The organism is Cellulomonas sp. RIT-PI-Y (genome assembly GCF_025642745.1).
Lineage (GTDB): Bacteria > Actinomycetota > Actinomycetes > Actinomycetales > Cellulomonadaceae > Cellulomonas.
Window position 1 is genome coordinate 1 of the sequence record NZ_JANZKP010000007.1, and the last position, 53636, is coordinate 53636.

General features: G+C 71.5%; 65 protein-coding genes and 1 pseudogene (1 of these 66 running past the window's edge). 26 read left to right on the forward strand and 40 right to left on the reverse strand.

What is annotated here, in order from left to right; genetic code table 11:
- From OGL89_RS03845 to OGL89_RS03855, 3 genes and pseudogenes are all read left to right on the forward strand, one after another.
- Positions 1-228, forward strand: a pseudogene (locus tag OGL89_RS03845) (hydrolase); the annotation flags it as partial.
- A 369-nt stretch (positions 229-597) separates the two neighbouring features.
- Positions 598-2166, forward strand: coding sequence for an apolipoprotein N-acyltransferase (gene lnt / locus OGL89_RS03850; RefSeq protein ID WP_263118552.1), 1569 nt, complete (start codon positions 598-600; stop codon positions 2164-2166).
- Between the two features lie 29 nt (positions 2167-2195).
- Complete coding sequence (locus OGL89_RS03855; protein WP_263118665.1) at positions 2196-2936, forward strand: polyprenol monophosphomannose synthase; 741 nt, start codon at positions 2196-2198, stop codon at positions 2934-2936.
- 62 nt (positions 2937-2998) lie between these two features.
- On the opposite strand, the gene OGL89_RS03860 is transcribed toward OGL89_RS03855, so the two are convergent.
- From OGL89_RS03860 to OGL89_RS03890, 7 genes are all read right to left on the reverse strand, one after another.
- Positions 2999-3343: an RNA polymerase-binding protein RbpA gene (locus OGL89_RS03860; protein WP_168629044.1), complete on the reverse strand. Its 345-nt coding sequence runs from the start codon at positions 3341-3343 to the stop codon at positions 2999-3001.
- Between the two features lie 134 nt (positions 3344-3477).
- Positions 3478-4575, reverse strand: coding sequence for a glutamate--cysteine ligase (locus OGL89_RS03865; protein ID WP_263118553.1), 1098 nt, complete (start codon positions 4573-4575; stop codon positions 3478-3480).
- Between the two features lie 73 nt (positions 4576-4648).
- Positions 4649-5356 carry an alpha/beta hydrolase gene (locus OGL89_RS03870; RefSeq protein WP_263118554.1) on the reverse strand — a complete coding sequence of 236 codons (708 nt, stop codon included), beginning with the start codon at positions 5354-5356 and terminating at the stop codon, positions 4649-4651.
- A gap of 47 nt (positions 5357-5403) precedes the next feature.
- A complete protein-coding gene (locus tag OGL89_RS03875; protein ID WP_263118555.1) occupies positions 5404-6192 on the reverse strand; it encodes a hypothetical protein in 789 nt (262 codons plus the stop codon).
- A 130-nt stretch (positions 6193-6322) separates the two neighbouring features.
- Positions 6323-6880, reverse strand: coding sequence for a SigE family RNA polymerase sigma factor (locus OGL89_RS03880; protein ID WP_263118556.1), 558 nt, complete (start codon positions 6878-6880; stop codon positions 6323-6325).
- Between the two features lie 42 nt (positions 6881-6922).
- Positions 6923-7834: a cation diffusion facilitator family transporter gene (locus OGL89_RS03885; protein ID WP_263118557.1), complete on the reverse strand. Its 912-nt coding sequence runs from the start codon at positions 7832-7834 to the stop codon at positions 6923-6925.
- Positions 7831-8190 (reverse strand): metalloregulator ArsR/SmtB family transcription factor, encoded by a 360-nt coding sequence (locus OGL89_RS03890; RefSeq protein WP_263118666.1) that lies wholly within the window; start codon positions 8188-8190, stop codon positions 7831-7833. The genes OGL89_RS03885 and OGL89_RS03890 overlap by 4 nt, the downstream gene beginning before the upstream one ends.
- Before the next feature lie 81 nt (positions 8191-8271).
- Between OGL89_RS03890 and OGL89_RS03895 the strand changes: the two genes are divergently transcribed.
- Together OGL89_RS03895 and OGL89_RS03900 are read left to right on the forward strand one after the other, a co-directional pair.
- On the forward strand, positions 8272-8886 hold the full coding sequence (locus OGL89_RS03895; RefSeq protein WP_263118558.1) for a GNAT family N-acetyltransferase: 615 nt from the start codon (positions 8272-8274) through the stop codon (positions 8884-8886).
- Between the two features lie 9 nt (positions 8887-8895).
- Positions 8896-10011, forward strand: a complete 1116-nt coding sequence (locus OGL89_RS03900) for a hypothetical protein (RefSeq protein WP_263118559.1) — start codon at positions 8896-8898, stop codon at positions 10009-10011.
- Here the strand turns inward: OGL89_RS03900 and OGL89_RS03905 are convergent.
- A complete protein-coding gene (locus tag OGL89_RS03905; protein WP_263118560.1) occupies positions 9998-10489 on the reverse strand; it encodes a DinB family protein in 492 nt (163 codons plus the stop codon). The two genes, OGL89_RS03900 and OGL89_RS03905, sit on opposite strands and share 14 nt — an antisense overlap.
- Before the next feature lie 52 nt (positions 10490-10541).
- On the opposite strand from OGL89_RS03905, the gene OGL89_RS03910 reads away from it, so the two are divergent.
- Complete coding sequence (locus OGL89_RS03910) at positions 10542-11303, forward strand: EI24 domain-containing protein (RefSeq protein ID WP_263118561.1); 762 nt, start codon at positions 10542-10544, stop codon at positions 11301-11303.
- On the opposite strand, the gene OGL89_RS03915 is transcribed toward OGL89_RS03910, so the two are convergent.
- Positions 11266-12366: an acyltransferase gene (locus OGL89_RS03915; RefSeq protein ID WP_263118562.1), complete on the reverse strand. Its 1101-nt coding sequence runs from the start codon at positions 12364-12366 to the stop codon at positions 11266-11268. The two genes, OGL89_RS03910 and OGL89_RS03915, sit on opposite strands and share 38 nt — an antisense overlap.
- A gap of 175 nt (positions 12367-12541) precedes the next feature.
- Between OGL89_RS03915 and OGL89_RS03920 the strand changes: the two genes are divergently transcribed.
- Both OGL89_RS03920 and OGL89_RS03925 read left to right on the forward strand, forming a co-directional pair.
- Positions 12542-12958 carry a MerR family transcriptional regulator gene (locus OGL89_RS03920; RefSeq protein WP_263118563.1) on the forward strand — a complete coding sequence of 139 codons (417 nt, stop codon included), beginning with the start codon at positions 12542-12544 and terminating at the stop codon, positions 12956-12958.
- 120 nt (positions 12959-13078) lie between these two features.
- Complete coding sequence (locus OGL89_RS03925; protein WP_263118564.1) at positions 13079-15121, forward strand: beta-galactosidase; 2043 nt, start codon at positions 13079-13081, stop codon at positions 15119-15121.
- 180 nt (positions 15122-15301) lie between these two features.
- Here the strand turns inward: OGL89_RS03925 and OGL89_RS03930 are convergent, their stop codons facing one another.
- Positions 15302-16594 (reverse strand): MFS transporter, encoded by a 1293-nt coding sequence (locus OGL89_RS03930; RefSeq protein WP_263118565.1) that lies wholly within the window; start codon positions 16592-16594, stop codon positions 15302-15304.
- 166 nt (positions 16595-16760) lie between these two features.
- Here OGL89_RS03930 and OGL89_RS03935 point away from each other — a divergent pair, with 166 nt between their 5' ends.
- Positions 16761-17408 (forward strand): TetR/AcrR family transcriptional regulator, encoded by a 648-nt coding sequence (locus OGL89_RS03935; protein ID WP_263118566.1) that lies wholly within the window; start codon positions 16761-16763, stop codon positions 17406-17408.
- A gap of 3 nt (positions 17409-17411) precedes the next feature.
- Here the strand turns inward: OGL89_RS03935 and OGL89_RS03940 are convergent, their stop codons facing one another.
- From OGL89_RS03940 to OGL89_RS03960, 5 genes are all read right to left on the reverse strand, one after another.
- Positions 17412-17867, reverse strand: coding sequence for an ATP-binding protein (locus OGL89_RS03940; protein ID WP_263118567.1), 456 nt, complete (start codon positions 17865-17867; stop codon positions 17412-17414).
- On the reverse strand, positions 17864-18700 hold the full coding sequence (locus OGL89_RS03945) for an alpha/beta hydrolase (protein WP_263118568.1): 837 nt from the start codon (positions 18698-18700) through the stop codon (positions 17864-17866). The genes OGL89_RS03940 and OGL89_RS03945 overlap by 4 nt, the downstream gene beginning before the upstream one ends.
- Positions 18701-18738: 38 nt before the next feature.
- On the reverse strand, positions 18739-20349 hold the full coding sequence (locus OGL89_RS03950; RefSeq protein WP_263118569.1) for a methyl-accepting chemotaxis protein: 1611 nt from the start codon (positions 20347-20349) through the stop codon (positions 18739-18741).
- 147 nt (positions 20350-20496) lie between these two features.
- A complete protein-coding gene (locus OGL89_RS03955; protein ID WP_263118570.1) occupies positions 20497-20808 on the reverse strand; it encodes a hypothetical protein in 312 nt (103 codons plus the stop codon).
- A gap of 21 nt (positions 20809-20829) precedes the next feature.
- Entirely contained in the window at positions 20830-21924 is a 1095-nt protein-coding gene (locus OGL89_RS03960) for an acyltransferase (RefSeq protein WP_263118571.1), read from the reverse strand.
- Positions 21925-22046: 122 nt separating this feature from the next.
- Between OGL89_RS03960 and OGL89_RS03965 the strand changes: the two genes are divergently transcribed.
- The 4 genes from OGL89_RS03965 to OGL89_RS03980 all read left to right on the forward strand — a co-directional run bounded on the left by OGL89_RS03965 (position 22047) and on the right by OGL89_RS03980 (position 24513).
- Positions 22047-22187, forward strand: coding sequence for a hypothetical protein (locus tag OGL89_RS03965; RefSeq protein ID WP_263118572.1), 141 nt, complete (start codon positions 22047-22049; stop codon positions 22185-22187).
- A gap of 104 nt (positions 22188-22291) precedes the next feature.
- Positions 22292-23308, forward strand: coding sequence for an iron-containing redox enzyme family protein (locus OGL89_RS03970; RefSeq protein ID WP_263118573.1), 1017 nt, complete (start codon positions 22292-22294; stop codon positions 23306-23308).
- Entirely contained in the window at positions 23305-23535 is a 231-nt protein-coding gene (locus OGL89_RS03975) for a CDGSH iron-sulfur domain-containing protein (RefSeq protein WP_263118574.1), read from the forward strand. Before OGL89_RS03970 ends, OGL89_RS03975 begins: the two co-directional genes overlap by 4 nt.
- Before the next feature lie 9 nt (positions 23536-23544).
- On the forward strand, positions 23545-24513 hold the full coding sequence (locus OGL89_RS03980) for an arsenic resistance protein (RefSeq protein ID WP_263118575.1): 969 nt from the start codon (positions 23545-23547) through the stop codon (positions 24511-24513).
- On the opposite strand, the gene OGL89_RS03985 is transcribed toward OGL89_RS03980, so the two are convergent.
- Both OGL89_RS03985 and OGL89_RS03990 read right to left on the reverse strand, forming a co-directional pair.
- Complete coding sequence (locus OGL89_RS03985; protein WP_263118576.1) at positions 24476-24880, reverse strand: GNAT family N-acetyltransferase; 405 nt, start codon at positions 24878-24880, stop codon at positions 24476-24478. The genes OGL89_RS03980 and OGL89_RS03985 overlap by 38 nt on opposite strands.
- A gap of 84 nt (positions 24881-24964) precedes the next feature.
- Positions 24965-25429, reverse strand: a complete 465-nt coding sequence (locus OGL89_RS03990; protein WP_263118577.1) for a DUF1801 domain-containing protein — start codon at positions 25427-25429, stop codon at positions 24965-24967.
- Between the two features lie 209 nt (positions 25430-25638).
- On the opposite strand from OGL89_RS03990, the gene OGL89_RS03995 reads away from it, so the two are divergent.
- Entirely contained in the window at positions 25639-26037 is a 399-nt protein-coding gene (locus OGL89_RS03995) for a hypothetical protein (RefSeq protein ID WP_263118578.1), read from the forward strand.
- 26 nt (positions 26038-26063) lie between these two features.
- Here the strand turns inward: OGL89_RS03995 and OGL89_RS04000 are convergent, their stop codons facing one another.
- From OGL89_RS04000 to OGL89_RS04010, 3 genes are all read right to left on the reverse strand, one after another.
- On the reverse strand, positions 26064-26594 hold the full coding sequence (locus OGL89_RS04000; RefSeq protein ID WP_263118579.1) for a pyridoxamine 5'-phosphate oxidase family protein: 531 nt from the start codon (positions 26592-26594) through the stop codon (positions 26064-26066).
- A gap of 16 nt (positions 26595-26610) precedes the next feature.
- Positions 26611-28038: an MATE family efflux transporter gene (locus OGL89_RS04005; RefSeq protein WP_263118580.1), complete on the reverse strand. Its 1428-nt coding sequence runs from the start codon at positions 28036-28038 to the stop codon at positions 26611-26613.
- Between the two features lie 111 nt (positions 28039-28149).
- Complete coding sequence (locus OGL89_RS04010; RefSeq protein ID WP_263118581.1) at positions 28150-28590, reverse strand: MarR family transcriptional regulator; 441 nt, start codon at positions 28588-28590, stop codon at positions 28150-28152.
- 56 nt (positions 28591-28646) lie between these two features.
- Here OGL89_RS04010 and OGL89_RS04015 point away from each other — a divergent pair, with 56 nt between their 5' ends.
- Both OGL89_RS04015 and OGL89_RS04020 read left to right on the forward strand, forming a co-directional pair.
- Complete coding sequence (locus OGL89_RS04015; RefSeq protein WP_263118582.1) at positions 28647-29636, forward strand: Gfo/Idh/MocA family oxidoreductase; 990 nt, start codon at positions 28647-28649, stop codon at positions 29634-29636.
- 76 nt (positions 29637-29712) lie between these two features.
- Positions 29713-30531 carry an arginase family protein gene (locus tag OGL89_RS04020; RefSeq protein ID WP_263118583.1) on the forward strand — a complete coding sequence of 273 codons (819 nt, stop codon included), beginning with the start codon at positions 29713-29715 and terminating at the stop codon, positions 30529-30531.
- 31 nt (positions 30532-30562) lie between these two features.
- Here OGL89_RS04020 and OGL89_RS04025 read toward each other — a convergent pair whose 3' ends face one another.
- Positions 30563-31129 (reverse strand): dihydrofolate reductase family protein, encoded by a 567-nt coding sequence (locus tag OGL89_RS04025; protein ID WP_263118584.1) that lies wholly within the window; start codon positions 31127-31129, stop codon positions 30563-30565.
- A 103-nt stretch (positions 31130-31232) separates the two neighbouring features.
- Here OGL89_RS04025 and OGL89_RS04030 point away from each other — a divergent pair, with 103 nt between their 5' ends.
- From OGL89_RS04030 to OGL89_RS04040, 3 genes are read left to right on the forward strand one after another with little or no spacing between them, the layout of a single operon-like run.
- Positions 31233-31664, forward strand: a complete 432-nt coding sequence (locus OGL89_RS04030) for a helix-turn-helix transcriptional regulator (RefSeq protein ID WP_263118585.1) — start codon at positions 31233-31235, stop codon at positions 31662-31664.
- A 10-nt stretch (positions 31665-31674) separates the two neighbouring features.
- Positions 31675-32079: a VOC family protein gene (locus OGL89_RS04035; RefSeq protein ID WP_263118586.1), complete on the forward strand. Its 405-nt coding sequence runs from the start codon at positions 31675-31677 to the stop codon at positions 32077-32079.
- On the forward strand, positions 32076-32954 hold the full coding sequence (locus tag OGL89_RS04040; protein ID WP_263118587.1) for a serine hydrolase: 879 nt from the start codon (positions 32076-32078) through the stop codon (positions 32952-32954). Before OGL89_RS04035 ends, OGL89_RS04040 begins: the two co-directional genes overlap by 4 nt.
- Before the next feature lie 21 nt (positions 32955-32975).
- Here OGL89_RS04040 and OGL89_RS04045 read toward each other — a convergent pair whose 3' ends face one another.
- Entirely contained in the window at positions 32976-33344 is a 369-nt protein-coding gene (locus OGL89_RS04045) for a VOC family protein (RefSeq protein WP_263118588.1), read from the reverse strand.
- Between the two features lie 60 nt (positions 33345-33404).
- On the opposite strand from OGL89_RS04045, the gene OGL89_RS04050 reads away from it, so the two are divergent.
- The gene (locus tag OGL89_RS04050) at positions 33405-33866 is read left to right on the forward strand and encodes a MarR family transcriptional regulator (protein ID WP_263118589.1); all 462 of its coding nucleotides are present in this window, start codon (positions 33405-33407) and stop codon (positions 33864-33866) included.
- Positions 33867-34086: 220 nt separating this feature from the next.
- Here OGL89_RS04050 and ssb read toward each other — a convergent pair whose 3' ends face one another.
- The gene (gene ssb, locus OGL89_RS04055) at positions 34087-34527 is read right to left on the reverse strand and encodes a single-stranded DNA-binding protein (RefSeq protein WP_263118590.1); all 441 of its coding nucleotides are present in this window, start codon (positions 34525-34527) and stop codon (positions 34087-34089) included.
- Positions 34528-34633: 106 nt separating this feature from the next.
- Here ssb and OGL89_RS04060 point away from each other — a divergent pair, with 106 nt between their 5' ends.
- Complete coding sequence (locus OGL89_RS04060) at positions 34634-35056, forward strand: hypothetical protein (RefSeq protein ID WP_263118591.1); 423 nt, start codon at positions 34634-34636, stop codon at positions 35054-35056.
- Between the two features lie 415 nt (positions 35057-35471).
- Here OGL89_RS04060 and OGL89_RS04065 read toward each other — a convergent pair whose 3' ends face one another.
- The 9 genes from OGL89_RS04065 to OGL89_RS04105 all read right to left on the reverse strand — a co-directional run bounded on the left by OGL89_RS04065 (position 35472) and on the right by OGL89_RS04105 (position 41803).
- Positions 35472-35717 carry a hypothetical protein gene (locus tag OGL89_RS04065; RefSeq protein ID WP_263118592.1) on the reverse strand — a complete coding sequence of 82 codons (246 nt, stop codon included), beginning with the start codon at positions 35715-35717 and terminating at the stop codon, positions 35472-35474.
- Positions 35718-35772: 55 nt separating this feature from the next.
- Positions 35773-36489 carry a replication initiator gene (locus OGL89_RS04070; protein WP_263118593.1) on the reverse strand — a complete coding sequence of 239 codons (717 nt, stop codon included), beginning with the start codon at positions 36487-36489 and terminating at the stop codon, positions 35773-35775.
- Between the two features lie 369 nt (positions 36490-36858).
- Positions 36859-37920: a hypothetical protein gene (locus OGL89_RS04075; protein ID WP_263118594.1), complete on the reverse strand. Its 1062-nt coding sequence runs from the start codon at positions 37918-37920 to the stop codon at positions 36859-36861.
- The gene (locus tag OGL89_RS04080) at positions 37917-38081 is read right to left on the reverse strand and encodes a hypothetical protein (protein WP_263118595.1); all 165 of its coding nucleotides are present in this window, start codon (positions 38079-38081) and stop codon (positions 37917-37919) included. Before OGL89_RS04080 ends, OGL89_RS04075 begins: the two co-directional genes overlap by 4 nt.
- A 7-nt stretch (positions 38082-38088) precedes the next feature.
- Complete coding sequence (locus OGL89_RS04085; RefSeq protein WP_263118596.1) at positions 38089-38331, reverse strand: hypothetical protein; 243 nt, start codon at positions 38329-38331, stop codon at positions 38089-38091.
- A gap of 85 nt (positions 38332-38416) precedes the next feature.
- Positions 38417-40369: a hypothetical protein gene (locus OGL89_RS04090; protein WP_263118597.1), complete on the reverse strand. Its 1953-nt coding sequence runs from the start codon at positions 40367-40369 to the stop codon at positions 38417-38419.
- 80 nt (positions 40370-40449) lie between these two features.
- The gene (locus OGL89_RS04095; protein ID WP_263118598.1) at positions 40450-40650 is read right to left on the reverse strand and encodes a hypothetical protein; all 201 of its coding nucleotides are present in this window, start codon (positions 40648-40650) and stop codon (positions 40450-40452) included.
- An 813-nt stretch (positions 40651-41463) separates the two neighbouring features.
- The gene (locus OGL89_RS04100) at positions 41464-41658 is read right to left on the reverse strand and encodes a hypothetical protein (protein ID WP_263118599.1); all 195 of its coding nucleotides are present in this window, start codon (positions 41656-41658) and stop codon (positions 41464-41466) included.
- Positions 41651-41803: a hypothetical protein gene (locus OGL89_RS04105; RefSeq protein WP_263118600.1), complete on the reverse strand. Its 153-nt coding sequence runs from the start codon at positions 41801-41803 to the stop codon at positions 41651-41653. Before OGL89_RS04105 ends, OGL89_RS04100 begins: the two co-directional genes overlap by 8 nt.
- A 436-nt stretch (positions 41804-42239) precedes the next feature.
- Here OGL89_RS04105 and OGL89_RS04110 point away from each other — a divergent pair, with 436 nt between their 5' ends.
- Positions 42240-42665, forward strand: coding sequence for an NUDIX domain-containing protein (locus OGL89_RS04110; RefSeq protein WP_263118601.1), 426 nt, complete (start codon positions 42240-42242; stop codon positions 42663-42665).
- 328 nt (positions 42666-42993) lie between these two features.
- On the opposite strand, the gene OGL89_RS04115 is transcribed toward OGL89_RS04110, so the two are convergent.
- Positions 42994-43677: a TetR/AcrR family transcriptional regulator gene (locus OGL89_RS04115; protein WP_263118602.1), complete on the reverse strand. Its 684-nt coding sequence runs from the start codon at positions 43675-43677 to the stop codon at positions 42994-42996.
- A 127-nt stretch (positions 43678-43804) separates the two neighbouring features.
- Here OGL89_RS04115 and OGL89_RS04120 point away from each other — a divergent pair, with 127 nt between their 5' ends.
- Positions 43805-45220, forward strand: coding sequence for an MFS transporter (locus OGL89_RS04120; RefSeq protein WP_263118603.1), 1416 nt, complete (start codon positions 43805-43807; stop codon positions 45218-45220).
- A gap of 600 nt (positions 45221-45820) precedes the next feature.
- Here OGL89_RS04120 and OGL89_RS04125 read toward each other — a convergent pair.
- From OGL89_RS04125 to OGL89_RS04150, 6 genes are all read right to left on the reverse strand, one after another.
- Entirely contained in the window at positions 45821-46717 is an 897-nt protein-coding gene (locus OGL89_RS04125; protein ID WP_263118604.1) for an oxidoreductase, read from the reverse strand.
- 457 nt (positions 46718-47174) lie between these two features.
- Complete coding sequence (locus tag OGL89_RS04130; protein WP_263118605.1) at positions 47175-48266, reverse strand: acyl-CoA desaturase; 1092 nt, start codon at positions 48264-48266, stop codon at positions 47175-47177.
- A 6-nt stretch (positions 48267-48272) separates the two neighbouring features.
- Positions 48273-48671: a hypothetical protein gene (locus OGL89_RS04135; RefSeq protein WP_263118606.1), complete on the reverse strand. Its 399-nt coding sequence runs from the start codon at positions 48669-48671 to the stop codon at positions 48273-48275.
- A 124-nt stretch (positions 48672-48795) separates the two neighbouring features.
- The gene (locus OGL89_RS04140; protein ID WP_263118608.1) at positions 48796-49200 is read right to left on the reverse strand and encodes a lipopolysaccharide assembly protein LapA domain-containing protein; all 405 of its coding nucleotides are present in this window, start codon (positions 49198-49200) and stop codon (positions 48796-48798) included.
- Positions 49201-49308: 108 nt separating this feature from the next.
- On the reverse strand, positions 49309-50676 hold the full coding sequence (locus OGL89_RS04145) for a GAF domain-containing SpoIIE family protein phosphatase (RefSeq protein WP_263118609.1): 1368 nt from the start codon (positions 50674-50676) through the stop codon (positions 49309-49311).
- Positions 50677-50754: 78 nt separating this feature from the next.
- The gene (locus OGL89_RS04150) at positions 50755-51378 is read right to left on the reverse strand and encodes a TetR/AcrR family transcriptional regulator (RefSeq protein WP_263118610.1); all 624 of its coding nucleotides are present in this window, start codon (positions 51376-51378) and stop codon (positions 50755-50757) included.
- Positions 51379-51564: 186 nt separating this feature from the next.
- Here OGL89_RS04150 and OGL89_RS04155 point away from each other — a divergent pair, with 186 nt between their 5' ends.
- From OGL89_RS04155 to OGL89_RS04165, 3 genes are all read left to right on the forward strand, one after another.
- The gene (locus OGL89_RS04155; RefSeq protein ID WP_263118611.1) at positions 51565-52437 is read left to right on the forward strand and encodes a chlorophyllase; all 873 of its coding nucleotides are present in this window, start codon (positions 51565-51567) and stop codon (positions 52435-52437) included.
- Positions 52438-52562: 125 nt separating this feature from the next.
- Positions 52563-52964: a hypothetical protein gene (locus OGL89_RS04160; RefSeq protein WP_263118612.1), complete on the forward strand. Its 402-nt coding sequence runs from the start codon at positions 52563-52565 to the stop codon at positions 52962-52964.
- Positions 52951-53145: a hypothetical protein gene (locus tag OGL89_RS04165; RefSeq protein ID WP_263118613.1), complete on the forward strand. Its 195-nt coding sequence runs from the start codon at positions 52951-52953 to the stop codon at positions 53143-53145. The genes OGL89_RS04160 and OGL89_RS04165 overlap by 14 nt, the downstream gene beginning before the upstream one ends.
- 9 nt (positions 53146-53154) lie before the next feature.
- On the opposite strand, the gene OGL89_RS04170 is transcribed toward OGL89_RS04165, so the two are convergent.
- A protein-coding gene (locus OGL89_RS04170) for an SRPBCC domain-containing protein (RefSeq protein ID WP_263118614.1) crosses the window boundary here: on the reverse strand, positions 53155-53636 show its 3' portion. The gene runs 1 nt beyond the window's last position; only the last 482 of its 483 coding nucleotides appear in the window; only part of the start codon is in view: it crosses the right edge, with 2 bases visible at positions 53635-53636; its stop codon occupies positions 53155-53157.

The following is a 53636-nucleotide window of genomic DNA, read 5'->3' on the forward strand; positions in this document are numbered from 1 at the left end:
GTGGACCCGCTCGCCGGGGAGCTGCGGGTGGGGGCGCCCGCGCACCTCGCGGTGTGGGACGTCGACGAGTCGGCCTGGGCACACCGCGGGGCGGACCGGCCGACCTGGAACCGGCCCGGCCGTCCCGCCCCGGACCCGGTGCTGCCGGAGCTCACCGGTGACGTCCCCGCACCGGTCTGCCGTCGGACGGTGCGCTCGGGCGTGGTGATCTTCGACGCCCTCGGATGACGTCCGTGTGAATTCTTTCCGGGTCGTTCACCCGGGTGTCGCCGGGCGGCCACGACGACACGCCGCACGACACGCCAGGCGTCCGCGGGGAATCGCCACACAACGGGCGCGGGTGACCTGCTCGGAGGCCCATCACCGGCCCGAACGCCGACCTTGACACCACCTGTGCACCGGGTAGCGTCTCGGCAGTGGCAGTGGTCGTGGTGCGGGAGCTCCCGCGGAGACACCCCTCCGATCACCCTCTGGCCCCGACCGGGCCCGCGTGTTCAGTAGAAAACGTGCCACCCCTCGGGGCGCTGCGCGGTACGAAGGACACGCGGGCCGGTCGGTCGGACGAAGCGCTCATCCGCGTGCCGTAGCATCGCCGACGTGCAGCCACGTGATCCCTCCCGCTGGTGGAGCGCGGTCCTGGCGGCGCTCGGCGGGGGACTGACCTGGACCGCCTTCCCGGACCTCGGCTGGTGGTTCGCCGCCGCCCCGGGCGTCGGCCTGCTGTTCTGGGCGATGCGCCGGGACAGCGCCCGGTGGAACGCACTGCTCGGGCTGCTCTGGGGGCTCGCGTTCTTCCTGCCGCTGATCACCTGGGCGGACGACGCGGTGGGCCTGGTGCCCTGGATCGCACTCTCGGTCGCCGAGGCAGGGTTCGTCGCGCTGTTCGGCGCCGCGTGGTCCTGGGCCCGTCGTGGTGAGGCGGTCTGGCGGTCCGCCTGGCTGCAGGTGCCGGTGTTCGCGGTGCTCTGGGTCGCGATCGAGGAGGCACGCTCGGCGGTGCCCTTCGGCGGGTTCCCGTGGGGTCGGCTCGCCTTCTCCCAGAGCGACGCCCCGCTGATCGCCCTGGCCAGCATCGGTGGCGCGCCTCTGGTCTCGTTGCTGGTCGCGGGGGTGGGCGCACTGCTGGCCCTGACCTGGTCCGGCGCCCGCGGGTTCGCACTCGGTGCGGTGCTGACCCGGGTGGGCGCAGCGGTCGCGGTGGTGCTGATCGGCTTCCTGGTCCCGCTGCCGACCCAGGCGGAGAACGACTCGCTGCGGGTGGCCGCGATCCAGGGCAACGTCGAGCATCCGGGCCTGGACGCCTTCGACCAGCGCCGCGAGGTGCTGGACAACCACCTGGAGGGCACCGCCGCGGTGACCGCGGCGGTCGGCTCCGGCGGTGTCGACCTGGTGCTCTGGCCGGAGAACGGCACCGACATCGACCCGGCCGCCGACCCGTCGGTCTGGGCGGACATCGACGCCGCTGCGCAGGCCGCCGGAGCCCCGATGCTGATCGGCACGGTCGAATACCCCGAGGACTCCGACGGCCGGTACAACACCGCTCTGCTCTGGGAGCCGGGGGAGGGTCCGGTCGCGCGCTACTCCAAGCAGCACCCGGCGCCGTTCGCCGAGTACATCCCGATCCGGGACCTGGTGCGGCCGTTCTCCTCCGCGGTCGACCTGGTCACCCGGGACATGATCGCGGGCACCGAACCCGGGGTGCTGCCGATGCGATCCGACCGGCTGGGCCGGACCGTGACCATCGGCGACGTGATCTGCTTCGAGGTGGCCTACGACGCCCTGGTGCGCGAGTCGGTGACCGAGGGCGCGGAGTTCCTGGTCGTCCAGACCAACAACGCCTCCTTCGGCTGGTCCGCGGAGTCCACCCAGCAGCTCGCGATGTCCCGGTTCCGGGCGGTCGAGCACGGCCGGGCCACGGTGCAGGTGTCGACGGTCGGCGTGAGCGCGGTGATCGCCCCGAACGGTGCGGTCTCCGAGGCGACCGACCTGTTCACCGCCGACCAGCTGGTGGCCACGTTGCCGCTGCGCGAGTCGCTCACGCTCGCCACCCGGATGGGGCCGTGGCCCGGCTGGGTGGTGTCGGGGCTCGGCCTCGTCATGGTGGGCGCGGGGATGGCCGGTGCACGACGGGTGCGCCGGGCCGACCGGCCGGAGGGAGCACGGTGAGCGGGTCGACGACGCGGCCGCTGGTGGTGATGCCCACCTATGACGAACGCGACAGCCTGCCGCGCACCCTGGACGCGCTGCGCCGGCACGCGCCGGAGGCGGACGTCCTGGTGGTCGACGACGGGTCGCCGGACGGCACCGGCGAGCTGGCCGAGCGGATCGCCGCCGAGGAGGAGGCCGAGCTGGGCCGCCGACGGATCCAGGTGATGCACCGGACCGGCAAGCAGGGACTCGGCACCGCGTACGTCGCCGGCTTCCGGTGGGCGCTGGAGCGGGGCTACCCGGCTGTGGTGGAGATGGACGCGGACGGCTCGCACCGGGCGGAGGATCTGCCCCGGCTGCTGGAGCGGCTCGACCGGCCGGACGCGCCCGCCCTGGTGATCGGGTCCCGGTGGGTGCGCGGCGGACGCGTCGTCAACTGGCCGCTGCACCGTCAGGTGCTCTCCCGCGGCGCGAACGTGTACGCGTGGCTCGCGATGGGCCTGCCCGTGCGGGACGCCACCGCCGGGTTCCGGGTCTACCGCCAGGACGTGCTGGGCCGGCTGGCGCTCGACGAGGTCGCCTCGCACGGGTACTGCTTCCAGATCGACATGGCCTGGCGGGTGATCCGGGCCGGCGGCAGCGTGGCGGAGGTGCCCATCACCTTTGTCGAGCGCGCCGAGGGCCGGTCGAAGATGAGCCGGAACATCGTGGTCGAGGCCCTGGTCCGGGTGACCGTGTGGGGCGCGCAGGAACGCTGGCGGCAGCTGCGTTCCCTGGTCCGGCCCTGACACGACCGAACGGGCCCCTCCCGGTGGGGAGGGACCCGTTCGTCGTCAAGGGCCGCCGGGGGTCAGGCGCTGCGGCGCAGCTTCCCCGCGCGGAGCAGGTCGAGCCGCTCGTCGAGGAGGTCCTCCAGCTCCTTGATGGTGCGCCGCTCCAGGAGCATGTCCCAGTGCGTGCGCGGCGGCTTGGTGGCCTTCGGCTCCGGCTTGGAGGCGTCGCGGAGCAGCGCCTCGGCGCCGCAGCGGCACTCCCACACCACCGGGACGTCGGCCTCGACCGAGAACGGCAGGATGATCGTGTGCCCGTTCGGGCAGTCGTAGTAGGCCTGGAGCCGGGGGGCGAAGTCGACGCCCTCATCCGACTCCATGCTGTGGGAACCGATGCGCATACCGCGCAGGGATCGGTTCGACATGGTGGGACCTCCGTGCCTTGACGTGCAGAGCTTGCTGTTACTCAGGTTCGTTCAACGTCCGAGCTGCTCCGTGTGTTCCACTGTGCCGTGAAGGTCCGGTGAACGCCCGCCGAGCAGACCCATGATGCCCGGAATCACCCGTGGGAGAGTGTCGCGTCCACCGCCCGGCGGACCAGCTCGGAGAAGTCCGCGCCCTCGGCCCGCCACTGTCGTTGCTGGTGAGCGCCGTTTCCGCGGGAGAACAACCGCTGGACACCCGCCTCGACGTGGGCGAGGTCACCTGCGTCCCGCAGCGCCGGGGTGATGTGCTCGACCAATTGGGCGACCACGTCGGCCGCCGGCGCCGGGGTGCCGGTGACCGGGGAGACCAGGTCCTCGCCCAGTCCGGTGCGGGCCGCTCGCCACCCGGCGATCCGGATCAACTCGGTCCGGGTGGGGTCGGGTTCCTGGACCCCGGAGACGGCGGTGTCCGCGAGGCCGCGCACCAGGGCGCCGATCAGCACCGCGTCCTCCGGGTCCAGGCAGACGTCCGCGACCCGGACCTCCACCGTCGGGTAGTGCGCGGACAGCCGGGCGTCGAAGTAGACCATCCCGTCGTCGAGGATCGTGCCGGAGCCGACCAGCTCGGCGACCGTGCGGCGGTAGGTGGCGGCGTCGCCGAACGGGGCGGTGGGGCCCGCGGTCGGCCAGCGCCCCCAGATCTGGGAGCGGAAGGACTCGTACCCCGAGTCGTCGCCGTGCCAGAACGGGCTGTTGGCGGAGAGCGCGAGCAGCACCGGGTTCCACCGGCGCAGGTGGTCGACGATCCGCACGCCCTCCTCGTCGTCGGCGACCTGGACGTGCACGTGGCAGCCGGAGGTCAGCTGATCCCGCGCGGTCCGGGCGAACAGCGACATGATCCGCCGAGCCCGGGCGTCCACCACGACCGTCGGGTCGGCCACATGCGGGGAGGTCGCCAGCGCCACGACGTGGTTCCCGGTGTGCTGCGCGGAGGCGTCGGCCCGGGCGCGACCGGCCCGCACCTCGGCCAGCAGCTCGTCCAGGTCCTCGCACGGGTGGGTCGAGGTCTCGACCTGCTCCTGGGCGAACTCCTTCTCCAGGGCGCCGCCCGGGGTGTCGCCGTGGTCGGGGTGCTCCGCGGAGGCGTGTTGCAACACGGCCGCGGCGACCGCGCGCGGGGCGCCGTCCGGGCCGACGATCAGGAACTCTTCTTCCACTCCGATGGTTCGCACCCGAGCAGTCTGGGGGCGTCCGGGGCGGTTGTCCTGCGCAGATGCGCGAGGTGACCAGGGACTCGACGGTGGTTCAGGCCGACTCGTGCGCGATCCGGCCCAGCAGCTGCGCCACCTCCGCCGGGCGGGACCACATCGGCCAGTGCCCGGTCGGCAGGTCCTCGTAGCGGACGTCCCGGAGCTCGGCCAGGCCGCCGATCCACGCCCAGCCCTCACTGATCGCCGCCCTGATCTGCTCACTGGTCAGCGAGGTGCACAGCACGGTGGTCGCCACGTCCAGCCGGCCGCCGCACGTCAGCTCCGGCCCCTCGCGGACCGGGCCGCCGGGCTCGGGCACCGCGCGCTCCCGGAACCGATCCAGCTGCTCGGGGGAGAGCCCGTCCAGGCTGTTGCCGTCCTCCTCCAGATCGGCCCAGGTCGGCAGCGGCATCTCCGGGGCGTCGAAGCCCGGGTTCAGCGGGCCGCTGGCCGGACCGGAGTCGACGTACACCGCGTGCGCGACCAGCTCCGGGCGCCGGTCGGTCGCCGCGTAACCCGGCACCCCCGCACCGGAGTGGACCGCCAGCACCACCGGCTCCCCGGCCGCCTCGATCGCGGCCACCACCGCGTCCACGTGGTCCGCCAGCGTCACCGACCCGCGGTCCGGGTGCTCGGGTTCCAGCCCGGGCAGGGTGACCGCCGTGACCCGGTGGCCCTCGGCGCGCAGCAGGTCGGCGACCTCGTCCCACGCCCATGCGCCGAGCCAGAATCCGGGGACCAGGACGATCGGTGCAGGTGTCATGGGCGTCACAGTAGGACGAGGGTCGGACATCGGCGATGGATGCGCGATCAGTCGGCGTACGCCGGGCCGAAAGCTGGCGGCGCGATCGGCGGAGCGACGACTGCCTCGCCGAAGAACCGGTGTGCTGTGTCGTCAAGGCTCGAGGTGAACTGGAGCACCAGGAGTCGGTCCGGGTCGACCACATAGGACCCGGGCAGTTCGACATCGATCTGGGTCAGCACCAGACCCGGGCGCCCGACACCATCGCTGCCGGGCTCCGTGACGATGTAGGGCGATGCCAGCAACAGATCCAATGCCGCCTGGCGAAGATCCGCAGGGGCCGCGCCACCCAACCTGAGAATGTCGACGGAGCGCATCATCACGTCGGTACCGCTCGCGTCGTCTCCGCTCGGAGTTCCTTGCAGGATCAGATCCTCGAGCCCCTGAGCATCATGCGGAAGGTCGGTGATCGCCACGTTCCCGAGCGGGTCGGTCAGCTCGGCCACCTCCTCACGGACCGAGCGCAGTCCGTACAGCGACTCGACCGTCCCACCGACCCAGGACATGCCGGGTTGGTCGAGTGCGGTCCACTCCTCGTAGTAGGGCGGCGGGTGGCCCTCGGTCTCGGTCCTGATGTACCAGTAGGGCTCGTCGGCCGTGACCGAGGCGGGTCCGGATGACACGCGGGCTGGCGGTGTCGACTCGACGGCGGACGGCTCCGGTGTGTGGGTCGGCGTGGGAACAGGTGTCGGGGTGGGGCTCGGACTGGAGGTCGGCGACGGAGTGGCGATCGGGTTCGGGGCGTCCTGCCAGGCCCAGCCGAGGCCTCCGGCGACCACGCCCAGGACGGCGATCACACCGATGGACTGGGCGGTCCGGATGATCCGGCGTCGGCGGTGGGCGCGGGGGATGACCCGCTCGGTGTGCACCGGGACGTCGGGGACGGCCCGATCGGCGAAGGAACGGAGGAAGTCGTCGTCGTTCATGTCAGCGGCTCCTCTCGGTCGTGGTGTCGGACGGTTCCAGGACGGCGCGCAGCTGGCCGAGGGCCCGGGAGGCGGTGGACTTCACCGTGCCGACCGAGATGCCCAGGTCGTCGGCGACCTCGCGTTCGGACAGGCCGACGAAGTGCCGCAGGACGACGACCCTGCGCTGGCGGGCCGAGAGCAGGGCGAGCGCCCGGGTGAGCTGGTCGCGATCGTGACTGCGGGCCGCGTCGCGGTCGTCACCGTGGTCGGGGAGCGTGGTCGGGTCGCTCAGCACCTCGCGCCGCCGTCGGCGCCAGGTGTCGATCCGCAGGTTCGCCAGGGTGCGGCGGGCGTAGGCCAGCGGGTCGCCCTGGCGGGCCTGCGACCACGCGAGGTAGGTGCGGACCAGTGCCTGCTGCACCAGCTCGTCGGCCTGATGGACGTCACCGCACAACAGCCACGCGGTCCGGGCGAGCGCGGGACTCGCCTCGGTCATGAAACGGGTGAACTCGGTGTCCCGATCGGTCGGGGGCCCGGTGTCGACCAGGAGCTCGGTCCCGGGTGGTGCGTCGTCCATGCCCTCTACACGTCTCAGCGCGCGCAAAGGTTGTGCCGCGGTTCAGACATGGTCGACGTGCTCGTGTCCGCGGTGCCCGACCGGCTCGATCTGAAAGGTGGAGTGCTCGACCGAGAGATCGAAGTGCTGGGCGACGCACTCCTGCAACTGATCCAGGATCCGCGCGGTGTGACCATCGGTGAAGCAGCTGTCGTCGACCACCACGTGCGCGGTGATCACGGGCAGCCCGGTGGCGATCAGGCTGGCGTGCAGGTCGTGCACGCCCCGCACGTGCTCCATCCGCTCCAGGTGTCCGCGCACGGCGTCCAGGTCCAGCCCGGGCGGGGTGGACTCCAGCAGGACGGCGCCGGTCTCACGCAGCAGGGTGACCGCGCGCGGGACGATCAGCACGCCGATCAGCAGACCGGCGACCGCGTCGGCCTGCTGCCAACCGGTCGTGGCGATCACGACCGCGGCCACGATCACGCCCAGCGACCCCAGCGCGTCGTTCGTCACCTCCAGGAAGGCTGCGCGCAGGTTGAAGGAGGCGGAACGGCGACCGGACAGGACGAGGAGCGAGGCGACGTTGGCGACCAGGCCGATCACACCGAAGACGATCAGCTCGGTGGACGGGATCTCCGGCGGGGCGGCGAATCGGCGGATCGCCTCCACCAGGACGTAGACACCGACCACCAGCAGCACCGCGGACTGGGCGAGCGCGGCCAGGACCTCCGCGCGACGCAGACCCCAGGTACGGCGGGCGGTCGCCGGACGACGGACCAGGTGCGCGGCGAACAGCGCCATCGCCAGCCCGGCGGTGTCGGTCAGCATGTGCGCCGTGTCGACCAGCAGGGCCAGTGAGCCGGTGAGCCAGGCGCCGATCGCCTGGGCGACCAGCACGGTGGCGGTCAGTCCGAAGGCGATCGAGAGCCGGCGGCGGTCGTCGGGGACCGCGTGGGTGTGGTCGTGGCTCATCGGGCGTCCAGGTGGGTGCAGGTGGCGGCGTCGGCGCCGGGGCCGTGCACCAGCTCGTCCGCGCCTGCCAGCAGAGCGGCGAGCCGGGCCGGGTCGGCGACCGAGTACCGGGAGGAGCGCCCGACGCTGCGCAGCCGGACCAGGCCGCAGTCGCGCAGGCAGGCGAGGTGGACCGACACCGTGCTCTGGGCCAGGCCGAGGTGGTCGGTGAGCTCGCGGACCGAGTGCTCGCCGGTGAACAGGTGACGCAGGATGCTCAGTCGCGCGGGTTCGCCGAGCGCTCGGAACACCGCGGCCACCGGGGCGGCGAGGCTGGTGTCGCTGGGCTCCGGGGCGTCGTCGACCGTCGATGTCATCGTCACTCGGCGATGATAGGTCCGGGGAGGGCGGGAGGGAAGCCCTCTAACCTGGTCGGACGCCGACTTCCTGGAGCCTCGATGGTCACCGTCTCCGCCGCCACCCGACCCGCCGACCTCGTGGCCGCGGCCGCCCTGCTCGCGGAGGGCTTCGCCGCCGACCCGCTGATCGCCGCCGTGCTGCCCGGTGCCGTGGCCGAGCGCCGTCGACGGCTGGACCGGTTCTACCGCGCCTGGCTGGGCGCCTCGGAGGACGGGCGGGCGGTCGACCTGGCTCGGCGGGACGACGGCGAGGTGGTGGGCGTCGCGATCTGGCACGCACCGAACGCGCCGGAGCACCGGCCCTCGCTCGCCCTCTCCCTCCGGGTGCTGCGCGCACTGGGCTGGACCGGCAGTCGGGCGTGGCAGCGGATGGAACGGACCTTCGCGGCGGTGCACCCGACCGCACCGCACTGGTACCTGTCGGACGTGGCCGTCTCCGGGCAGGCCCGGGGTGAGGGCGTCGGGTCCGCGCTGCTCGGCCACCGGTTGGCGAGGGTGGATGCAGAGGGAGCGGCGGCGTACCTGGAGGCGACGACCCCCGGCTCCCGGCGGATGTACGGGCGACTGGGCTTCGTGCCCCGCGGGCCGATCCGCGGGCTGCCGGGTGAGCAGGAGCCGCCGGAGGCGATGTGGCGGGCGGCGGCCGAGCGCTAGCCTGCGCGGATGAGCACGAACCAGCCCGCGGTCGACCTGCTCGATGTCGGCGCGGCGATGGCAGGTCGGCACCTGGACCGCCATGCGGCGATCAGCCCGCTGGGGTGGTGGCTGCTGGCGGCTCTGATCGGCACCCCGAACGGGCTCGGCGGGTCGGACGATGAGCTCGGGATGCCCGGGGCGGATGCAGCAGCACTCGCTCGCCAGGTACTGGCACACCCACATCCGGGACTCGCCCGGGCGGTGGCGGTGTGGACCGGGACCGCGAGTGAGCCGGACGCGGTCGCCCGGCTCGCCGACGTCGCGGGTACTGGACCGATCCCGACCCAGGCACAGGCCGATGCCTGGGTGCGCGAGCACACCGACGGTCTGATCGAGGAGTTCCCGGTCGCCGTGGATCCCGGGCTGGCGATCCTGCTGGCGTCGGCGCTGTCCGTGCGGTCCGACTGGGACGACCCGTTCGAGCCGGCTGACGCGTTCACCGGGGAGTTCGCGGCAGCGACCGTGCTCGGCACACCGCCGACCGGGCACCGGATCGAGGTGGTGGACACCGTGGCTGCCGGGCTGGTCGGTGTGCACGCAGCGACGGCACCCGGACTCACGGTCTGGTCGGTGATCGCCGCTCCGAGGATCGGACCCGAGTCGACCCATCGGGCGGCGGCCGAGGTGGTCCGGCTGGCCGGTGGACTGTCGGGTTCGGCCCGTCGGATCCCGCGTTCGGAACTGACCCGAGGCGAGGGTCACGCCTGGACGGTGTCGAAGCCGCGCGGGCGACCGCCCCGGGACCGGGCCCGCCTCCCGCAGTGGTCGGCCGCGACCACGATCGACCTGAGCGCAGAACCGGTGCTCTCGCTGCTCGGCCCCGCCTTGGATGAATTCCTGGTCCCGGCTGCCCGCCCGGCCGAGGTGTCCGCGACGCAGACCACGGTGGCGGCGTTCCACGCCGCGGGGTTCGACGCGGCCTCGATCAGTGCAGTCTGGTTGCGCGCGGCGACCGTCCAGGGCGGCACCGGGGAACTGGCGCTGCGCTTCGACCGGCCCTACGCGGTGCTGGCGATCGCCGAGCATCTGCCGGTGCTGCTGCCCGCCTTCTGCGCCTGGGTCGCCGACGTCACTCCCCGGTGACCCCGTCCAGGAGCTCCCGCAGCACGTCGAGCTGTCCCGCGTGCCGCGCGGTCTCCTCGATCAGGTGCAGCAGCACCCAGCGCAGCTGCGCCGGTGGGCCGCCCGTGCACTGCTCGTCCAGGTCGCGGCCGGTCAGGATCGTCCGGCTCTCTGCGCAGGCCGCCTGGTAGTCGGCGATCGCCTCGGCCAGCGAGTCGTCGGCGGTGACCCGCCACTCGCCGTCCGGGTCCTCGTCGCTGCCGTGCCGGCGGTCGTAGGAGAGCCCGGCGAAGGCCTCGGTGATCCAGCTGCGTTCGACGTCCGCCAGGTGCCGGAGCATCCCGGTCACGGTGGTCGCGGAAGGCAGGAGTCGTCGTGCCGCGTCCTGGTCGGAGAGGCCCTCCGCCTTGAGCACGACGGTCGCGCGCTGGTAGTCGAGGAAGACGTCCAGCAGCTCGCGTTCGCCACCCCAGATGTGGGTATCGGGTCGATTCGTCATACCGGGGAGGGTAGAACCGGGGTGTGACATGGGTCACCTAGGATGGTGCGCGATGAACGAGATCCTGGACGGTGCCCGCCTGCTCGGACGAGGTTGGGGCTGGTGGCGGCGTCGGCCGGGCCTGATGCTGCTGGGGCTGGTACCCGCGGCGGTGGTGTCGCTCGCACTGCTGGCGGGCCTCCTCGTGCTGATCTGGCACCTCGACAGCCTGGGTGACGCCCTGACCCCGTTCGCCGACGACTGGAGCCCCGGCTGGGAGCGCGCGGCCGAGCTGACCGCGGGGGCGGTGGTGCTGGCAGCGGCCCTGGTGCTGATCGTGGTGACCTTCACCGGGCTGACGCTGGCGCTGGGGGAGCCCTGCTACGACCGGATCTGGCGGATGACCGAGCAGGACACCACCGGGGCAGTGCCGGAGGGGTCCACCGGGTTCTGGCGGGGTGCGGTCGACGGTGCGGCCCTGGTCGTGCGCGGGCTGGTGGTGGCGGTGCTCGCCGGGCTGCTCGGTCTGATCCCGGTGATCGGCACACCGCTCGGGTGGCTCGCGGGGGTGCTGCTGACCGGGTGGCTGCTGGCGGGCGAGCTCACCGCCCGGGCGCTGACCGCGCGCGGGATCGGCCGGGCGGAGCGGGTTCGCCTGCTGCGGGCCCATCGGAGCCGGGCGCTCGGATTCGGGGTGGCGACGCAGCTCTGCTTCCTGGTGCCCGGCGGCGCGGTGGCGACGATGCCCGCGGCGGTGGTCGGGTCGACCCTGCTGGCGCAGTCGATGGTGCCGCCGGTCAGGCAGCCGGGGACGGGGCGGCCGCCCGTGCCGTGAGCCGTCGTCGCAGCCGGGCCGCCGGTCGCTCCACCAGCCACCAGCTCGCGGTGGCAGCGGCGATCGTCAGCGCCGCACCGATCACGCCACCGAGCAGGGTGCGCGGGTCGCCGATCCAGCTCTGGATCGGCAGGTTCCACAGGTAGGCCGCGTAGGAGATGGTGCCGAGCCGGGCGAACAGCCGGATCGCCGGGTGGGTGCCGAGCGCCGGACCGGCGGTCCAGGCCAGCAGCACCAGGACGCCCGAGCCGGCGGCGACGACGGGCAGGGTGATCAGGTAGGTCCACGGGTGATCGCCCTGAGCGGGCAGGACGGCGCCCGCGAGCAGGAGGGCGACCAGGGCGCCGCCGAGCAGCAGTCGAGCGCGCGGTGCGGTGGGCAGCAGGGCGGTGACGCGATCCTGGGCCGCCCGGAGCCCGCAGCCGATCAGCAGGGCGCTGGCCCAAGAGGTCGGCAGCGCGTAGACCCGCGCGCTCTCCGCTCCCTGGTAGACGAGGGTGGCGGCGCAGGCCAGCAGCGCGAGGGCGATCCCGGTCACGATCACCCGGCCGACGGCGCGTCGTCGCCAGGCCAGGGCCAGCACCAGCGGCCAGACCAGGTAGAACTGCTCCTCGGTGGCCAGGGTCCACAGGTGGTACATCGACCCGGAACCGTGCGGCACGAACGGCAGGTTCATCGTGTAGGTCAGGCCGGTGAGCAGGGTGTCGCCGACGAGCGCCCGGCCTTCGCCGTGCTCGACGACGCCCTCGACCACGGCGTACCCGGCGAGCACCAGCAGCAGCGGGGGGAGCAGGCGCAGCAGACGGGCCAGGAAGAATCCGCCGTAGTGGACGCCGCCGGCGCGTTCCAGGTCGCGCAGCAGCAGCCCGGTGATCAGGAAGCCGGACAGGGTGAAGAACAGCGTGACGCCCAGCATGCCGCCGGCGCCGAAGACGCCGGGGTGGGCGTGGTTGAGCATCACCAGCAGCAGGGCCAGACCGCGCAGGGCGTCGAGCCCGGGCAGGCGGGCCGCACGGGCCGGGCCGGCCTCGCGGCCCGTCGGGGGTGTGTCGGCAACTCTCACGTCACGTAAGGTACGAGCAACTCGACCGTTACGGGAGGGTTTGTCCGGAATGTTCACCCGGTGGACCACGGCGGGCGCCGGGCCGATCGGTGCTGCCCGACCCGCATTTCGCCTGGCTATGCTGGCCGGCGGACCGCCGCCAGCGGCCGGTGCGGACGCGAGAGGTGGCACACGTATGGACGAACATCGGATGCAGATCGGCGAGCTCGCCGACCGGATCAAGCTGTCCCTGCGCACCATCCGCTACTACGAGGAGGTCGGCCTGGTCCGGCCCTCGGCGCGCACCCCCGGCGGATTCCGGCTGTACACCGAGGCCGACGCGCTCCGGTTCGAGACGATCAAGCGGATGAAGCCGCTCGACTTCTCGCTGGAGGAGATGGGTGACCTGCTGCACGTCCTCGACCGGCTCGGCGATCCGGCGCTGCCGGCCGAGGAGCGCGAGCAGCTGGTCGAGCGCCTGGAGATGTACCGGCTGGCGGTGGTGGAGCGGTCCCGGCGGTTGCAGGAGCAGCTCGCGGTGGCCGAGGACTTCCAGGCCACCCTGATCGCGGAGATCGGTCGGCACCGGCCCAGCCCGTCGGGCGCCCGCTGACCCGACCGTCGGCGGGGCCCGTCGGCACCGCGCACCTGGACTCTACCTACCAACCAGTAGGTAGACTTGCCGGGACCACCCCGGTGACGACGCCGGGACTCGCGCGATGAAGGGTGAACGATGGACAGGATGCTGTTCGGCGCGGCGTACTACGACGAGTACATGCCCACCGACCGGATCGACACCGACGTCCAGATGATGCTGGCCGCCGGGATCAACGTGGTGCGGATCGCCGAGTCGACCTGGAGCACCCTGGAGCCGCAGCCCGGCGTCTTCGACTTCCGTCATGTCGACCGGGCACTGGACGCGTTCGAGGCCGCCGGGATCAGCGTGATCGTCGGCACCCCGACCTACGCCGTCCCGTCCTGGCTGACCGCCTCGCACCCGGACGTGCTGGCCACCACCCGCCAGGGCGAGGGCCGGTACGGCGCACGGCAGATCATGGACATCACCCACCCCACCTACCTGTTCCACGCCGAGCGGGTGATCCGGGAGCTGATGGCGCACACCGCGCACCGCTCGGCCGTGATCGGCTTCCAGATCGACAACGAGACCAAGTTCCACGACACCGCCGGCCGGGGCGTGCAGCGTGCGTTCGTCAAGCACCTGCGCCAGGAGTTCGACGGCGACCTCACCGCCCTGAACGCCGCCTTCGGGCTGGACTACTGGTCCAACCGGATCGACGCCTGGGAGGACGTGCCGGACGTCCGCGGCACCATCAACGGCTCGCTCGGCGCCGCGTTCGACCGGTTCCGCCGCGGACTGGTCGAGGAGTTCCTCGGCTGGCAGGCCGGGATCGTGCGCGAGTACGCGCGGGACGACCAGTGGGTCACCCAGAACTTCGACTTCGACTGGACCCCCGGGTGGTCGTACGGCCTGCAGCCCTCGGTCGACCACTTCAAGGCCGCCCGCACGGTCGATCTGGCGGGAGTGGACATCTACCACCCCACCCAGTCCCACCTGACCGGCAAGGAGATCGCCTTCGGCGGCGACATGACGCGCTCGATCAAGGGCGGCGCCAACTACCTCGTGCTGGAGACGCAGGCGCAGGGGCAGCTGGGCTGGCTGCCCTACCCGGGTCAGCTCCGGCTGCAGGCCTACAGCCACGTGGCCAGCGGCGCGGACGGCGTCATGTACTGGCACTGGCACTCCACCCACAACGCCTTCGAGACCTACTGGAAGGGCCTGCTCTCCCACGACCTGGAGACCAACCCCACCTACGAGGAGGCCGGGGTCTTCGGTCGGGAGCTGGCCGCGCTGGGCGAGCGGTTCGGTCACCTGCGCAAGCAGAACCGGGTCGCGATCATGGTCAGCAACGAGGCGCTCACGGCGTTGCAGTGGTTCACCCTCGAGACCGGGTTCATCAACGGCGTCTTCGGCAGCTCGATCGGCTACAACGACGTGCTGCGCTGGGTCTACGACGCGCTGTTCGAGCTGAACGTGGAGGTGGACTTCGTGCCCGCCGACGACGCCGACCTGGCCCGCTACGACCTGGTGATCGCACCGGTGCTCTACACCGCGCCGCAGTCGACCGTCGACGCGCTGCGCGACTACGTCACCGGCGGCGGGCACCTGGTGACCACTTTCCGCAGCGTGGTGGCCGACGAGCACGTCCAGGTCTGGCACGACCGCGCGCCGCACGGGCTGGTGGACACCCTGGGGGTGACCTACAACCAGTTCACCCGGCCCGACGGCGTCGACCTGACCCTGCACGGCGATCTGGCCGGGGTCGAGCCGGCGGCACTCGACGCGCGGCACTTCATGGAACTGCTGGTCCCGCAGGGCGCGGAGGTGCTGGCGTCCTACCGGCACGACGCCTACCGCGACCACGCGGCGATCACCCGGCACCGCGTCGGCGAGGGGTCCGCGCTGCATCTGGGCACGATGACCTCGCCGGAGCTGCTGCGCGCGGTGCTCGCCCTGGCCGTCCGGGACGCCGGGGTCGGCGACTGGGCGCAGGAGCTGGCCGGGACCGTGTCCGTGCGCCGCGGGCGGAACGCGGCGGGGAACGACGTGACGTACCTGCTGAACTACTCCGGGACCGCGGTCGAGCTGGCCAGCCCGGTGTCCGGGCGGTCGGTGCTCGCCGACGACGCGGCGGTGACGCTGGGTGACACGGTGACCGTCGGCGCATGGGACCTGGTGGTGGTCGAGGGGGAGTGACCCCCGCACGACGTGGCCCGGCCCCCAGGGGCCGGGCCACGTGTATGGGACCGGCCACCTCCCATGCTCTCGGACCGCTCCGTCCGACGGCGACCCGATCCCGCTCCGGGCCCGGACGCACCGCGGCCCCGGTCCAGAGCCCGAACTCCGAACCGGGGCCGTCCCCGCGGTGGTGCCCCGCTACTTGACCGCCTTGATCCGGGTGATGAAGAAGGCGCCCAGGAGCGCCGCCACGATCGACACCGGGAAGACCAGCCCGTAGCCACCGGTCGCCACGACCAGGGCCGAGGTGATCAGCGGCCCCACGGTCTGACCGGCGGTGGTGGACAGGTTGAGGATGCCGAGGTCCTTGCCGGCCTCCTCCTCGTTCGGCAGCACGTCCACGTTCAGTGCCTGGTCGACCGAGGTGTAGACCCCGTAGCCGAAGCCGGCGATCCCGGCGAACAGGAACATGCCGGTCGGGGTCGGGTAGATCCACGGCATGGCGATGCCGACCGCGAACAGGACCGAGGAGATCACCACCGGCAGCTTGCGCCGCCCGATCAGGTCGGAGATCGGCCCGGAGAGCACCGAGCCGACCAGCGACACCACCAGGAGGATCACCGACATCGTCGCGATCGTCTTGCCGGACTCGGCGACGGACTGACCGATGTGGTCCTGCACGATGTACAGCTGGTACGCCATCACCATCTGGTAAGACACCAGCATGAACAGCCGGCCGGCGAACGCCCAGTAGAAGTCGGGCGCCTTGCGCGGCGGGCGGAACGACTTGAGCAGCTCCTTGAAGCCGCCGGCGGCCGGGGGCAGATCGACGGCGGAACGCTCCCGGGGCCAGACGATCAGCGCGATGATCGCGGACACGGCCATCAGCGCGCCGCCGAGCACGAAGCCCGGGAACGAGTTGACCAGGAACGCCGATCCGATCAGGGAACCGAGCGGCGCACCGGCGGCCAGGCCGCCGCCGTAGAAGGCGGACATGGTCCCGCGCAGTTTCATCGGCACCCGGTCGGCCAGCACGGCGACCGCCGGGGCGAGCATCATGTTCAGACCGACCATGCACAGGCAGTAGACCAGCGTGATCAGGGTGGCGTTGGTGAGCACCCCGATCGCGAACAGGGTGACGCCGCCCAGGACGCCACCGGCCAGGATCCACGGTGCCCGGCGGCCGAACCGGCTGCGGGTGCGGTCGGACAGATTGCCGAACAGCAGGTTGGACACCAGGGACACCACGGCGGTGACGGCGCTGATCGTGCCGAGCAGGGCGACCGGGTCGGCCACGCCGATGTCGCGCAGGCGCTGGGGGAGCAGCACCGCCGCGACGATCTGCAGACCGATGATCCAGGCGAGTCCGAAGACGAAGAATCCGGCACCGAACCGCAGGGTGCGGCCACGGGTGAAGGGCATACGGGTGTCGGGCGCGAGCGAGTCGGCTTGGCCGGCCAGTTCTGCCGACGGTGCGGCTTGCGTGTCCATGTCAACCTTCATTGGTCGTGGGAGACGGACGCTCCACAGTGAGTCGTCTGGTGGGTGCGCCCCCTCGCACACCGCCACTACCTACCGAGTGGTTGGTAGATAGCTGGAAGGTAGAACTCCCGCCCGCGGATGTCAATGCGATGCCCGGGACGGGTAGGTTGCGGGGGTGAGCAGCACCTCGGAGTCCGCTGAGAAGCCCCGCCGCGTCCGGCTGAGCCGGGAGGAGCGGATCGGTCAGATCCTGGCGGTGAGCGCCCGGCTGGTGAGCCAGCACGGGTTCTACGGTCTCTCGCTGCAGGAGGTCGCCCGGGAGGTCGGGATCACCCAGGCCGGGCTGCTGCACTACGTGCACACCAAGGAGGGTCTGCTCCAGCTCATCATCGAGCAGGGCTACGACCAGCGGTTCGACCCGGAGGACTTCGCGGCGACCGGCGACCCGTCGGCGGTGCACCCGGACGGGATGTCCTTCCCGGCCTACTGCCGGTACCTGGTGGCGAACAACGCGCGCGATCCGCAGCTGATCCGGCTGTACATGGTGCTGAGCGCGGAGTCCATCAGCCCTGCGCACCCGGCGCACGCGTACTTCGACGACCGGCCGGACCGGGTGTGGGAGCTCTATTCCGGCACCCGGTGGCGGATCCCGCCGGAGGTCGGCGACTGGTCGGACATGCGGCCGCTGGTCGAGCTGGCGATCGCGGCGATGGACGGGCTCCAGCTGCGGATGTTCCGGAGCCCGTCCCTCGACCTGCCGACCGCCTGGCGGACCGCCGAGCGGGTGCTGTTCCCGTCCCCGGTGTGGGACGACTTCCGCTGACGGTCAGCGCTGGGCGGGGAAGATCGCCCAGACGTGCTTGGTGTGTTCCGTGGCGTACCACCCGACCTGCTGCGAGAGCCGCCGGGCGATCTGCAGGCCGAAGCCGCCGGCACCGGGCGGGCGTTCCCCCGCGAGGAACGGCGTGCTGCCGATGTCGTGGTCGGCGACGTCCAGCAGGTAGTCGTCGCCGTCGGTGAACAGCCTCACCGTCGTCGGGGGCAGCCCGTGGGTCAGCGCGTTGGTGGCCAGCTCGGAGGCGACCAGGATCATCCGCTCCGGGACGTCGTCCAGCCGGCGCTGCGGACCGGCATCGCTGGCGGTGACCGCCTCCAGCAGCTCGCGTCGCACACCGCTCAGGTGGTCCACGTCGTGCAGCACCCACTCACGCACCAGCTCGAAGCGCTCGGGCGGCCGTGCGGTGACGAGTCCGTCGTCGGTGCGGGCGTTGTTCTCGCTCATCGGGCGAGGAAGTCGATCAGGACCGTGTTCCACTCGTCCGCGTGGCTCACGTTGACGCCGTGCGGGCCGCCCTGCACCACGTGCAGCGCCGAGCCGGGGATCGCCTCGTGCGTGCGCCGGCCGGACCCCTCGAAGGGCACGGTGGCGTCGGCGCTGCCGTGCAGGATCAGCGCCGGGACCTTGACCGCCGCCAGGTCGTCCCGGAAGTCGGTGTGGCCGAACGCGGCCATGCAGGCCAACGCTGCGCCCTTGCCGGCCTGGTGGCAGAGCGCCAACGCGTCCTGGCGCTGCTGCTCGGTGACCACGAGTTCTCCCTCGGCGGAGAAGAACTCGGTGGTGAACTCGTCGTAGAACGCCTCGGAGTTCGCGGTGAGCTTCGCCGCCATCGCGGTGGCCTGCGCCTCGGAGAGCGGGCCGTCCGGGTTGCCGGGCAGGTGCGCGAGGAACGGCGGCACCGCGGAGGCGAACACCACCGAGTGCAGCCGCTCCGCACCGTGCCGCGTGAAGTAGCGGGCGACCTCGCCGCCGCCCATCGAGAAACCGACCAGGGTGACGTCGTGCAGGTCGAGCTCGACCAGGAGGGTGTGCAGGTCGTCGGTGAGGGTGTCGTAGGTGTAGCCGGTCAGCGGCTTGTCACTGCGGCCGAACCCGCGCCGGTCGTAGGTGACCACCCGGTATCCCTCGGCGACCAGCGCCGGCACCTGGTACTCGAAGGACTCACCGGACAGCGGCCAGCCGTGGATCAGGACCACCGGACGGCCGGGGCCACCCGTGTCGTCGACGTGCAGCCGGGTGTCCTTGAACAGACCGTGGTGTGCGGTGATCTCCGTCATGCGGCCCTAGTCTTCGGTGCTCGGGCCGCCCGCGCATCTCAGTAGCGGAACCGGCTGACCCGGGCCTCCAGATCCGCGGACAACTGGGCCAACTCGACCACGGACTGCCCGACCTGCCCAAGCACGTCGGACTGCGCCGCGGCGGCCGAGGCCACCCCGGTGATGTTGGTGGCGATCTCGCCCGAACCGGTGGCCGCCTCGGCGACCGACCGGGACATCTCGTTCGTGGTGGCGGTCTGCTCCTCCACGGCCGACGCGATGGTCAGCTGGTAGTCGTTGATCGAGGCGATGATGGTCGAGATCTGCTCGATCGCCGAGACCGCGCCGGTGGTGTCGCCCTGGATGGCGTCCACCCGGCGGGCGATGTCCTCGGTCGCCTTGGCGGTCTCCTGCGCCAGCTCCTTGACCTCACCGGCGACGACGGCGAAGCCCTTGCCGGCCTCACCGGCACGAGCGGCCTCGATGGTGGCGTTCAGGGCCAGCAGGTTGGTCTGCTCCGCGATGGAGGTGATCACCTTCACCACGTTCCCGATCTCCTGGCTGGACACCCCGAGCCGTGCGACCTGGTCGTTGGTCACCGCGGCGGCGTCGGTCGCCTGCCCGGCGATCTTGGCGGCCTGCGAGGAGTTCTGCGCGATCTCCCGGATGGAGGCGCCCATCTGCTCGGCGCCCGCGGCGACGGTCTGCACGTTGCGGGAGACCTGCTCCGCGGCCGCGGCCACCACACCGGCCTGGGTGGAGGTCTCGTCGGCGCCCGCGGACACCTGCGACGAGGCGGCGGACAGCTGCTCGGCGGATGCGGCGACCGCCTGCGCGGAGTCCTTCACCCCGCCGACCGTGGCCCGCAGCGCCTCCTGGGCGGTGCCCAGGGCGGTGGCCATGTCGCCGATCTCGTCCAGGGAACCGGCGCGGGCACCGACGGTCAGGTCACCGTCCGCCATCGCGACCAGGGACCGGCGGACGCCGGCGGCGGCGGTCCGGATCCGGCGGGCGACCACGATCGCCACCCCGATGGCCAGCACCGCGCCGATGGACAGGCCGATCCAGGTGATCACGATGGAGCGCTCGGCGCGCGCGGAGACGTCGGCCGACTCCTGCGCGATGGTGTCCGCGATCTCCTCCTGCACGGTGGAGATGCTCGCCACCAGGGCACGGCCCTTCTCCCCGGCGCCGCCGTCGTCCCGGATCTGCATGAACGCGTCCTGGTCGTCCGCGAGGGCAGCGGGGATCAGCTCGTCGTCCAGCACCTGCCGGTACTCGTCCCAGGCGGTGCCGAACGCGTCCCAGGCCGCCGGGCTGCCGCCGAAGGCCGACTGGTAGGCCGCCTCCAGGCCGGTCGCGGCGTCGTCCACCGCGGTGTACCCGGCCTCGAGCGCGTCGACCTGGGACTGCTTGCCCTCACCCGCGGGGTACGCGCCGACCATGCCCGCGGTCATCCGCACCTGCCAGAGCGAGGCCTGGAAGGTGGACAGCGCGGCGTTGACGGAGGCGTCGGCCTCGGCCATGTCGGTCGTCTCGGTGCGGATGGCGGACATCTGTCCGGCGGCGAAGGCACCCACGCCGACCGAGAACACGGTGGCGACGGCGGCGACGCCGATGATCTGGGTGGCGAGCGGCAGGCGCAGTGCGCGCGTGCGGGTCACGGGCATGGCAGGTCTCCTGTGGCGGCGTCCTCCCCCCTGCGGCCCGCGGCGCGGACCACGTCATCAGGACGTGGTGCTCTCATCGGGTGACGGTCGGCGCTGCTGAGGCGGATCTGGGTCCCTGCACCCGGGTGAATCGCGGTCGATCACCGGTCAGCGCCGGGCGCGGAGCACCTGCCACAGCACGGCGTGGATCGCCACGTTCCACCAGGCCGCCCCCGCCGCGCACAGCACCAGCGTCTGCGAGGACCAGTCCGCCGGGGCCGCCGGCAGCAGGAAGGTCCACGGCACGCCGAAGGGCAGGCTCGCGAGGTAGGCGATCCCGCCGCCGATGTTCGCGTCCGCGGTCCGCTGGAGGCCGAGCGCGAGCAGCAGCACCGTGACCACCAGGACCACCGCGGCATGGGTGATCAGAGCGGCGGGCTGCCAGCTCCGGCGGCGGACACGGGACTCGGGTGCGGCCATGCGGGCCATCCTGGCAGCGGCTCAGCCGGTCGGCGCGGCCTCGCGGTCGATCGGCGCGGTCTGGCCGGACTGCCACCGCCGCCGGAGCGCGGCCACCGGCCGTTCGACCAGCCACCAGCTCGCGGTCGCCGCGGCCAGCGTCAGCGCCGCGCCGAGGAGTCCGCCGCCCAGGGTCATCGGGTCGCCGAGCCACTGCTGGATCGGCAGGTTCCACAGGTACGCCGCGTAAGAGACCGTGCCGAGCGCGACCAGCACGCGCGGCGGGCGCCGCCACTCCATCGCCAGCAGGATCAGCACCCCCGACGCCACCGCGACCGCCGGGATCGCCACCAGGTACATCCACGGGGACCCGGAGATCCCCGGCGTCGCGGTGACCGTCAGGAACACCAGGACGATCCCGCCGGCCAGGATGCGCCGTGCGGACGTCGAGCCGGGCAGGACGCGGCGTGCCCGGTCCAGCCCCAGCCGCAGGCCGCAGCCCAGGAACAGCGCGATCGACCAGGAGGTCGGCAGCGCGTAGACCCGGGCGGTGTCCGGCCACTCGTACCCGATGGAGAGCAGGCAGAGGGCCAGCGATCCCACGACCCCGGCGCCGACCGCGAGCCGGGTCCGGCCGCGTCGCCAGACGACGGCCAGCACCACCGGCCAGACCAGGTAGAACTGCTCCTCGGTGGCCAGGGTCCACAGGTGGAAGAACGAGCCGCTGCCGTGCGGGATCAGCGGCAGGTTCGAGGTGTAGGTCAGGGCCGCGGCGATGGTCAGACCGAGCATCGACGGTCCGCCGCGCAGCCCGATCACCCCCTCGACCACCGCGTAGGCCGCGAGCACCAGGACCAGCGGCGGGATCAGGCGCAGCGCACGGGAGCCGTAGAACCGGCCCCACCGCACCCGACCGAACCGTTCCAGGTCCCGGGTGAGCAGGCCGGTGATCAGGAACCCGCTGAGCACGAAGAACAGCGTCACGCCGATCATCCCGCCCGAGCCGAACCGCTCGGAGTGGGCGTGGGTCAGCATGACCAGGGCGATCGCCAGACCGCGGAGAGCGTCCAGGCCCGGAAGCCGGGTGCCGGTCGACGGGACGGCGCGGACGTCGGCGGGCCGGGTCTGGAGGGTCACCCGAGCGAGGGTAGGCGGAAGCTGTCCGATATGTGTGGCATGCACGACATGTCACCCGGCCGGCGCAGATCGCTCGGACGCCGGGTCGAACGCCACCCGGCCGCGCTCCGTAGGCTGCCGGCATGGACGACGGACAGAACCCGCTGCGGCCCGGCTTCGGCGACCCGCCGCGCCGGGAACCGCGGCCCACCCGGGCGATGCTGCTCGCCGTGGTGCCGGTGGTGGTCGCGGCACTGGTCGTCCTGGGCTTCGTCCTGATCTGAGCAGCGGAAGGGGGCGGCGCCTCCGGGAGTGCGGCGCCCGCCGGCGCGGGTTAGCGTTCCGGACGTCTCAAGCCATGGGGCCCACGTCGTGCCTCAGGAGAACCGTGCGCGCACCTGCCCCCCGCGGGCCACTCAGCCAGACCGTCCTCACCGCCCTCACCTCCGGCTCGATCGACGCCGATCTCCCGGACCTCGCCGCGGCGCGGATCGCGGCGGTCCCGGACCTCGCCGGCGACGAGGACATCCAACTCAGCCTCACCCTGCTCTACGAACTCCACCACCAGGGTCTCGACGGCGTGGACGACGCCCTGGAGTGGCACCCCGACCTGCTGCGCACCCGCGCGGTGATCGAGCGGGAGTACGAGGTCCAGCTCCGTGCCGCGGTCACCGTCCCCGCCGACCTGCGCCCTGAGCCGACCCCGCAGTCGGTGGCCGCGGCGCTGTTCGACCTCACCGGCCGCGACGACGGGCCGAGCCTGTCGGCGTACGTCGGGAAGAAGGCGACCGACGACCAGCTGCACGAGCTGCTCAAGCACCGGTCGGTGTACCAGCTCAAGGAAGCGGACCCGCACACCTGGGCCATCCCGCGGCTGCTCGGGGAGCCCAAGGCCGCGCTGGTCGAGATCCAGGCGGACGAGTACGGCGGCGGACGCCCGGAGCGCATGCATGCGGCCCTGTTCGCCCGGACCATGCGCGGCCTCGGCCTGGACGACACCTACGGCCGGTACGTCGACGAGGTGCCGGCGCTCACCCTGGCCTCGGTGAACATGATGAGCATGTTCGGCCTGCACCGGCGGCTGCGCGGCTGCATCGTCGGGCACCTGGCGGCCTTCGAGATGACCTCCTCCCAGCCCAACCGCCAGTACGGGAACGGCTTCCGTCGGCACGGCTACGACGCGGACGTGACCTGGTACTTCGACGAGCACGTCGAGGCGGACGCAGTGCACGAGCAGATCGCCGGGCGCGACCTCGCCGGCGGCCTCGTCGCCCAGCAGCCGGAGCTGCTGGACGACGTGCTGTTCGGCGCTGCCGCCTGTCTGCACGCCGACGGCCGGGTGGGCGGGTACCTGATCGACCGGTGGTCGGCGGGGGAGACGTCGCTGCGGACGGTCGCGGCATGACGGACGCCCCGGTGGTGCTGGTCGCGTGCCCGGACGGACCGATCCTGGTGCGCGGCGAGGTCGAGATCCGGGATGCCGACGGGGCGGTGGTGCCCCGTCGCCGGTCGACGGTCGCGCTGTGCCGGTGCGGGGCGTCGGCGATCAAGCCGTTCTGCGACGGCTCGCACAAGGCGATCGGCTTCCGGACGGACGACGAGGGGAGCCGGCCACCGGAGCCGCTCACCTAGGCTGAGCCGGTGATCGTCGCCTGGTGGGACCGCCATCAGGTCGCGCTGTACCTGGCCGCCATCGTGCTCGGTGCCGTCCTCGGGGGAGCACTGCCCGGCATCGCCCCGGCGCTCGAGCGCACGATCACCCCGGTGCTCGCGCTCCTGCTGTTCGCCACCTTCCTCGGCGTCCCGATCGTCCAGGTCGGCCGCGCGGTCCGCGACGTGCGGTTCCTGGCCGCGGCGCTGGCGGTGAACTTCCTGGCGGTGCCGGTGCTGGTCTGGGGGCTGTCCCGGTTCGTCGCCGACGACCGCGGACTGCTGCTCGGTCTGCTGCTGGTGCTGCTCACCCCGTGCGTGGACTACGTGATCGTCTTCACCGGTCTGGCCGGGGGAGCGGCCGACCGGTTGGTCGCCGTCGCGCCGGTGCTGATGCTGGTGCAGCTCCTGCTCCTGCCGGTGTTCCTGCCGCTGATCGCCGGGCCGGAGGTGGTCAGGGTGGTCGAGGCCGGGCCGTTCGCGCAGGCGTTCCTGGTGCTGATCGTGCTGCCGCTGACGGCCGCCTCGGTGCTGCAGCTGCTGTCCCGGCGGCACGGTGCGGCGCGCCGGGTCGAGTCCGTCACCTCGGCGGCGATGGTGCCGCTGATGATGCTCACGCTGGCGGTGGTGGTCGGGTCGCAGATCGCCGCGGTCGGGTCGCGGGCCGCCGACCTGGTGCGACTGGTGCCGCTCTACCTGGTGTTCGTGCTGGTCGCCGCACCACTGGGGCTGCTCGCTGGACGAGCGGCCCGGCTCGACGTCCCGGGAACCCGTGCGGTGCTGTTCTCCGCCAGCACCCGGAACTCGTTGGTGGTGCTGCCGCTGGCCCTGGCCCTGCCGACCGCCCTCGACCTCGCGCCCCTGGCGGTGGTCACCCAGACCCTGGTGGAGCTGGTCGCCCTGGTGCTGCTGGTCCGGGTGGTCAGCGCAGGGCGATCAGTCCCGCCGGTGCCGGCGTGAACCCGCACGCCTCCTGGTAGAACGCCCGGTCCGACTCCTCGAAGTCGACATGCAGCCACTCGCACCCGGCCGCGGCGGCGCGATCGCGGGCCAGTCGCACCAGCGCGGTGCCGACCCCGCGCCGCCGGGCCCGGGTCGCCACCATGGTGTCGAGCAGGAAGGCGTGCACCTGGCCGTCCCACGGCACGTTGACGAAGCCGATCAGCCCGTCGTCGTCCCGGGCGGTCACCCAGCCCAGGCTCCAGCGCTCCACCTGCGCCCGCCAGGTGTCGGTCACGACCCGGTGCCCGAAGGCCTCGGCGTGCAGGGCGTCGACCTCGGCGTCGTCGAACTCGCCGCGCCAGGTCACGGTCACAGGGGTGGGCATGCCGTCACTGTGGCAGGAGTCGGGGCGCCGCGCAGGCCTCGGCGTCGGCGCCGGGTCATCGCGGTGCGGGTGCGTGCGGCCGGGTCAGCGCTGCTCCTGCGCGCCGGCCCGTCGCACCAGGGCGCTGATCTGCTCCCACGCGTCCGCGGTCGGTCCGGTCAGCGCGTAGGAGGTCGGCCAGAAGCCGCTGGACTCGTCGAGCGCCGCCTGCGGGCTCACCCCGACGGTCGAGTAGCGCTGCTTGTCCGTCTGCCCGCTCCGGAAGAACACCACGACCTTCCCGCCTCGTGCGTATCCCGGCTGGCCGTAGTACAGCTTCGCGGTGAGCTCCGGCGCGACATCGGCGAGGATCGCGTGCAGCCGCTCAGCCATCTCGCGATCGCCGTCGGGCATCGCCGCGATCTTCGCCAGGACGTCCGCCTCCTCGGCGGCGACCTTGTCCGCGGTCGCGGCCCGCTTGACGTCCGCCCGCAGCTCGACGGCCCGGTCCTTGATCGCCGCCCGTTCCTGCCTCGAGAAACCGCCTGCCGTGTCGTCCTTGGTGGTCACTGCTCTGCTCCTCGGCGTGGAGAGTCGATGTGCCTCCACGCTACGGAGAAGCGCCACACCAGTGCTTCTCGATTCCTGATCCCTTGTCCGATGCACTGCACCGGGGTGAACGCGGGGGAGGCCTCGTGAAGACCGTCCGACGGTGTGCCCCGCCCGGCCTAGGGTCGGCGTCGGGAGCGAGGGGGTCCGCCATGCGCCGAAGTACTGCTGTGACACTCACCGTCGGACTGGTCGCGCTGATCGGCACGTTGCTGGTCGGGCAGACGGTGCTGCCGTCCTGGGGGCGGAGCGTCAGGGCGATGTACCCCGAGGCGCACCGGATCGTCACGCCCGCGGTGGTGTGGGGGATCGTCGTGCTGGCCTGCCTGCAGGCGGTGGCGGTGATCGCGCTGCGCCTGGTCGCGTCGGCCCGTGCCGGTCGGACCGCCACCGGCTCGGCCCGGGCCGGGCTCGTGTTGCTGGGCGCCGTACTGGTGCAGGTGGTGGTCGGGTTCGTCGGCCTGTCCTGGCTGGGGTTCGGCCAGCCGGGGGTCATGCTCGGACTGATCGCGATCGGGCTGGTGTGTGCGGTGGGGATCGCGGTGCCTCTGGGGCGGCGGTCACCGTGACGCCCTGACGCCCTGGCGGTGACCGGTCAGGGCACCACCCGCCGCGCGGCCCAGCCGTCGTCGCGGCGCATCAGGTGCCGTCGGTGACCCGGCACGCCCAGGTCCAGATGGTCGATCTCGTCCACCCGGATCCTCAGCCAGGCGAACCGGTCGAACAGGGTGGCGTCGTCGGTGTCCGGCGTGAGGTCGGTCGCCTCGTCGATCGGCGTCCCGGGGGCCAGCGGGGCGCTGAACAGCGCACGGGTCCCGGGGCCGAAGGAGTCCCAGGCCCGACGCCGGAGGACCGGGTCGTCGACCAGGTCGCCGACGCCGCGCAGCCGGACCTGGACACCGGCGTCGTCGTCCAGGACGGTGACGCCGATCCGTGGGTCCGCGGCCAGCTCCGCGCACTTGGCGGACCGGCGGTCGGTGGCGAGGAACAGCTCCGGGGCGTCGACCGCGCGCAGGATCATGGCGCGCGGGGCCGAGCCGGTGGCGACCCAGGCCAGCGTGAACGGGGTGCGTTGGTGGGTCGCGGCGGTGAGCTGGTCCCAGACGGTGCGGGCGAGGGTGGTCACCCGCACCAGGGTGCCTTCAGCCCTCCGCCATCGCCAGTGCCTGCTCGGCGCGCTCCGGGCTGCCGTCGGCCAGGCCACGGTCGATCCGGCGCCGGGAGCCCAGCCAGAGCACGACCCCGGCGACCAGCACCGCGACCTCGGTCACGGTCAGCGCCCAGATGATGCCGGGCAGCCCGAACCAGAGGTTGCCGAGCAGGACCACCGGCAGGAAGAGCACGCCTTGGGTGACCGACATGATCGTGGCCGCGAGCGCCTGCCCGGTGGCCTGGAACAGCGAGGTGAGCAGTCCGGTGAAGCCGTTGGCGATCATCGCGGTCAGCTGCGCGACCAGGATCGTGATCCCCACGGCCAGCACCGACCGGTCGGTGAGGAAGGCGGTCAGCACCTGGTGCCGGAAGAGGAACACCGCCGCGGAGAAAAGCAGCGCCACGGCGCCGACCGCCACCGCCGATCCCCGCAGCGCCGCGGACAGCCGGTCCCGGTCGCCCTTGCCGTAGGCGTAGGCGAACAGCGGCAGCACGCCGAGGGTCACCCCCATCACCAGGAACTCCGGCACCTGCGCGATCCGCACCGCCACCCCCATCGCGGCCAGCGGCCCGTCTCCGTAGGCCGCGGCCAGGTTGTTCAGGACCAGGGCGGTCACGATCAGGAAGGCCGACTGCAGCAGGGTGCTGACCCCGACGCCGAGCACCGGCTTCAGCACGGTGGGCGCCAGGGTGAACCAGCGCGGCGCCAGGCTCATCTGCTCGCTGTTCCGGGTCAGCCAGATCGCGAAGTAGGCCACCGTCACCAGATTGGCCAGCCCGACCGCGAGCGCGGCCCCGGCCACACCCCAACGCAGCACCAGGATGAAGAGGACGTCGAACAGGACGTTGGCTACCGTCGACGCGATCAGCCCGACCATCACCTGCCGTGCGGCACCCGCCGCGCGGACCAGCTGCTCCAGGCAGACCGCCGCGGCCAGCACCGGGACGAAGCCGAGCAGCACCCCGACGAACAGGGTGGTGGCGTGCCGCGCCGTGGCGTCCGCGCCGAGCAGCGACACCAGCGGGTGCAGCAGCATCAGTCCGATCCCGCCGACCACGACGCCGACCACGACAGTGCCCCAGAGCGCGAAGGAGGACACCCGGCGGATCTCGCCGGACCGCCCGGCGTCATGCTCGCTCGCGCCCAGCAGGCGGGACACCAGTGCGCCGCCGCCTACCCCGAACACGTTGCCGATCGCCATCACCAGGGCCAGCACCGGCGAGCCCAGGGTGACGGCTGCCAGCAGGGCGTTGTCGTGCAGGGAACCGATGAAGCCCGCGTTGATCACGTTGTAGAGCGCGCCGACGATCATCGCCGCGGCCATCGGCACGCACAGGTGCACCAGGGCGCTCACGATCGGGGCGGAGGACAGGAACCAGCGGTCGTCACGGACCGCGGTGGTGGTGGGGGAGCTCATGGCAGATCCGTTTCTGGGCAGGACGGAGCGCGCGGCGGATGCCGTGGAGGCCGGAGGGCAGGGGGTGCCGCCGCCGCGACCGGTCGGTCCGGCGGTGGGGAGGAGCGGAGCTCAGGTGCGGGTCGGCCGGGGGAGGGCCGCGGTCACCTTGGTCAGCAGGTGGTGCAGGGTCGCGCGCTCGTCGTCGTCGAGCGGCGCCAGGATCACGTCGTCGGCCGAGCTGATCGCCGTCTCGAAGCCGGAGATCAGCTCGGCGCCCTCGGAGGTGACGTACACCCGCTTGCTCCGTTCGTCGCCGAGTTCGGTGCGCCGCTCGACCAGTGCGCGGGCCTCGAGTCCCTTGAGCAGGCTGGAGACGCTGGCGGCACTCGTCCGGGTGATCGCGGCGATGTCGCGCTGGATCGCGCCGGGGCTCTGCACCAGATAGCCCAGCACGAAGGCCTGCTCGTGGCTGAGGCCGCGATCCCGCACCCAGTCCTCGCCGGCCTTGCGCTGCGCCCACCCGATCCAGCGGACCTGGTCGAGGGTGGAGGAGAGCTCTGGCGTGTCCATGCTGAGGACTCTAACCATTAGAGATCTAACTGGCAAGCGCAGTGCACGATGGGTCGATGACCAGCATGCGGTGGGCCGTCCTCGGCACCGGCCAGATCGCCCGGACCTTCCACGCCGCGCTCGACGGGGTGCCCGGCATGCACGTCCAGGCGGTCGCGAGCTCCGACCCGGGACGCGCCAGGTCGTTCGCCGATCAGCACGGCATCTCCGAGGCCGGGCACTACGACGACGTGCTCGGGGCCGTGGATGCGGTGTACGTGGCCACCGTGCACACCACGCACGCCGACCTCGCCGTGCGCGCGCTGCGAGCCGGGCGACCGGTGCTGGTCGAGAAGCCGCTGGCCCTCGACGCCGCGTCCACCGACCGGGTGCTCGCAGCGGCCGAGTCCGCCGGCCTGCCGGTCGTCGAGGCGTACAAGTACCGGTTCACCCCGTTCGCCGAGGCCCTGCACGCGGCGATCCGGTCCGGCGGGATCGGGGCGGTGCGCGGCCTGCGAGCCGGCTTCGGCTTCACCGCACCGACCCGCACCGGCCGGCTCTTCGACCCCGCCCTCGCCGGTGGCGCGGTCTACGACGTCGGTGGCTACCCGGCCTCGCTGGCGGTCGCCGTCGCGCGGTGGTCCGGCGTGCCGCTCGACGCGCTGCGGGTCGCCGAGGCCGACGGGTCCCTGGTCCGGCGCACCGGCCTCGACAAGCGGACCACCGCCACCCTCACCGCCGACGGCTTCACGGCGCGGATCGAGGCGGCCATCACGCGCACGCTGAGCCGGTCCGTCGTGATCGAGGGCGAGGACGGCAGCATCCACGCCGAGGACGGCTGGGGGTCGCGCGGGGTGTCGGCGCGGGCGGTCGAGATCCGGCGCGGATCGCAGGTCGAGCGGGTCGAGGTCCCGGTGGTCGACGCCTTCGCGGCCGAGGCGCAGGCACTGGTCGACCCCGCAGCGGCCGGACGCACCGAGGCCGACGCGATGCCGTGGCAGGACAGCCGGACGACGGCCCGACTGCTCGACGCATGGCGGTCTGCGCTGGGCGGGACGTCGCGATGACCTCCGGGCCCGCGAGCCGTCGACCGCGGGGGTAGCGTCGGGCCCGGCCGACCCGTCCCCGATCGGAGCGCCCGCGATGCCACTGCACCATCGTCCCGCCGTCCTGCACTTCGCCGGGAGGGCGGGGGACCGGAACGGCGGGGCGTCCCTCGCCGGCGCCCGGCTCGCCGCGGCGTGGGGTCCGGAGGTCACCACCGTCGGGACCCCGGGTCCGGCGCTCGGGCGCGGTTGGGCCGACGAGCTCGTCGCCGCGACGCCGGAGCTCCGGCTGCTGGCGGAACGACTGGGCGAGACGCTGAGCGCCGGACGGACACCGCTGATCGCGCTGAGCCGGTGCGCCGCGGCGCTCGCCACGCTGCCGGTCCTGGCCGATCGGTATCCCGGGGCGGCGATCGTCTGGTTCGACGCCCACGGCGATCTGCACACGCCGGACACCACCGGCAGCGGGTACCTGGGCGGCCTGACACTCGCCGGTGCGTTCGGCTGGTGGGACTCCGGGCTCGGCGCGGGCGTCGACCCGGCCGACGTGATCCTGGTCGGTGCCCGTGACCTGGATCCGGCGGAGCAGGACCTGATCGAGGCCGGGGTGATCACGCGTCTCCCGGTCTCGGCGTCCCTGGCGGCCGACCTCGGGGCCCGGGTCGCGGGCCGCCCGGTGGTGGTGCACGTCGACTGCGACGTGCTGGAGCCCGGGTCCGTGCCGGTGGAGCTCCCGGTGCCGGCCGGCCTGAGCCTGGACCAGCTGCACGACTGCGCGGTCGTCCTGGCGGCGGGTGACGTGGTGGCGGTGCAGGTGGCCGAACTCGAGTTGCAGGACCCGTCGGACGACGACGCCGACGCTGCGGTCCGGCGCCTGACCACGGCGTTGGCGCCACTGCTGGGGAACCCGGGATGAGCCGACGGTCGCCCGCCGTGCTCGGGCGACCTCAGCCCCGCCGCACCCCGTAGCGCAACCAGAGCGTCCCGTTGCCGAACCGGCGCTCGTCGAGCAGCTCCAGGTCCAGCCGCAGGTCCGCCGGCAGGAACCGTAGTCCGCCGCCCACCGACACCGGCGCCAGGTAGGACTGCACCTCGTCCACGATCCCGGCGCGCAGCGCATGGCCGGCCAGCGTCGGACCGTCGATCGTCACGTCGTGGTCGAGGCCGTCCACCCAGGCGCGCACCGCGACCGGGTCGAAGGATCGTTCCAGCCGGGTCCGCGCACTGCTGACCTGCTCCAGGGTCGTCGAGTAGACGACCTTGTCGGCCGCCTGCCACACCGCGGCGTAGGTGCGCACGAACTCCGGGGCGTCCGGCAGGTCGAGTGCCGTCTCCCAGAACGTCATCGTCTGGTACATCCGGCGCCCGTACAGATAGGTGCCGACCGTCCGGGTCTGCTCGGAAACGAAGTCGTGCAGCGCCGGATCGAGCGCGCCGCCCCAGTCGCTGCTGCCGGAGGTGTCCGACGCGTAGCCGTCGAGCGAGCTGAACATCGAATACACCAGGCGCCCCATCCGGTCACGCTAGAGCGACCGGGCGCGCTCGTCGAGGGCTGGGCCGGCGCACGTCCCGCTCCGGCGAGCGCCGGAAGTCCTCCTCCGCTGGCAGGATGAGCGCATGACCGGACCGGTGGATCGCCGCGACCTCGTCACCATCCGGCGGGTGCGCGACCGGATCGACCGGGAGTATGCGCAGCCGCTCGACGTCGAGGACCTGGCCCGTGGCGTGCACCTGTCCGCCGGACACCTGAGCCGCGAGTTCCGCCGGGTCTACGGTGAGTCGCCCTACGCCTACCTGATGACCCGACGGATCGAGCGTGCGATGACCCTGCTCCGCCGCGGCGACCTCTCGGTGACCGACATCTGCTTCGCCGTGGGCTTCAGCTCGCTGGGCACGTTCAGCTCCCGGTTCTCCGAGCTGGTCGGGGTGTCGCCCAGCGCCTACCGGGCCGACCCGTCCCGGTCGGTGGCCGGGATCCCTCCCTGCCTCGCCCGGCAGGTCACCAGACCGGTCAGGAATCGAGAAGCCACCGCCGGGACACGCGCCTAGCGTGATCGTCATGGACATCGACATTCATCACGCGTTCCTCCCGCACACCGGCGCCGAGGCAGCTCTCGGCTTCTACCGTGACCTGCTCGGCTTCGAGCTCCGGCAGGACGTCGGCTACCAGGACATGCGGTGGCTCACGGTCGCCCCGGCCGGTGGCTCCACCTCGATCGTGCTGCACCCGCCGGCCGTCGACCCGGGCATCACCGACACTGAGCGGCAGACCATCCTCGATCTGATCGCCAAGGGCGCCTACGGTGCGATCACCCTGTCCACCGACGACCTCGAAGCCCTGTTCGACCGGGTCCAGGCCGGTGGCGCCGACATCGTCCAGGAGCCCACCGACCAGGACTACGGCGTGCGGGACTGCGCGTTCCGCGACCCCGCCGGCAACCTGATCCGGGTCAACCAGCGGTGACGGCCGGCGTCGTCCTCGATCGCCTCGTCCGTGCCGTCGACGCCGAACGCCTGGGCGCCTACGGCGTGCACGTGCTGATCGGCGACGACGAGGCCGAGCACCGGTGGCGCAGTGATGACCGGGTCAACGTGTACTCGGCGTCCAAGGGCGTCAGCGCGCTGGCCGCGGGGATCGCGATCGACGCCGGGTTGCTGACCCTGGACTCCGCCGTGGGGGAGTCGCTGCCGGGCCTGCGCCTCGGTGACGGCGTGCCGGAGGTGACCCTGCGACACCTGCTCACCATGACCAGCGGCATCGACTTCGCCTGGTTCGGGCACGAGGAGGTGCCGTGGCCGGATCTCGCCCAGGAGATGCTCGGCCGGCCGACGCGTGGACCGGGGGAGGTGTTCCAGTACTCCGACGCCAGCACCTACGTCGCCCTGCGGATGATCGGCGCGGCGGTCGGCGACGTGCGCGACTGGCTGATGCCCCGACTGTTCGACCCGCTCGGCATCCACAACCCGCAGTGGCACCGCTGTCCGCAGGGCTGGATCGTCGGCGGCACCGGCCTGGAGCTGCGCACCGAGGAACTCGCCCGGATCGGGCGGGTGCTGCGTGATCGCGGACTCTGGCACGGTGACCGCATCGTCGATGCCGGATGGGTCGACCGGATGCACAGCGACTGGGTGACGACCGGCTGGGACGGCGATCTCGCGCGCTACGGCATCGCCGCGTGGGGCGGCCCCGGCGACGGCTGGCGACTCGACGGGCTCTACGGCCAGTACGTGTACGTCGACCGGGCACGGGACGCCGTGGTCACGATCACCGCCCACGAGGAGACCCGCGACCACCGGCTCGTCGAGCTCGCCGCGGAGGCGCTGACCGCCCCGGAGTGACCCCGACCAGCGGTCGGGCGGTCAGCCGCGATCGTGCAGCGTGATCCGGTAGCCGTCGGGATCGGCGAAGGTGAACGTCCGCCCGAAGGGTCCGTCGACGGGGGCGGCGACGATCGTGTGGCCGTCCGCCACCAGGGCGTCGTGGATCGCCTGCACCTCGGTCGCGTGCAACCAGATCGCGGTGCCGATCCCCGGCTGCGGCGCGGCGTCCAGATCGGTGCCCGGCACCAGGTCGCGCAGCGCGAAGGCGATCGGCGAGGTCTGGAACACCACGGCGTGCGGCGGGCCGGCAGGGGAGCGGACCAGGCCGAGATACCTCTCGTAGAACGTCTGGGACGCGTCGAGGTCACGGGTCTGCAACGAGACGAAATCGGGTCCGGTGACGGGCATGGTGCTCCTCCTGAGATTCGTGTCAGCTTCCTGACACACAACCTATGTCAGGATATTGACATGAGTCAAGACGGCATCGACCTCAGGACCTCGCTGGGTTACCTGCTCAAGGAGGCGTCCAGCGCGCTGCGCGCCGCCATGGAGGACGCGCTGCGGCCGCTCGGGATGACCGTGACGCATTATTCCTGCCTCGAACTGCTGGCCCAGCGACCCGGCCTGTCGGCGTCCGACCTGGCGCGCGGCACCTTCGTGACCCGGCAGTCGATGAACGTGCTGCTGCAGACGCTGGAACGCGACGGCTACGTGCTGCGCGACACCGACGCCGCGGTCGGCAAGACGCTGCCGACGCGCCTGACGCCGTACGGGCAGGACGAGCTGGCGAAGGCCACGGTGGCCGTGCGGTCCGTCGAGGTCCGGATGTTGAGCGGGATGACCGAGACACAGCAAGACGAGGTGTTCCGGGGGTTGCGGAGCATGGTGTGGGCGCTGCGGCACGGTCCGGAAGCTTCTGTCGGCGACTAGGGGCGTCACGCTGGTGGTGTGGCGCGGTCGCACTGGTGGACTACGTGCCGATAATGGACGTTGGCCCGCGAGTCGCTCTTGCACTTGCCCGTTTCCGGTCCCATGATGGTCATCAGGTGGCCTCCACTTCCTGTCTAGGTGGTGGTCGCTAGACGCCCCCGGTAGCCGTTGGCGCGGCCCGGGGGCGCAGCTCTATCTGCGCCGCGTAACTTCTGAACTGTCAGAACGGCGGAGCGTCCGGCGAGGCCGGAGCAGCGTGCGCGGCGACCGACGCCGACGCGGGGGAGTCGCCGGGCTCAGAGCGGAGCACCTTAGCGATGCGGAGCTGAGCGGATCGGGTGGACGCCGCGATCTCGCTGGCGGTCACCTCGACCCGGGACCGCTTGTCACCCTCCGGCGTCTCCCAGTTCGCCGTCCGCGTGCGACCCAGCACGATCACACGCGTGCCCTTGACGATGTTCGACTGAATAACATTCTCCGTCGAATCGCCCCAGAGCGTCACCGGCCAGAACGTGGCGTCATCCTCGACCCACTCGCCGGAATTGCGGTCCCGGTGGCCCTGGTTTTCTGCGACGGTCAGCCGAACGAAACGGCGACCGGAGGGCGTGACGCCCATTTCCGGGGCAGCTACCACATTGCCCACAACGGTGATCGCACTCATTGCGAAAGTCCCTGTCTATGGTGAATCGGCGTTGGCGCGCCGACGAACACGAGAACCATCTACCGCGAACGACACGCGTGTCAACGTGCGACACTACGCCGAACGGGTGAACTATCGAACAGATGTCCGATTTGACCGAGCGAAGTTCCTGCCGATGATGAAGGACATGAGCGCTGCCGCACCACGACGATCCCCGCACCACGGACTCACCGGGTCAGAAGTCCTAGAACTACAAGACGCCGAATCGACGCCCGAGCGACTGGCAATGACGCCCCTCGACCGATTCCGCGACGTGGCAGCCGAATACGCACACCGCACCGTGAACCTCCTCATCACCAACGACCTCATGGGCGCACTCCGCGCCGCGCAGATCGCCACCGCCGCCCTCAACTCCGCCCAGGCCGAAGAGGACTACCGCGAACGCGCCCGCCAGATGCGCGAGCAGTGGGCACGCGAAGGCGTATTCGTCCCGAAGGGACGCCGCCGCGCGATCACCCCACCGACACCGATCACCTCCGGCAGGAGATGAGCAGGTCAGCGCCTCCTACGCGCTGTGTGGAGCGCGTCGTTCTGAGTCAAGACGCGCTCCGCGCGAACGACCCGCCCGGCCACCGGAGCGATCATCGGACAGCCGACGCGCACCCGGATTGGACGACGAGGCCGGGGACGACCGGTGGGCGACGCCCACTACTGCGAGTCGCTCGCAGTAAGCGGCCGCAGCAGCCCGAAACCACCGTGCCTATTGCGTCGCCGTGACCGAAGCCGTTCGCGCGCGATTACAGCGGCCGGGGGCGCACACGCAGGGCGAGCGCCCCTTTGTGCGAATCGTCAAGACCCCGGGCGCTACCGATACGTCGCACGTGCCTGACCTGCACAAACAGGTCCGAGTTCCGCCGGCCGGCGCCGCGGCGCTCCCGCGTCGGCTTGTGGGAATCGGCAACCGGCTACACGCCGGCCATCACCTGAGAGAACTGCACCGCGAAGCCGATGACCCAGAGCGCCAGCACGATCCCGCCCGCGATGTTCGCGCGCAGAACGACGCGCTTCAGCTTCTTCACCTCCGCACGGGCCGCGCCCAGCTCCGAGGTCAGGAACGCGATGTGCTGATCACGCGGGTCGGGTACCTGCACCGGAGCACCGCCGTAAGAGCCGAACCGAGGATCGGGCGTGTAGCCCCCGTCGAACGCCATGCCAGAGCCATCGGCAACGTCGCGCGAGTACTTGACCGCACTTCGCCCGGACGGACTAGCAGTCGGGCCGGTCCGGCACCGACGCTCGACCCCAGCCCTCGACCGCCGAGCGCACCGCCGCCCAGCCCTCACCCTCGCGCATGCCCCAGATCGGCAGCGCCGCGACGACCAGCGTCCAGTGCTGCTGAGCGGCGAGCACGTCGCGCATGCGGTCGCCCCACGTCCAGGACGCGGCCCAAGTGCGGAACGTCGGCATCGACACCAGCGCGCGAGCAGCGGGGGAGACCAGTTCACCGGTCCGCGTATCGATCACCGAGCGCTCAGCGACCTGCCGCCCGGTTTCGTCGACGAACGGCACCCGCACCACCTTGTGCGCACGCAGCTTCGGCCGGACCCATCGTTCAGCCGACCAGGGCACGACCTTGCGGTCGTTGGACGACTTCGCGACGTACTTCGCGACGTACGTCGCGTGCCCGGGCTGCACCGCCTGGACGTCCACCGAGTGCCCGAACCCGTGCCGGATCGCCAGACGGCGGAAGTCGTGCACGGTGATCGCCAGCGGCGCGCCGTCCCGGCGACGCATCAGCACGTGGAAGTGCAGCGCACCACGGCGCTGGACCTCCACCGCGCGGAAGTAGACCAAACCCTGACGGCGATGCCGCTTGCCAGCGGCGTCGTAGGTCACCTGATCCGCGCCCACGAACCGCGACAACTCTTGCAGGAACCGGGACCACCGCCGCGACGCGTCCGCGTTCCACTTCCCGAGGTCCACACCGCCCTCCGGCGTGCACCGGCACCGATTGCCCCACTGGTCATGGTGAACCGCCCGACCGGGTGAAGTCAGGGTGACGAACAGCCCGTCACGTCCTAGCCGCAACCCTGACCCGGCCACACGGGCCACACGCTGGCGGTACTTCGCCGCACACGGCCCGCACCGGTCCGAGCGGGACGTGCCGCACGCAATCCGCCGCTCCTCGCCGCAGACCCCGCAAACGAGCCGCAGCGGAGCCTCGCAGCCCGGCCCGGACGGCCCGTCCCACAGCCCGACAACATGCCACTCATGAGCACACGACACACCCAGCCCCTTGCCTGTCTACGGCGTTGGCGCGCCGTCTGATCTGATCCGCTGAGCGGGGAACTTCTACGCGGTCGCGGCTCCGTCGCCGTCGACCGGGTGCAGCTCGAACCTGCGCCGACGCCCGCCCGTGGCCGTGATCGTCTCCACCACGCCAGGCGGCAGCCGGTCCGGGTCGGGCGGGCAGGTGCACGACGGCGCGGACCGACGCCCGCCGCACGACAGGCACATGCCGCCCTCCGCAGCCGCGCCGAGCTGAGTCACCGCCGCCGCCGTGTCGTAGACCTGCTGCGCGATGTGCCCAGGACGCCAGAACGTCTGCCGGGCCACCGGCACCAGGCGCTCACGACGACCGACCGTGAACCGGTCGAACTCCGACGCGTCGAACATCGTCCAGCGGAACAACCGAGCCTGAGCCCACACGCCCCGCTTCTCCACCGCGAACCGGCCCCGGCACAGCACCACACCACGGGTCACCGACCGGATACGCACATCCGCGTTGCCGTAGTCGGGCGTCGTCCAGAGCAGCCGCGCGTCCCGCCGCCTGAGCTGCTGCACCAGGTTTTCCACCTGGACCGGGAGCGACATGGATGACCGCGACGACGCGACACCGGTCACCTCGTCCATCAGCACGTCCGTGTGCTCGACCGCGAGCAACTGCACGAACGACCGCAGCCGGTCGTAGTACGGGCTGACCCGCAACGGGTCATCCACATCACGCAGCTCGACCGTCGACAGCACGCGCCGCCAGCCCGTGACGATGCCGCCGTCAGCGAGCTCGGTCACGACCCGCCCCTGCTCGGCCGTCTCCCACTGCGTAGGGCAGTCGCAGACCGCCGTGGGCTCGGTCGACAGCAGACGCCGGGCCGCGCAGTCCGTCCCGTGAGTGTGCAGGTGGTCCGGGTTCGCGCAGTCCCACCGCTGGCCCGCCAGGGTCGGGAGGACCGCGTACACCGCAGCGAGCGTCTTCCCTCCGCCGTTCCCGCCGACGAACGCGCAGATCGGTGTCCCAGCGATGACCGCGATGGCGTCGAGCGACTTGCGGCCGTCCACCCCAGCACGCCACACCCGCCAGCGATCCCGCCACCCGGTCGGCCGCTCGCACGGGAAGTCCGGCAGCTCCTTCACAGCAGCTCACCCGTCTCCGGGTCCCGCAGCCGAGACGGCAGCACCGCCGCGACCTCCACCACCGGGCCTGAGGCGGACTCACGCCGCCGCCGCCGCTTCACCACGGCCCGGGCAACACCGAGCGCGAACCCCACAGCGACCATCACCACGATGAACACCACGAACCTCCTACGGGTAGATCAGATTCCAGACGGTGAGGATCAGCCGGACCACCACGAACGCCACGACCGCGCTGAGCAGGCCGAGCATCACGACGACCGGACCCATGACCGGGATCAGCGAGTCGAACTGCCGCACCGCCGTCCACAGGCCATCGACAGGCCCCAACGACAAGGGCTCACCGGTCGGGAGCATGTCGACCACCCACTGCACGACTGCCAGGAGCGGAGCGAGGATCGCATCGGTCACCATGCGGGCCTCCTGATGGGGTAGGGGGTGGCCGCGCGGCGGCGCGCACCTGCGGTGCGTGCCACCACCCGACGCACCTCCTGCCCGCTCACGCGGTCCCCGTGGAGCCCGGGGCGTACGTCTTCCACGCCCACCACGCGAACGGCGCGAGGGTCATGACCCACATCGCGATGCTGAACAGAGGCCGGTAGTCACGCAGGAGCCGCGACACCGGGTCCGACCAGGTGCACGAGTCCAGCAACGGCTGGTCGTGCCCGATCACGAACGTCAACGGGAGGCTCAGCTGCAAGCACAGCGAGCCGCCCTGCGGGGGCGTCAGAACCCCAACGATCGACCCGAGCTGAGGCAGCGGCGTCTTGGTCTGCAACGTCGTCGTGATCTGCGTGATCTTGGCCTGCGTCTTAACCGGCACGAATGCCTCCTGCAACGCACACACGCTCGCCTTGTAGTAGTACCAGGGGTTGAATGCGGAGGTCCAGGAGAACGGGGGAGGGCAGCTATTGCTCTGCGTTCCCCCTCCGGGCTGCGGACTAGTGCCGGTGCCGGGGGTGGTGTCGATCTTGCCGTCAGGGTCCGCGTAGTCGATGGCCTCGCCTGCGCCGTTCGTCACACCCGGGTCGAAGGTCGGCCGGTACACGTTGCACTCCGCGAGGTCGACCACAGCGCCGCCGTAGGTGCACCGGTAGGTCTCGGTCTTGGCCGGATCGTTGAACCAGTCCGTGCAGAGCGTCGGATTGTCGAAGCACGAGTACCGGGCACCGGTTACTGCGTCGAGCCGTTCCAGCAGCAGCGTGCAGCCACCGCCGACGCACTGCGGGTACTGCGTGACGAAGTCCGTGAGCTGCTGATCGGCTTCCCAGGTGTAGATCGTCTCCCCGGCCGTCAGACCCTCCGTGATCTGCTCGACCAGCACCGACGTAACGACCGCCGACGCGTCGCACTGCGCCTGCGGGATCGCGGGCCACTGTTCATCGGCTTCGGTGAACGCGGCCGAGCGGGTGACCCCGCCCGGCGTCCCGGTCGAGCACTTCCAGGTGGTCTGCCACCATCGCTGCGGGTTCGCGAGCGTCCCGGGTGTGTAGCTCGGGTGCCCCTCTGGGACCCAGCGCATCGTGCCGACCGGAGTCTGAGTCCAGGTGGAGCTGGACGAAACGAGCCACTGAACACCGGCGAACACCCAGTCCGACCGGTACGAATTGCTAGGCGCGTCGATAGTCGCTGACGCGACGCCGCTGGCCCCACAGCTCGCCGGAGCCGTCGGGTAGAGCACCTTCGCGCTCACCGTGTTCGTCGGGTCCTTCGGGTCCTGAAAGAGCGCCGACAACTGGGGCTGCGGAGCCGCTGTGGTGGTCGAGCTGCCACGGGAGATGCACTGCCCGCTATAGGCCATCTGAACCGCGACCTGCTGCCCCACCGCCTGAGTCCAGGTCGTCGCGTAAGTCATCGACGTGTCGACCCGGTAGCTGATCGTCGCGGACTGCCAGTAGTTGTACGAAAACGTCGTGTTCGCCTGAAACGTCGTGGAGGAGACCCCGCCCTGCCAACCGCCCTGTAGCCCGCTGAAGCCCGCGTTCACCTCGTAGCCGGTCGCAGGACCCAGCGCACAATCCGACGTGGCCAGCGCCGTCCCGAGGTCACACCAGAAGTTCCCCGTAGTCGGCAGGCCCATCGCGGTCGAGACGCCTGTGCCGAGGTCGAGCGCCATGTTGAGCCCGGTCACCGCAGAGAAAGCGAAGTTGCCCGCGCTCATCCCGCCCGCGCCCAGCTTGGACGTGCCGGTCGAACTACCCGACGACGAAGCGACCGTGCCCGCGCCCGTGTTGCTGATGACCCGATTCGGGTTGCTGTTGAACGTGGCGTTCCACTGATTCGGCGTGAGCGTGTTGCTCTGCGTCGTCTGAGCAGGCATGTAACTCAGCGGGGGAGCGGGCACCGTCGTGTACGCCATCGCGGACGGCCCAGACGGATCGAGGACCACCAGGCCCAGACCGACGAGAACGACGGCGACGACAGCGGCAACGCGTCGCAGATGCACCAGCACAGTCCGGGCTCCTTTCGTACGGTAGAAGTCCTGCCGGGTGGCCCCGAGGTCGAGACGGGGCCACCCAGCAGGGGAGTAGGTCAGGAACCGATCTGGTTCGAGGCCTTCTTCGCGGCCTTGTTCGCGATGAAGATCGACCGGATCACCCAGGCCAGGCCCAGGATCACGGCGACGCCGCCGACGATGGCCGGGACCGCGACGTTCAGCTCGCCGCTGGCGGACGAGAACACCGAGTCGACGCCGGAACCGGGCTCGACCGCGGCGGCCAGAAGGTTGAACATGGCATTACCTCTCTGTTGAGTGACGGGGGAGCGGTTGCTCACCCGTGCGCGCCGGACCACTCGCGCACCTTGTACGCGAGGGCCACGGCAGTACCGACCGCGACAGCGACGGCAGTTCCAGTGACCATCTGGCCGAACAACTCGACCCCGGTCAGATCCATCGGGCAGCCCTCCCAGCCGCGTCAGCCGCCCAGACGACGGCGAGCGGAGCCACGAGGAACACACCCACGGCGACGACGAACTCAGCGATCACGACGGCACCACCCACGTCACCGCGTCAGCAGCCGGACGGCGATCACTGCGAGCAGCAGCACCGACACCACGCCCACCGTCGCGAACCCGAGCGCCAGCGCCATCGCGTCCGGGCTCAGCGACACGAAGCACGGCGACTCCTGCGTCCCGCAGACGGCGGCGGGCACGTCGTCCGAAGGCGACTGCGAGGCCTCCGGCGACGGCTCCGGCGACGAAGATTCGACCGGGACCGGTGAGAGCGTGGATTCCGGTTCCGACGACGCCGACGAGTCCGGCGAGACCGAGGCCGACCAGGCCCAGCCCGGCAACGAAGCGGGTCCCCATGTCACGCGTCACCCCCGACACGTGCGACCGCGAACCGGCCAGCGGCCTCGGCCCGGCCACCACCACGGCCGTGCCACAGCTCCCGACCGTGCACCGTGCACGCGGAATCCACGAACAGCGCCGGATCGATGAACCGAACAGCCACAGGGGACAGGCACCCGGTGCGGTAGCAGCGCCCGTCACGAGTCGCCGCCGCCGTCTGCTCCCGATGCTCAGCCAATGCCGACACCCGCGCCGTCACAGGACGCCCCTGAGCACGAGCCGGTAAATGACCGACACACGGGGACTCAGCACCTCATCCAGAGCGTGACCGCCGCCAAGCTCCAGCAGCTCCCGAGCGGCCTCGGCCGTCAGGTTGAACTCACCGGCGATCTGCCGAAGTGTCGCGGCGTCGGACGGCTCCGCGATGACCGTCGATTCGTGCTCACGCATGCTGCACCGCCGCGACTCCGGCGTCGGTCAGCAGGTACGGCACCGGCTCGTCCCACGCACGAGCGACCACGGCGGCGTCCGCCAGACGGACCCGCAGCAGCACGAGCACCGCATCCAGGAACGCCAGGCCGCCAGGCTCGATCACGCACCCGAGCGCCACACCGCGCCCGGACGCCGCGTCGTCGCGGTCCGTCTCGACCGCCGACACGGCCAGCAGAACGGCCCGAACATCGTCGCCGCCCGTGATCGCCTGGAAATTGCCGATCAGCCGGTCGCAATAGGCCCCGGCGTCGAACCAGGAATGCCGATCCGTGCAGTGCCGATAATGGACGTTATGTCAGACTGTCGCCTGCGCGCTGCTTTGATCAGTACCCCTGAGGCACCCAGGTTCGTTGAGCCACCCCTTCTCCATGCGCACGTGAGCGGCTTCGACCAAGGCAGACCATGGGGATCGCCGCCCTGCTGCCTCGACGCCCGGCTGCGGTGGGCCGCGAGCAGGCGCCGGTGCCGTAGCTCTGCCGTGCGGGTGTTTCCCCGATAGGCGCCGACCTTCCGACCTCACGCGTGACACCGTCTCGCGTGTGCAGCATCGCGGCGTCTACGGGATCTGGCTCGACAAAGGCGGCCGGATCCCCTTGATCCGGAAGTCCCGGGGACCGTACACAGGACTGCTCGATCTTCCGGGTGGCACTCCTGAGGTCGGTGAGACTCCGGAGCAGACGCTGCGGCGAGAGCTGATCGAGGAATGCGGAGTGACGGTGGCGCACGTGCCGTCGTGGCACGAGTTCGACCTCGTCGTCGTCCGCGACAGCTCGGGCGACCCGATCGGCTTCCGGCACTCCGGTCTCATCGCAGTCCTCGACGTATCGCAAGCCCCCTCCCCTGTCCATGACGTCGAAGACATCGCGATGGTCGAGCTGCATGGCCCGCGCTGGCTCGCTGCGGCGGAGTGCAGCGCACTGCTCGTCGAAGGTCTTACCCACCTGGGAGTGATGCTCGACGGCTGAAGTCCGACGGCAGTGCCTCCTAGGCGGTCGTTCCGGGCGGATGATGCAACGTCGCTGAAGACCCTCTCACGACGAAGCACGACCAACCCTGATATGCAAGAGGTGCCAGTAATGGTCTGGACGCTGCTCTGATCCGCGGTCGGCCGAGGAACGCGTCGTGCGGCTCCGGTACCTCGCGGGCGATGCCAGCGTCGAACCGATCCTGCATCCAGGAGGTCGGCGCTCCCCAGCCGACGGCCAGGTCCGTGCACAGCGGTGGCCCGCATTGCGGCGAGCACCGCCAACCTTGACTGGACCGGCTGGAGGATGAACGGTGCACGAGCACCGATCAGCCCGGCGGAGTGTCTGACGGGACGGGCGTCGCGAGGATGCCGTTGAGGATCACATTGATTCCCCACTCCGCACGCTCCTCATCGCCTCCGCTCAACAAGAGGTCCCGCATGCCGAGGATGGTCGGGTACACCGCCGGGTCCAGCGTGTCGTAGTACTCGTTGATCCGCTTGAGGTAGCCCGCCTCGACCTCGCCCCGGGCTGCGCGTTCGTCGTTGATGGTCTGCTCGGCGGCGGTCGCGCTCGTCCACACGCCGATGAGGTCCACTGCCCACGCCGCCGTGCGGCGGTCGATCCCGGACTCGAGCAGTGCGCTCAGCAGGTGTTCGGCCAGCCGGCTCACGTTCGTCGATATCGGGATGGCCCCGAGGGCCGCGACCGCGAGGCTTCGGTGACGGGTCAGCGCGGCGACCTGAGACCGGACCAGGGCGGTGACCTTCTCCTGCCAGCTGCCCTCCGTCGGGACGACAACGGCGGCGAGCTCGCTGTCGATCATGGCCGCGAGGAGGTCGTCCCGGTTGTCGACGTAGACGTACAGCGATGCGGCACCGGTGTCGAGCTCGCGCGCGACCCTGCGCATCGTGAGGGCGCTCAGGCCCTCGGAGTCGACGACACGGAGTCCCGCAGCCGCGATCGACTCCCTGCTCAGCGGCGGCTTGGCCGGCCGCCCACGACGGCTCACCGGTTGCGGTTCTCGACTGCGCATGACGCGAGTGTATCGAACGATGTTTGCCACGAACGACGTTCGACCGTATCGTCGACGAACATCGGTCGTGACGAACCGTGTTCGTTCCAGGTCAGGAGCCCTCATGCCCACCATCACTGCCACAACCCCGCGGGTCACCCCGCCGTTGCGGCGCACCCTCATCCTCATGGTCGTGCTCGTGGCCGACATCCTCGACCTCCTGGACGCCACGATCACGAACATCGCCGCCCCATCGATCTCCGCCGGACTCAGTGGCGGCCAGGGCCTGATCCAGTGGGCCGGCGCGAGCTACTCCCTGACGCTCGGAGTGCTCCTCGTCGTGGGTGGCCGGCTAGGTGACCGCTTCGGACGCCGTCGGATGTTCCTCATCGGCCTGATCGGCTTCACGGTGGCATCCGCGGCGTGCGGGCTCGCCTTCGGGCCGATGATGTTCATCGTCAGCCGGCTCCTCCAGGGGACGTTCGGTGCCCTCCTCATCCCCCAGGGGTTCGGGCTGCTGCTCGCGGCCTACTCCAAGGAGGAGGTCGGCAAAGCCTTCAGCGCCTTCGGCCCGGTCATGGGTGTGGCCGCAGTCGGCGGCCCGATCCTCGCCGGGTTCGTCATCCAGGCCGACCTGTTCGGGCTGGGCTGGCGCCCGATGTTCTTGATCAACATCGTCATCGGGCTGCTCACGGTCGCCCTCGCCCTGACAGTCCTCCCGCAGGACGCCGGGGAGCGGTCCGTCGTGATCGATGGCGTCGGCGCCGGTTTGCTCGGTGTCGCGATGCTCGGGCTGCTCGGTGGTCTGATCCAGGGCTCGTCCTCCGGCTGGGGTGCGATGCCGTTCGCGTCCCTGGGCCTCGGAGTGATCGGGGCATTCCTGTTCGTCTGGCGCCAGCGAGTGGCGAAGGCTCCGATCATCACTCCCTCACTGCTGAAGAACCGCGGCTTCGCCTCGGGTCTGCTCATGGGCGTGCTGTACTTCGCCGCTGTCTCGGGCGTGACCTACACGGTTTCCCTGTTCCTCCAAAGCGTGTTGCACTACGACGCCTTCAGGGCCTCGCTGGGGCTCGCGCCGGTCGCTATCGGTCTGATCATCGCGTCGATCGCCGGCGCTGTGGTCATGGCGAGGCTCGGTCGCACGCTGGTGCTGATCGGGCTCCTGCTCACACTGGCCGGAACAGCGTGGCTCGGCGTCCTCGTCCACCTGGCGGGCGCCGGCGTCGGCCTGTGGTCGCTCACCACTCCCCTGGTGGTCATCGGACTCGGCATGGGCGCGTGCTTCGGCACGATCTTCAGCTTCGCCCTCGGAGACGTCGACCCTCACGAGACGGGCAGTGCGAGCGGATCGCTCAACGCCGTGCAGCAACTCTCCAACGCCGGTGGGAGCGCTGCGATCACGACGGTGTTCTTCGCGGGCTCCGGCGCAGCTTCGATCGGCGGCATGTCGGCCAGCGTCGCGGTCGTCGGCGCCATCGTGTTGCTCTGCTGCCTCCTCGTCCCGTTGCTCCCGCGGACGGCTCGGCCTCAGGAGCACTGAATCGTCCCGGGTATCGGCCCGGCGGAGGATGCCGAGCAGGCTCCTCGAGGACGACCGGTGTCGATACCCGGCGACGCCGGTCGAACAGTGACCCGGGCAGGTCGGTGCGGTCCGAGACGAAAACGTCGACCGACGCCGACCCGTACACCACGACCTCGCCCATCAGGGATTCTCTCCTTCGGACGACTCCCGATCGGCCGTTCGATCAACCACGGTATTGGTCCGTCGACGGCATCACAGCGACGGCCGAGGTGGCCCTGCCGTGCTGAGCGGGGTCGGGGGGCCCGGCCCGTCTTGGTGCTGGCGATGAGCGATGAGCTGGCGCTCGGAGCGCGCTCAGCGGTGGGTCGTACCCAGGCGGAGGTGGCGCTCTCCGGGTGGGACGGGTCACGAGAGGCGACAGACTCAGGCGTCTGGTGGTGGCTCCGTTGCGCGACCAGGGCCGGGCGTGCGCGCGAGCGGCCGTGGCGGGTGAGTCCGGCGGACACCAGACCCCGTGGGTCGTGGTCGGACCCGAAAGACGGCTCTCGTGTACGGCCGACGGTGAGACGCATTCAGTGTGCGCCCCTGACCGGGCCGAAAACCCGGATCCGGAGTGTTTCAGCCCGGTCCGTCGCTCGTCGCCGCCAGCAGCGGCACGAGGACGTCGCTGATCGGGGTGGGGATGCCCAGGGCCCGGCCCCGCCGTTGCACGACACCGTTGCGGATGTCCCACTCGAGGGGCCGTCCCTGGTCGCGGTCTGCCAGGATCGACGTCCCTCGGTCGGGCGGGGAGGCGCGGAACGACTCGAGGATCCGCTGCGGCTCGTCGTCGTCCAGCCGGGCTCCGTCGGCCCGGGCGATCACCAGGCACTCGGCGAGGTAGTCGAGCGTGAGGTCGCCGATGTCGTCCCGCGCGAACATGCCCGAGCGCCGGCCGGTCACCGCCATGAGTCCCGCAGCCGCGTTCTGCAGCAGCTTCCGCCAGGCGACGGTCGGGAAATCGTTCGAGATCTCCACCCGGCAGCGGGTCCCCCGCAAGGCATTCTCCACCGTCGCTCCGCCGGGGGTGTCCGGCACCGTGAGACGCGGGTCGGCGAGCAGGCGGACCGCGTCGTCGGCCTCTCGCACCGCCGGGAACCAGACGACGGCCGGCACGACCTCGCCGGCGGGGACGAGCGGAGCGACCTGCTCGCGCTGCTCGACGCCGTTCTGCAGCACGCACACCACGGTGCCCGGTCCGCACAGTGCCGCCAGCCAGTCGCCGGCCGCCGCGGTCTGGGTCGCCTTGACCGCGAGGAAGACCAGATCGGACATCGGCTGCACTCCCCCGGCGTCCGTGGCGACGGGTCCGGGCACAGCCACGGTTCCCCGCTCGGACCGGAGCCGCAGCTCCGCCCGCGCCGATCGTCCGGCGATGAACGGGGTCCGGCCCGCATCGTGCAGCAGGGCTGCCACGGTCGTTCCGATCGCGCCGGGGCCGATGACGGCGATCCGCGGCTCCGGTAGGGGCGTCATGCTGCTGACCCGACCTTCCTGTCCTGGCTGTCGCGAGACCGTCCTGGCTGTCGCGAGGTCGTTGCGCGGGTCAGCGCACCGCCGGGAACGAGTTCGACGGGAGTCGCGCCGGTATGCGACTGGCCCGATCGGCAGCGTACCGACCGGGCGAGCGGTCCACGATCAGATCACCGCTCATTCACCAGGTGCGCGCGGCTCGACGTCGTCGGGATCCGGGCCCGGGCTCGACGTCGGATTCCGGGGCGTGTCACCGACTTCCTCGTCTTGGTCGTGCTCGTCGGACGTGTTGATGTCGTCGGGGTTCGCTCCCGGGTTACCCCCCGGTGTCGACGCCGGGTCCGGGGATCCTTCAGGACGGTGCGGGTGCGGTACGGGGCTGGATGCGGTCATGGCGATGGCTCCTCTCCGGCCGCTGGGGCCGGGACGGGTCGCGGATGGAGGAATGGACTGGATCACGTCACCGTGCCGAGCGGTACTCCGTGGCGAGAGGGCACTGGAAGGGATCGGTCGCGGAGAGTCCGACCGTGTTGAGGTGGCGGATGACGATCCCGTACGACGTGTGCAGGCTCGTCTCGGTGTAGGTGATCCCGTGCGCGGCGCAGAAGGCGCGCACGGTGGGCTGGATCTTGCGGAGGTTGGGGCGCGGCATGCTGGGGAACAGGTGGTGTTCGATCTGGTAGTTCAGGCCCCCCATGAACGTGTCGATCACACGGTTGCCCCGGACGTTGCGGCTCATGAGGACCTGTCGACGCAGGAAGTCGATCCGCGCGTCGCGCGGTACGAGCGGCATCCCCTTGTGGTTGGGGGCGAAGACGGCTCCCATGTACAGCCCGAACAGGCCGAGCTGGACGCCCAGGAACGCGGCGGCCATCCCGATCGGCAGGAGCCAGAACACCAGGGCGAGGTAGCCGCCGAGGCGCAATGTGATGAACGCGATCTCCACCGGCCGTCGCTTCACCGGCCCCCGCCCGAAGATCGTCTTGACACCCGAGACGTGCAGGTTGAGCCCTTCGAGCAGGAGGACGGGGAAGAACAGCCAGCCCTGACGGCGGGTGAGCCAGCCCTTCAGACCGGTGCGAGCGGCCGGGAGGTCCTCGGTGTGGAAGACGATGACGTCGGTGGCGATGTCGGGGTCGGCGCCGACCTGGTTCGGTTTGGCGTGGTGCCGGGAGTGCTTGTGCTGCCACCACCCGTAGCTCATCCCTGCGTAGAGGTTCGCGATCACCAGGCTGGACCAGTCGTTCCACCGACCGGACTCGAAGATCTGCCGATGGGCGGCGTCATGCCCCAGGAACATGACCTGACCGAGCAGCACCGCCAGCACCGCGGCCGTGAGCAGTTGCCACCAGGACGGCCCGAGGACGACGAACGCGGCGAACGTCCCTGCCAGCAGGGCGGTGAGCAGCACGAAACGGGTCCAGTAGTACCCGTAGCGGCGGCGCATCAGGCCGGACTGCTGCACGCTGTGGCTCAGTTCGGTGAACTCGCTGACCTGCCGCTCGCGTGCCGGTCGGCGCGACGCGGCGGCGGCTGACGTGGGGGGCTCCATGGTGGCCTAGTCGAATCTGATCGTGGCGACCGTCGCATGGACGGCGGCGGACCGCTGTTGCTCGTGGGCGGTTCGGGCCTCGGCGGCGACCTCACGCTCGGCGCTGGCTCGCCGCAGTTCGGTCCCGAGGTCGAGCAGCATGGTGGACAGGGCGTCGGCGAGTCCGTCGCGCAGTTCCTCCAGCGTGGTGGACTCCACGAGCAGCCGCCGGTCGGAGACCGAGAGCCGGAGGTCGGGGCCGGTGCGGCCGGTCTGCTCCGTCAGGCGACGCGCGGTGTCGGGGTCCTCGATCCTGAGTCGTTCGGCGGGCGACACCTGCCGGGAGAAGACCAGCGGGACCGTGTAGGCGGCCGGCTCCTCCGGAGTGCCCAGCCGGGCGGGCAGCCCGGATTCGAGGACCGACATGAGGCGCAGATCGGTGGTGCGGTCTTCCGCGGGAGTGCGTGCGGGCGTGCGAATGAGAGCGGACATAACGGTCAACCTCTGTCTGTGGGAGTCCGGCACCTGCGTATGCGGCGCCGGGGGGCGCTCAGAGCGTCGAGCGAGACGGCGCTGCGGTGGGCCGGCGGCCGGCGCGAAGGCGGCGCCGGAGCTGACCGATGCGCAAGGCGCCGACGACCAGAGCGACGACACCGACACCCAGACCGGCGACGAGCAGGACCAGAGCCAGGGGCGCGGTCCCGGTCATCCCGAGGAAGGTCACGTCGACCGGCTCGGTGTTCTGGAGCATGAACACCACGAGCGCGACCAGGACGAGCGCGCCGACGCAGATGCCGACCCACGCCGATCCGGTCCGCGTGCGGGCGGGTCGGTCGAGACGGTCCTGACGGCCGGTGCCGGCCGAACCGCCGGGAGATGCCACCTCGGCGATCGGGTCCGCCGGGTCGTACCCGGTCTGACCGGGTTGACGAGTGGTGCGCGATGGGACGGGCATGATGCCCTCCTCTGCCGTGCCGGGACGCAGGTCGTCAGGTGACGGCCGTTGATCTCGGGGCTGGGACGATCGTACGCCTGTTCGGGTGAAAGCGACCTCTGAGGACCATCAGGTCTGGAGGTCACGGCGTAGCCGCATCGCGAGCAGGGCGACGTCGTCCTCGCCCGCAGCGGCGGGCAGGTCCGTCAGGAGACGGTCGCACAGGTGATCGAGATCCTCCCGCCGGGCTCCGTCGAGGGCGGCACGGAGCAGGGCGAGCCCGTCGTGCAGGGAACGCGTGCGGTTCTCGATCAAGCCGTCGGTGTAGAGCAGGACGGTGGAGCCGCGGTCCAGCACCACCTCGTATTCCTCACGGCCCTTGTCCGGCAGAAGGCCCAGCAGTGTTCCGGGGACGCGACCGGTCAGTGTCCGCACCGATCCGCCGGATCCGACGACCAGAGGCGGAAGATGTCCGGCGTTCGACCACCGCAGACGGGCCTCTCCGCGCTGGTGTTCGTCGCGGGTCTGTTCCACGCGGGCGACCACCACGGTGGCCATGGTCGAGATCCGCAGAGTGCGCATGGCGCGGTCCAGCGCCTCGAGGATGCCGGCGGGCCCTGCCTCGGTGACCACGGCGATCGTGCGCAGCATCGAACGCAGCTGCGACATCACGGCAGCGGCCTCGAGGTCGTGCCCGGCGACGTCCCCGATGACCAGGATCGTCGCGCCGTCGGGTTGGACGAACGCGTCGTACCAGTCGCCGCCGACGCGCGCACCCTCGGAGGCGGGGCGGTAGCGCACCACGATCTGCACGTGGTCCGGCTCGACCGGAGGGGTGAGCAGTGCCTGTTGCAGCGTCGTCGCCACGTCACGCTGCCGCCGGAACCGGCGGGCATTGTCGAGGGCCAGCGCGGCCGCCCCGGTCACCTCACGCAGGGTGCGCAGTTCCGCCGGCGTCAGTGGGCTGCGGGCGGCGTCGCGGAACAGGCTCAGCGCGCCGATGGTGCGCTCGTCGCGGACCAGCGGCAGCACCGCCAGAGACTCGGGTGCCAGCTGCCCGACGAGTGCGTGCACCGGTCCTGGGTGCAGGACGGCCTGCAGGGCGTCACGCGCACCGTGGCGGACCTCGACGGTCTGGCCGTCGGCGATCGCCCGGCTGAGGAACGCCTGGGGGGTGAGCGCCGCGATCCGAGCATCGGCGTAGTCCTGCACGACGGGTCGCAGCTGCTCCTCGCGGTGCCAGGCGGCGATGTCCCGCAGTCGCCGACGCCCGGGGCGCGACTCGTCGTCGTCCACCAGTGTGACCACGCACCAGTCCGCGAGTGCCGGGACCAGGATCTGTGTCAGTCGTTCGGCGGCCACCTCGGCCACCATCGTGTCGGCCAACTGCGAGCCGACCTGTCCCAGCAAGCGAGCGCGCGACGCGCCCGCGTCCCCCTCCCGATCCGCATCGGCCAGGTGCGTGGCCGTGTCTCCTGGACTGTCCTGCGGCTTCACCGGAACAAGGTACGGCAGCGCGCGCTCCGCGACGTCGGCGTCGGTGACCTCGGCGGCACGACGTCCTTGATCGTCGGGCTACGCCCTGCTGGCCAGCACGGCGTCCCATCCCTCCGGCAGCGCCTGGCGCAGCCCGCCGACCAGCAGGGTCACCATGTGCCGGACGTCGTACTCCGGGTCGGTCGGCGCCCAGGCGACCAGGTCGCCGACGGCCCGCAGCAACTGGTACGGCGTCACGGGTGCGACCACCTCCCCGGCTGCGCGGGAGGCGTCCAGCAGCTCGCCGAGCACGGGAACCAGGCGCTCGACGAACAGGGTGTGCAGCGCGGTGAATCCGGCGGCGTCGCCTTCCCACACCCGGCCGAGTCCGTGTTTGGTGCCGAGGAAGTCGACGAACTGGTGCACCCAGGCCAGGGTCGCGGCGAACGGCGAGGACGCCGAGGCCAGCAGGTCCGGCCCGGCGGCGGCGCACGCGTCGATCTGGTGGCGGTACACGGCGACGACCAGCTCCGCACGGGTCGGGAAGTGCCGGTACAGCGTGGCCACTCCCACCCCGGCGGCGGCGGCGACCTCACGGACCGGTGCGTCCACGCCGGAGGTCGCGAACACCGCGCCCGCGGCGTCGAGGAGCGCGCGCTGGTTGCGCACCGCATCGCGCCGACGGCCCGGAGCGGCCCGGTGGAGGTCCTCGGAGGGCGTCACGTCCCGATGATGGCACAACCCACCGCCCTATCGGAACGACGTTCCGTATCGACTGGTAACCGGAGCACGGTTCCACTACGGTTCGGAACGTCGCTCCGTTTCGTTGCGGCAGCCCCTCTCCCGCTCGGAAGGTCCTCGATGTCGACTCCTCCCCTCGCCCCTCCCCGTATCCCCCAGGTGATCAGCGTGCGGCCCGTCACGCTCGACTCCCCGGGCCGCGGCGCCGACCTGGAGGTCCGGATCACCGCGCCGACCGCGGGCTCGGATCTCCCGGTGATCGTCTTCGCGCACGGCTTCGGCCAGTCGATGACCGCGGCCGATCCGCTGGTGGATCACTGGACCGCGCACGGCTTCGTCGTCGTGCAGCCCACCTTCCTGGACTCCGTGAGTCTGGGGCTGACACCGGACGATCCGCGCTACACCGACATCTGGCGGACCCGCGTCGACGACCTCGAACGCGTGATCGACGAGCTCGACACGCTCCTCGCGGCCGTCCCCGGACTCCCCGGCCGGGTGGCGGTCGACCGCCTGGCGGTGGCCGGTCACTCGTGGGGTGGTCAGTCCGTCGGGATGCTGCTCGGTGCGCGCGTCCTGGACGCCGACGGACGGCCCGGCGAGGACCGGACGGATCACCGGGTGAAGGCCGGCGTCCTGCTCTCGACCACCGGTCTCTCCCGCGGCGACCTCACGCCCTTCGCCCAGCAGAACTTCGCCTTCATGAACCCGGACTTCACCCGGCTGTCGACCCCCACGATCGTCGTCGCCGGGGATCACGACCAGTCGCTGCTGTCGACGCGCGGTCCGGACTGGTTCACCGACGTCTACCACCACAGCCCGGGCGCGCGGCACCTCGTGACGCTGTTCGGCGGGGAGCACACCCTCGGCGGGATCCAGGACTACGGCTCCACCGCCACCACGGACGAGAGCCCGGAGCGGGTGCAGCTGGTGCGCCGCACCACGACGGCGTTCCTGCAGACCGCTCTCGGTGTCGACCCGGACGCGTGGGCCGCGGTCGCCGCCTCCGCGACCGAACCTGTCGGGCGGGTCGACTCCCAGTAGCCCGGTCCACCGGCCGGAGGGGGTGCCGCTCACCACTCGTCGGCGCCGACTCCGGCCCCGCCGGGCTCCACACCCGGGTAGTACCCGACCAGCGTCAGCCGGTCGGCACCGTTGAGCGCCAGGTGGTGCTGGCGAATTCGCGGGGGCCGCACGCCCTGTCCGGCCTGATCGCCGAGCTGCGTCCGCAGGCCCGGGCCGCCATCCTCGCGCAGGCGGACGTCGTCTTCCTCGCCTTCCCGTACGCGCTGTCCCAGGTCCTGCCGGCCGAGGAACCCGCGGGATCGATCGTGCTGGACAACAACAAGGACATGCCCTGGCGAGACGGGCACTTGTCCGAGGCGGACGCCGGCGGCGTGACGATCCAGGAGCTACGGCAACGGCAGCTGCCCGCCTCCCTGCTCAGCCATATCCAGTTCCACGGACGGGTCCCGATGCACGTGCCCGGTGACGCGCTCCCCCGCCCTCCTGCGGCCGGCCCGACCGCGGGGCGCATCGGACCGTCAGGCGCTGGTGGTGTCCAGCGATGATCCGGTGGCGGTCGCGTTCGTGACCCGCCTGTACGACCAGCTGGGATTCGACCCGGTGAACAACGGGCCGCCGGCGGAGTCCTGGCGGAGTGCTCCGGGCACCCCGGTGTGGGCGGCGTCCGTCGACGGACAGAGCCGCGACCAGCTCATCCGGAACCTCGCCCTGGCACGGCGGCCCTGACGACCGGGACTACCGGTAGAACCCCTCCCGTAGCACGACGCCGTGCTCGAGCCATGCCTTCAACGCGTTGAGCATGCTCGTCCACCCCTCGCAGTTGCCGAAGGCGCTGGTCGCCCCCGACGGCGTGGCGCGCCAGGACGACTCGGAGATGGTCAGCAACGTACGGGTGCCGCCGTCCACCGGCTCGAACTCGAAGGTGGTCACGGTGTACCCGGAGCCGTCGGCGGCCTCCTCCGACCCCCAGCGCACGACGATCCGGTGCGGGGCGTCCGCCTCCACCACGTGCACCGGGACGTCACCGGGGAAGTCGTGGAAGGCCCAGGTCACCGTCTCCCCCGCCACGAGCCGGCCACGGGCGCCACCGGTGGTGAAGTACCGGGACAGCTGCGCCGGATCGGCGACCGCCTCGTACACCTGCTGGACGGGTCGGCCGATCCGCCCCGACACCGCGAAGGACAGTTCGGTGAGTGCCTGCGTCGCCTCGTCGCTCA

Bases quoted from the DNA above. Each gene is read 5' to 3' on its own strand.
- ssb (WP_263118590.1), bottom strand. From the start codon at position 34,527: ATGAGTGCGATCACCGTTGTGGGCAATGTGGTAGCTGCCCCGGAAATG.
- OGL89_RS03950 (WP_263118569.1), bottom strand. From the start codon at position 20,349: ATGCCCGTGACCCGCACGCGCGCACTGCGCCTGCCGCTCGCCACCCAG.
- OGL89_RS03880 (WP_263118556.1), bottom strand. From the start codon at position 6,880: ATGGACGACGCACCACCCGGGACCGAGCTCCTGGTCGACACCGGGCCC.
- OGL89_RS04130 (WP_263118605.1), bottom strand. From the start codon at position 48,266: ATGGAGCCCCCCACGTCAGCCGCCGCCGCGTCGCGCCGACCGGCACGC.
- OGL89_RS04120 (WP_263118603.1), top strand. From the start codon at position 43,805: ATGCCCACCATCACTGCCACAACCCCGCGGGTCACCCCGCCGTTGCGG.
- OGL89_RS04020 (WP_263118583.1), top strand. From the start codon at position 29,713: ATGCCACTGCACCATCGTCCCGCCGTCCTGCACTTCGCCGGGAGGGCG.
- OGL89_RS03930 (WP_263118565.1), bottom strand. From the start codon at position 16,594: ATGGACACGCAAGCCGCACCGTCGGCAGAACTGGCCGGCCAAGCCGAC.
- OGL89_RS04125 (WP_263118604.1), bottom strand. From the start codon at position 46,717: ATGACGCCCCTACCGGAGCCGCGGATCGCCGTCATCGGCCCCGGCGCG.
- OGL89_RS04140 (WP_263118608.1), bottom strand. From the start codon at position 49,200: ATGCCCGTCCCATCGCGCACCACTCGTCAACCCGGTCAGACCGGGTAC.
- OGL89_RS04065 (WP_263118592.1), bottom strand. From the start codon at position 35,717: ATGGCGTTCGACGGGGGCTACACGCCCGATCCTCGGTTCGGCTCTTAC.
- OGL89_RS04010 (WP_263118581.1), bottom strand. From the start codon at position 28,590: ATGGACACGCCAGAGCTCTCCTCCACCCTCGACCAGGTCCGCTGGATC.
- OGL89_RS03955 (WP_263118570.1), bottom strand. From the start codon at position 20,808: ATGGCCGCACCCGAGTCCCGTGTCCGCCGCCGGAGCTGGCAGCCCGCC.
- OGL89_RS03900 (WP_263118559.1), top strand. From the start codon at position 8,896: ATGAGCACGAACCAGCCCGCGGTCGACCTGCTCGATGTCGGCGCGGCG.
- OGL89_RS04045 (WP_263118588.1), bottom strand. From the start codon at position 33,344: ATGCCCGTCACCGGACCCGATTTCGTCTCGTTGCAGACCCGTGACCTC.
- OGL89_RS04095 (WP_263118598.1), bottom strand. From the start codon at position 40,650: ATGTTCAACCTTCTGGCCGCCGCGGTCGAGCCCGGTTCCGGCGTCGAC.
- OGL89_RS03925 (WP_263118564.1), top strand. From the start codon at position 13,079: ATGGACAGGATGCTGTTCGGCGCGGCGTACTACGACGAGTACATGCCC.
- OGL89_RS03890 (WP_263118666.1), bottom strand. From the start codon at position 8,190: ATGACATCGACGGTCGACGACGCCCCGGAGCCCAGCGACACCAGCCTC.
- OGL89_RS03910 (WP_263118561.1), top strand. From the start codon at position 10,542: ATGAACGAGATCCTGGACGGTGCCCGCCTGCTCGGACGAGGTTGGGGC.
- OGL89_RS03870 (WP_263118554.1), bottom strand. From the start codon at position 5,356: ATGACACCTGCACCGATCGTCCTGGTCCCCGGATTCTGGCTCGGCGCA.
- OGL89_RS04025 (WP_263118584.1), bottom strand. From the start codon at position 31,129: ATGGGGCGCCTGGTGTATTCGATGTTCAGCTCGCTCGACGGCTACGCG.
- OGL89_RS04015 (WP_263118582.1), top strand. From the start codon at position 28,647: ATGACCAGCATGCGGTGGGCCGTCCTCGGCACCGGCCAGATCGCCCGG.
- OGL89_RS03940 (WP_263118567.1), bottom strand. From the start codon at position 17,867: ATGAGCGAGAACAACGCCCGCACCGACGACGGACTCGTCACCGCACGG.
- OGL89_RS04085 (WP_263118596.1), bottom strand. From the start codon at position 38,331: ATGGTGACCGATGCGATCCTCGCTCCGCTCCTGGCAGTCGTGCAGTGG.
- OGL89_RS03895 (WP_263118558.1), top strand. From the start codon at position 8,272: ATGGTCACCGTCTCCGCCGCCACCCGACCCGCCGACCTCGTGGCCGCG.
- OGL89_RS03920 (WP_263118563.1), top strand. From the start codon at position 12,542: ATGGACGAACATCGGATGCAGATCGGCGAGCTCGCCGACCGGATCAAG.
- OGL89_RS04100 (WP_263118599.1), bottom strand. From the start codon at position 41,658: ATGCGTGAGCACGAATCGACGGTCATCGCGGAGCCGTCCGACGCCGCG.
- OGL89_RS03965 (WP_263118572.1), top strand. From the start codon at position 22,047: ATGGACGACGGACAGAACCCGCTGCGGCCCGGCTTCGGCGACCCGCCG.
- OGL89_RS03945 (WP_263118568.1), bottom strand. From the start codon at position 18,700: ATGACGGAGATCACCGCACACCACGGTCTGTTCAAGGACACCCGGCTG.
- OGL89_RS03860 (WP_168629044.1), bottom strand. From the start codon at position 3,343: ATGTCGAACCGATCCCTGCGCGGTATGCGCATCGGTTCCCACAGCATG.
- OGL89_RS03905 (WP_263118560.1), bottom strand. From the start codon at position 10,489: ATGACGAATCGACCCGATACCCACATCTGGGGTGGCGAACGCGAGCTG.
- OGL89_RS03885 (WP_263118557.1), bottom strand. From the start codon at position 7,834: ATGAGCCACGACCACACCCACGCGGTCCCCGACGACCGCCGCCGGCTC.
- OGL89_RS03855 (WP_263118665.1), top strand. From the start codon at position 2,196: ATGCCCACCTATGACGAACGCGACAGCCTGCCGCGCACCCTGGACGCG.
- OGL89_RS04005 (WP_263118580.1), bottom strand. From the start codon at position 28,038: ATGAGCTCCCCCACCACCACCGCGGTCCGTGACGACCGCTGGTTCCTG.
- OGL89_RS03985 (WP_263118576.1), bottom strand. From the start codon at position 24,880: ATGCCCACCCCTGTGACCGTGACCTGGCGCGGCGAGTTCGACGACGCC.
- OGL89_RS04135 (WP_263118606.1), bottom strand. From the start codon at position 48,671: ATGTCGGTCCTCGAATCCGGGCTGCCCGCCCGGCTGGGCACTCCGGAG.
- OGL89_RS04030 (WP_263118585.1), top strand. From the start codon at position 31,233: ATGACCGGACCGGTGGATCGCCGCGACCTCGTCACCATCCGGCGGGTG.
- OGL89_RS04035 (WP_263118586.1), top strand. From the start codon at position 31,675: ATGGACATCGACATTCATCACGCGTTCCTCCCGCACACCGGCGCCGAG.
- OGL89_RS03975 (WP_263118574.1), top strand. From the start codon at position 23,305: ATGACGGACGCCCCGGTGGTGCTGGTCGCGTGCCCGGACGGACCGATC.
- OGL89_RS04050 (WP_263118589.1), top strand. From the start codon at position 33,405: ATGAGTCAAGACGGCATCGACCTCAGGACCTCGCTGGGTTACCTGCTC.